Annotated in this window: 52 protein-coding genes and 1 pseudogene (2 of these 53 cut by a window edge); 40 read left to right on the top strand and 13 right to left on the bottom strand. The window is 67.9% G+C overall.

Annotated elements, in window-relative coordinates; genetic code table 11:
* On the top strand, positions 1-794 hold the 3' portion of the coding sequence (locus BDW16_RS12505; RefSeq protein ID WP_066572183.1) for a 3-hydroxyacyl-CoA dehydrogenase NAD-binding domain-containing protein. 76 nt of this gene lie to the left of the window's left edge; 794 of the gene's 870 nt are visible here — the last part of the coding sequence; its start codon lies off the left edge, out of view; its stop codon occupies positions 792-794.
* Here BDW16_RS12505 and BDW16_RS12500 read toward each other — a convergent pair.
* Both BDW16_RS12500 and BDW16_RS12495 read right to left on the bottom strand, forming a co-directional pair.
* The gene (locus BDW16_RS12500; protein ID WP_066572185.1) at positions 761-1,306 is read right to left on the bottom strand and encodes an STM3941 family protein; all 546 of its coding nucleotides are present in this window, start codon (positions 1,304-1,306) and stop codon (positions 761-763) included. The genes BDW16_RS12505 and BDW16_RS12500 overlap by 34 nt on opposite strands.
* On the bottom strand, positions 1,303-2,574 hold the full coding sequence (locus BDW16_RS12495; protein WP_066572187.1) for a NupC/NupG family nucleoside CNT transporter: 1,272 nt from the start codon (positions 2,572-2,574) through the stop codon (positions 1,303-1,305). The genes BDW16_RS12500 and BDW16_RS12495 overlap by 4 nt, the downstream gene beginning before the upstream one ends.
* Positions 2,575-2,688: 114 nt before the next feature.
* Here BDW16_RS12495 and BDW16_RS12490 point away from each other — a divergent pair, with 114 nt between their 5' ends.
* From BDW16_RS12490 to BDW16_RS12460, 7 genes are all read left to right on the top strand, one after another.
* The gene (locus tag BDW16_RS12490; RefSeq protein WP_066572189.1) at positions 2,689-3,324 is read left to right on the top strand and encodes a queuosine precursor transporter; all 636 of its coding nucleotides are present in this window, start codon (positions 2,689-2,691) and stop codon (positions 3,322-3,324) included.
* 384 nt (positions 3,325-3,708) lie between these two features.
* Positions 3,709-4,608, top strand: a complete 900-nt coding sequence (gene argB / locus BDW16_RS12485; protein WP_066572191.1) for an acetylglutamate kinase — start codon at positions 3,709-3,711, stop codon at positions 4,606-4,608.
* Between the two features lie 78 nt (positions 4,609-4,686).
* Entirely contained in the window at positions 4,687-5,001 is a 315-nt protein-coding gene (locus tag BDW16_RS12480) for a YggT family protein (RefSeq protein WP_307693620.1), read from the top strand.
* Positions 4,998-5,309 carry a DUF167 domain-containing protein gene (locus BDW16_RS12475; protein WP_066572192.1) on the top strand — a complete coding sequence of 104 codons (312 nt, stop codon included), beginning with the start codon at positions 4,998-5,000 and terminating at the stop codon, positions 5,307-5,309. Before BDW16_RS12480 ends, BDW16_RS12475 begins: the two co-directional genes overlap by 4 nt.
* Complete coding sequence (gene folD / locus BDW16_RS12470) at positions 5,299-6,174, top strand: bifunctional methylenetetrahydrofolate dehydrogenase/methenyltetrahydrofolate cyclohydrolase FolD (protein WP_066572194.1); 876 nt, start codon at positions 5,299-5,301, stop codon at positions 6,172-6,174. The genes BDW16_RS12475 and folD overlap by 11 nt, the downstream gene beginning before the upstream one ends.
* Entirely contained in the window at positions 6,171-6,764 is a 594-nt protein-coding gene (locus BDW16_RS12465; protein ID WP_066572199.1) for a Cif family virulence factor, read from the top strand. The genes folD and BDW16_RS12465 overlap by 4 nt, the downstream gene beginning before the upstream one ends.
* A gap of 93 nt (positions 6,765-6,857) precedes the next feature.
* Complete coding sequence (locus tag BDW16_RS12460; RefSeq protein ID WP_066572201.1) at positions 6,858-9,023, top strand: TonB-dependent receptor; 2,166 nt, start codon at positions 6,858-6,860, stop codon at positions 9,021-9,023.
* Between the two features lie 95 nt (positions 9,024-9,118).
* Here BDW16_RS12460 and ung read toward each other — a convergent pair whose 3' ends face one another.
* Positions 9,119-9,796 (bottom strand): uracil-DNA glycosylase, encoded by a 678-nt coding sequence (ung, locus tag BDW16_RS12455; protein ID WP_066572204.1) that lies wholly within the window; start codon positions 9,794-9,796, stop codon positions 9,119-9,121.
* Positions 9,797-9,859: 63 nt separating this feature from the next.
* Between ung and BDW16_RS12450 the strand changes: the two genes are divergently transcribed.
* From BDW16_RS12450 to BDW16_RS12440, 3 genes are all read left to right on the top strand, one after another.
* Positions 9,860-10,210, top strand: a complete 351-nt coding sequence (locus BDW16_RS12450) for a GFA family protein (RefSeq protein WP_066572207.1) — start codon at positions 9,860-9,862, stop codon at positions 10,208-10,210.
* A gap of 3 nt (positions 10,211-10,213) precedes the next feature.
* Positions 10,214-10,585, top strand: coding sequence for a tRNA-binding protein (locus tag BDW16_RS12445; RefSeq protein WP_066572210.1), 372 nt, complete (start codon positions 10,214-10,216; stop codon positions 10,583-10,585).
* A gap of 376 nt (positions 10,586-10,961) precedes the next feature.
* Entirely contained in the window at positions 10,962-11,522 is a 561-nt protein-coding gene (locus tag BDW16_RS12440; RefSeq protein ID WP_083954109.1) for a hypothetical protein, read from the top strand.
* A gap of 22 nt (positions 11,523-11,544) precedes the next feature.
* Here the strand turns inward: BDW16_RS12440 and ubiG are convergent, their stop codons facing one another.
* A complete protein-coding gene (gene ubiG, locus BDW16_RS12435; RefSeq protein WP_066572213.1) occupies positions 11,545-12,282 on the bottom strand; it encodes a bifunctional 2-polyprenyl-6-hydroxyphenol methylase/3-demethylubiquinol 3-O-methyltransferase UbiG in 738 nt (245 codons plus the stop codon).
* Between the two features lie 49 nt (positions 12,283-12,331).
* On the opposite strand from ubiG, the gene BDW16_RS12430 reads away from it, so the two are divergent.
* Positions 12,332-13,591, top strand: a complete 1,260-nt coding sequence (locus BDW16_RS12430; protein WP_066572216.1) for an aspartate kinase — start codon at positions 12,332-12,334, stop codon at positions 13,589-13,591.
* 188 nt (positions 13,592-13,779) lie between these two features.
* Here BDW16_RS12430 and BDW16_RS12425 read toward each other — a convergent pair whose 3' ends face one another.
* Both BDW16_RS12425 and BDW16_RS12420 read right to left on the bottom strand, forming a co-directional pair.
* Entirely contained in the window at positions 13,780-14,592 is an 813-nt protein-coding gene (locus tag BDW16_RS12425) for an endonuclease/exonuclease/phosphatase family protein (RefSeq protein WP_066572218.1), read from the bottom strand.
* A 4-nt stretch (positions 14,593-14,596) separates the two neighbouring features.
* Complete coding sequence (locus tag BDW16_RS12420; protein WP_083954110.1) at positions 14,597-15,445, bottom strand: amidohydrolase family protein; 849 nt, start codon at positions 15,443-15,445, stop codon at positions 14,597-14,599.
* A gap of 76 nt (positions 15,446-15,521) precedes the next feature.
* Between BDW16_RS12420 and BDW16_RS12415 the strand changes: the two are divergent.
* From BDW16_RS12415 to BDW16_RS12375, 9 genes and pseudogenes are all read left to right on the top strand, one after another.
* Positions 15,522-16,540 (top strand): annotated as a pseudogene (locus tag BDW16_RS12415) (NAD(P)H-dependent flavin oxidoreductase).
* A 68-nt stretch (positions 16,541-16,608) separates the two neighbouring features.
* Positions 16,609-17,334 carry a hypothetical protein gene (locus tag BDW16_RS12410; protein ID WP_066572223.1) on the top strand — a complete coding sequence of 242 codons (726 nt, stop codon included), beginning with the start codon at positions 16,609-16,611 and terminating at the stop codon, positions 17,332-17,334.
* A 76-nt stretch (positions 17,335-17,410) separates the two neighbouring features.
* On the top strand, positions 17,411-19,690 hold the full coding sequence (gene ptsP, locus BDW16_RS12405) for a phosphoenolpyruvate--protein phosphotransferase (RefSeq protein WP_066572224.1): 2,280 nt from the start codon (positions 17,411-17,413) through the stop codon (positions 19,688-19,690).
* A gap of 123 nt (positions 19,691-19,813) precedes the next feature.
* Positions 19,814-20,749, top strand: coding sequence for a helix-turn-helix domain-containing protein (locus tag BDW16_RS12400; RefSeq protein WP_066572227.1), 936 nt, complete (start codon positions 19,814-19,816; stop codon positions 20,747-20,749).
* Positions 20,750-20,816: 67 nt separating this feature from the next.
* Positions 20,817-21,752 carry a tetratricopeptide repeat protein gene (locus tag BDW16_RS12395; protein ID WP_066572230.1) on the top strand — a complete coding sequence of 312 codons (936 nt, stop codon included), beginning with the start codon at positions 20,817-20,819 and terminating at the stop codon, positions 21,750-21,752.
* The gene (gene tilS, locus BDW16_RS12390) at positions 21,715-22,755 is read left to right on the top strand and encodes a tRNA lysidine(34) synthetase TilS (protein ID WP_083954111.1); all 1,041 of its coding nucleotides are present in this window, start codon (positions 21,715-21,717) and stop codon (positions 22,753-22,755) included. The genes BDW16_RS12395 and tilS overlap by 38 nt, the downstream gene beginning before the upstream one ends.
* A gap of 70 nt (positions 22,756-22,825) precedes the next feature.
* Complete coding sequence (gene ftsH / locus BDW16_RS12385; protein ID WP_066572232.1) at positions 22,826-24,784, top strand: ATP-dependent zinc metalloprotease FtsH; 1,959 nt, start codon at positions 22,826-22,828, stop codon at positions 24,782-24,784.
* Positions 24,785-24,924: 140 nt separating this feature from the next.
* The gene (locus BDW16_RS12380; protein WP_066572234.1) at positions 24,925-25,830 is read left to right on the top strand and encodes a DUF2268 domain-containing putative Zn-dependent protease; all 906 of its coding nucleotides are present in this window, start codon (positions 24,925-24,927) and stop codon (positions 25,828-25,830) included.
* Positions 25,831-25,953: 123 nt separating this feature from the next.
* Positions 25,954-26,331 (top strand): hypothetical protein, encoded by a 378-nt coding sequence (locus BDW16_RS12375; protein WP_237241230.1) that lies wholly within the window; start codon positions 25,954-25,956, stop codon positions 26,329-26,331.
* 12 nt (positions 26,332-26,343) lie between these two features.
* On the opposite strand, the gene BDW16_RS12370 is transcribed toward BDW16_RS12375, so the two are convergent.
* A complete protein-coding gene (locus tag BDW16_RS12370; protein WP_066572240.1) occupies positions 26,344-27,402 on the bottom strand; it encodes a DUF3667 domain-containing protein in 1,059 nt (352 codons plus the stop codon).
* 73 nt (positions 27,403-27,475) lie between these two features.
* On the opposite strand from BDW16_RS12370, the gene BDW16_RS12365 reads away from it, so the two are divergent.
* The 14 genes from BDW16_RS12365 to BDW16_RS12300 all read left to right on the top strand — a co-directional run bounded on the left by BDW16_RS12365 (position 27,476) and on the right by BDW16_RS12300 (position 39,988).
* Entirely contained in the window at positions 27,476-28,744 is a 1,269-nt protein-coding gene (locus BDW16_RS12365) for a glutamate-5-semialdehyde dehydrogenase (protein ID WP_066572241.1), read from the top strand.
* Positions 28,741-29,370, top strand: a complete 630-nt coding sequence (locus BDW16_RS12360) for a nicotinate-nucleotide adenylyltransferase (protein ID WP_237241229.1) — start codon at positions 28,741-28,743, stop codon at positions 29,368-29,370. The genes BDW16_RS12365 and BDW16_RS12360 overlap by 4 nt, the downstream gene beginning before the upstream one ends.
* 2 nt (positions 29,371-29,372) lie before the next feature.
* Positions 29,373-29,771, top strand: a complete 399-nt coding sequence (gene rsfS / locus BDW16_RS12355; protein ID WP_066572243.1) for a ribosome silencing factor — start codon at positions 29,373-29,375, stop codon at positions 29,769-29,771.
* A gap of 33 nt (positions 29,772-29,804) precedes the next feature.
* Positions 29,805-30,227: a 23S rRNA (pseudouridine(1915)-N(3))-methyltransferase RlmH gene (locus BDW16_RS12350; RefSeq protein ID WP_066572245.1), complete on the top strand. Its 423-nt coding sequence runs from the start codon at positions 29,805-29,807 to the stop codon at positions 30,225-30,227.
* 1 nt (position 30,228) lies between these two features.
* A complete protein-coding gene (locus BDW16_RS12345) occupies positions 30,229-31,419 on the top strand; it encodes a murein hydrolase activator EnvC family protein (protein ID WP_066572253.1) in 1,191 nt (396 codons plus the stop codon).
* A gap of 123 nt (positions 31,420-31,542) precedes the next feature.
* Positions 31,543-32,889 carry a S41 family peptidase gene (locus BDW16_RS12340; RefSeq protein ID WP_066572256.1) on the top strand — a complete coding sequence of 449 codons (1,347 nt, stop codon included), beginning with the start codon at positions 31,543-31,545 and terminating at the stop codon, positions 32,887-32,889.
* Positions 32,890-32,900: 11 nt separating this feature from the next.
* On the top strand, positions 32,901-33,368 hold the full coding sequence (locus tag BDW16_RS12335; RefSeq protein ID WP_066572258.1) for a disulfide bond formation protein B: 468 nt from the start codon (positions 32,901-32,903) through the stop codon (positions 33,366-33,368).
* Positions 33,365-33,898 (top strand): demethoxyubiquinone hydroxylase family protein, encoded by a 534-nt coding sequence (locus BDW16_RS12330; RefSeq protein WP_066572260.1) that lies wholly within the window; start codon positions 33,365-33,367, stop codon positions 33,896-33,898. Before BDW16_RS12335 ends, BDW16_RS12330 begins: the two co-directional genes overlap by 4 nt.
* A gap of 30 nt (positions 33,899-33,928) precedes the next feature.
* A complete protein-coding gene (locus BDW16_RS12325; protein WP_066572868.1) occupies positions 33,929-34,330 on the top strand; it encodes a hypothetical protein in 402 nt (133 codons plus the stop codon).
* A gap of 155 nt (positions 34,331-34,485) precedes the next feature.
* Positions 34,486-35,925, top strand: a complete 1,440-nt coding sequence (locus BDW16_RS12320) for a hypothetical protein (RefSeq protein WP_241230519.1) — start codon at positions 34,486-34,488, stop codon at positions 35,923-35,925.
* Between the two features lie 64 nt (positions 35,926-35,989).
* On the top strand, positions 35,990-36,472 hold the full coding sequence (locus tag BDW16_RS12315; RefSeq protein ID WP_066572264.1) for a hemerythrin domain-containing protein: 483 nt from the start codon (positions 35,990-35,992) through the stop codon (positions 36,470-36,472).
* A gap of 70 nt (positions 36,473-36,542) precedes the next feature.
* Positions 36,543-37,739, top strand: a complete 1,197-nt coding sequence (locus BDW16_RS12310) for a parallel beta-helix domain-containing protein (RefSeq protein ID WP_066572267.1) — start codon at positions 36,543-36,545, stop codon at positions 37,737-37,739.
* 130 nt (positions 37,740-37,869) lie between these two features.
* Positions 37,870-38,907 carry an SO2930 family diheme c-type cytochrome gene (locus BDW16_RS12305; RefSeq protein WP_066572275.1) on the top strand — a complete coding sequence of 346 codons (1,038 nt, stop codon included), beginning with the start codon at positions 37,870-37,872 and terminating at the stop codon, positions 38,905-38,907.
* 160 nt (positions 38,908-39,067) lie between these two features.
* Positions 39,068-39,988, top strand: coding sequence for a helix-turn-helix domain-containing protein (locus tag BDW16_RS12300; protein ID WP_083629349.1), 921 nt, complete (start codon positions 39,068-39,070; stop codon positions 39,986-39,988).
* A gap of 12 nt (positions 39,989-40,000) precedes the next feature.
* On the opposite strand, the gene BDW16_RS12295 is transcribed toward BDW16_RS12300, so the two are convergent.
* Together BDW16_RS12295 and BDW16_RS12290 are read right to left on the bottom strand one after the other, a co-directional pair.
* On the bottom strand, positions 40,001-40,516 hold the full coding sequence (locus tag BDW16_RS12295) for a YceD family protein (RefSeq protein ID WP_066572281.1): 516 nt from the start codon (positions 40,514-40,516) through the stop codon (positions 40,001-40,003).
* Positions 40,513-41,031, bottom strand: coding sequence for a ubiquinol-cytochrome C chaperone family protein (locus BDW16_RS12290; protein ID WP_174532014.1), 519 nt, complete (start codon positions 41,029-41,031; stop codon positions 40,513-40,515). The genes BDW16_RS12295 and BDW16_RS12290 overlap by 4 nt, the downstream gene beginning before the upstream one ends.
* A 184-nt stretch (positions 41,032-41,215) precedes the next feature.
* Here BDW16_RS12290 and BDW16_RS12285 point away from each other — a divergent pair, with 184 nt between their 5' ends.
* Positions 41,216-41,683, top strand: coding sequence for an outer membrane protein assembly factor BamE (locus BDW16_RS12285; protein WP_174532015.1), 468 nt, complete (start codon positions 41,216-41,218; stop codon positions 41,681-41,683).
* Between the two features lie 114 nt (positions 41,684-41,797).
* Positions 41,798-42,319 carry an RcnB family protein gene (locus BDW16_RS12280; RefSeq protein WP_066572293.1) on the top strand — a complete coding sequence of 174 codons (522 nt, stop codon included), beginning with the start codon at positions 41,798-41,800 and terminating at the stop codon, positions 42,317-42,319.
* Between the two features lie 246 nt (positions 42,320-42,565).
* On the opposite strand, the gene pbpC is transcribed toward BDW16_RS12280, so the two are convergent.
* Positions 42,566-44,752: a penicillin-binding protein 1C gene (pbpC, locus tag BDW16_RS12275; protein WP_422396480.1), complete on the bottom strand. Its 2,187-nt coding sequence runs from the start codon at positions 44,750-44,752 to the stop codon at positions 42,566-42,568.
* Between the two features lie 163 nt (positions 44,753-44,915).
* On the bottom strand, positions 44,916-50,681 hold the full coding sequence (locus BDW16_RS12270; RefSeq protein ID WP_066572295.1) for an alpha-2-macroglobulin family protein: 5,766 nt from the start codon (positions 50,679-50,681) through the stop codon (positions 44,916-44,918).
* A gap of 196 nt (positions 50,682-50,877) precedes the next feature.
* On the opposite strand from BDW16_RS12270, the gene BDW16_RS12265 reads away from it, so the two are divergent.
* The gene (locus tag BDW16_RS12265) at positions 50,878-51,723 is read left to right on the top strand and encodes a DUF6454 family protein (protein ID WP_066572297.1); all 846 of its coding nucleotides are present in this window, start codon (positions 50,878-50,880) and stop codon (positions 51,721-51,723) included.
* Here the strand turns inward: BDW16_RS12265 and BDW16_RS12260 are convergent, their stop codons facing one another.
* A complete protein-coding gene (locus BDW16_RS12260) occupies positions 51,724-53,886 on the bottom strand; it encodes a methyl-accepting chemotaxis protein (RefSeq protein WP_066572299.1) in 2,163 nt (720 codons plus the stop codon). It abuts the gene before it with no gap.
* Positions 53,887-54,372: 486 nt separating this feature from the next.
* On the opposite strand from BDW16_RS12260, the gene pip reads away from it, so the two are divergent.
* Positions 54,373-55,338, top strand: coding sequence for a prolyl aminopeptidase (pip, locus tag BDW16_RS12255; protein WP_066572301.1), 966 nt, complete (start codon positions 54,373-54,375; stop codon positions 55,336-55,338).
* A 77-nt stretch (positions 55,339-55,415) separates the two neighbouring features.
* A complete protein-coding gene (locus tag BDW16_RS12250) occupies positions 55,416-55,952 on the top strand; it encodes a DUF7010 family protein (protein ID WP_066572303.1) in 537 nt (178 codons plus the stop codon).
* Between the two features lie 9 nt (positions 55,953-55,961).
* On the opposite strand, the gene BDW16_RS12245 is transcribed toward BDW16_RS12250, so the two are convergent.
* Positions 55,962-56,524 carry the 3' portion of an RlmE family RNA methyltransferase gene (locus tag BDW16_RS12245; RefSeq protein WP_066572311.1) on the bottom strand. 118 nt of this gene lie beyond the right edge of the window, so only the last 563 of its 681 coding nucleotides appear in the window; the start codon falls outside the window, past its right edge; the stop codon is at positions 55,962-55,964.

The raw sequence follows: 56,524 nt of genomic DNA, 5'->3' as shown, positions 1-56,524 counted from the left end.
GCGTGCTGCTGTCCGATATGGACGTCGCGCGCGCGGAGAAGGGCAAGGCAGGCATCGCCAAGCAGCTCGCGCGGGCGGTCGAAAAGGAGAAGATCACCGCCAAAGCCGCGGACGCCGCGCTCGCCAACATCGAATGCGTCGGCGGCACCGACGCGTTCGCACCCTGCGACCTCGTCATCGAGGCCGCGACCGAGCGCGAGGAGATCAAGCGCAGCATCTTCGCCAATGTCGGCAAGGTGCTGTCCGACACCGCGATCCTCGCCAGCAACACCTCGTCAATCCCGATCACGCGGCTGGCGCAGGCTTCACCCGATCCCGCGCGCTTCATGGGCGTGCATTTCTTCAACCCCGTGCCGGTAATGGGCCTGATCGAGCTGATCCGCGGACTCGCCACCAGCGACGCAACGGTCGCCGCGGTCGAAGCCTATGGCAAGACGCTCAACAAGCGCATCGTCCACGCCAACGACGCGCCAGGCTTCATCGTCAACCGCGTGCTGATGCCGTTGCTCAACGAAGCGTGCTTCGCGCTCGGCGAGGGCGTGGCGACGATCCCCGATATCGACGCGGCGATCCAGCTCGGCCTCAACCACCCGATGGGGCCGTTCACGCTCGCCGACTTCATCGGCCTCGACACCTGCCTTGAGATCACCCGCGTGCTGTTCGAGGGCACCGGCGATCCCAAGTTCCGCCCCGCCCCGCTGCTGGTCAAATATGTCGAGGCCGGCTGGTACGGGCGGAAGACCGGGCGCGGCTTCTACGACTATTCGGGCGCGGAGCCGGTCCCGACGCGCTGATCCTTCAACGCATGATAGGCACCGACCACCTCGACCAGCCGGTCGAAGCTCTGGTCGGTACCTTGCATGCTGAGCGCGAGATCACCGAAGCCCATACCTTTGTTCATGAGGGACAACGTGCCGAGCGTCGATCGTCCCGGATAGGATTCGGGTTCGTCCAGCCATAGCGACAGGAGCTTCTGCTCGCCTACCGCGTTGACCTCAACGCGAGTAATCGCATGCCACGGAATGGTCGTGTCGGACCAGCGGCGCCAGAGAATACCTCGCTCATCGATCTCCATCACCGGGCCGGTTCGGAACAATTGCCTGATAAATGCCAAGAGGCCGAGGCCGCAGATTACCGTCAAAATCCATCCGACCCCCGAGATGAACGCAGGACTGGAATAGCGGCGGGTGACCAGATCTTCGGGGCCCAAGATGAACCAGATGCCCAGCGCGACGCAGCCAACGCAAAGCAGTGCGAAGAACGATACCTCGCCCTTCGATACATGAGCGACGAGGCGCTCGTTCACGGCAGCAGCAATCCCGCCAGCGCCGCGCTCATCAGGTTCGCCAGGCTGCCCGCGATCAGCGCCTTGATGCCGAGCCTGGCGATCACCGGGCGCTGGTTGGGCGCAAGACTGCCGGCCGCCGCCATCTGGATCGCGATCGAGCTGAAATTGGCGAAGCCGCACAGCGCGAAGGTGATGATCGCGACGCTGCGCGGGCTCAGCCCCGCGGTCGAGCCGAGATTGAGGAAGGCGACGAATTCGTTGAGCACCATCTTGGTGCCGAACAGGCTGCCCGCCGCGCCGCTCTCGGCCCAGGGGATGCCGATCAGGAACATCACCGGCGCGAACACGGTGCCGATCACCCCCTGGAAGGTGAGGTCACCATATCCGAACCAGCCGCCGACCACGCCGAGCAGGCCGTTGGCGAGCGCGACCAGGGCGACGAAGGCGAGCACCATCGCGCCAACCGCGACCGCGATCTTGACGCCGATCTGCGCGCCCATCGCCGCGGCCATGATGATGTTGGCAGGGCGCTCCTCATCGAGATCCTTTTCGACCGCGCGGATCGCCGCATCCTCGGGATCGAGGGGCGCGCCCTCGCCGTCGAGCGGCAGCTCGGGCTGCTTCACCGGCTCGTCGGGCATCATGATCTTGGCCATCAGCAAGCCGCCGGGCGCCGCCATGAAGGATGCGGCGAGCAGATACTGGATGTTGATTCCCATCGCTGCGTACGCCGCCAGGATCGTGCCCGCGACCCCGGCCATGCCGACGCTCATCACCGCGAACATCTGCGCGGGGGTGAGGCCCGCCAGATAGGGGCGGATGACCAGCGGCGATTCGCTCTGGCCGACGAAGATGTTCGCCGCCGAGCAGAGCGACTCCACCTTGCTTACCCCGGTCACCTTCTCGATCGCCCCGCCGATCCACCGGATCACCAGCGGCATGATCCGCAGATAATAGAGGATCGAGACGAGGCTGGCGAAGAAGATGATCACCGGCAACGCCGCGATGGCGAAGCTGTGCCCGCCCATTTCGGGCTTGGCGAGCGGGCCGAAGATGAAGTCGGTCCCCGCCTGGGCGTAGCCAAGCAGTGCCGAAACGCCGCGCGACATCCCCTCGATCACCGCCCGGCCCGCGGGCACATAAAGGACGAGGATCGCGATGCCCGCCTGGAGCGCAAAGGCAGCCCCGACGACGCGCAGCCGGATGGCGCGGCGGTTCGACGAAAGCGCAAAGGCGATCGCGAGAATCGCGACGATGCCCAGAATACCGATCGGAAGATTGTTCAAGTGGAAGGCCCCCCAGCGCCGGCTATCGGCGCGGCATATGGGGCTGCAGCATAGCGCGTGAATCGTGCATCGCTAGGTGCTTCCGTATCCGCTGAAACCGCGCTAGCAACGCCCATGACTACACCGGCTCCGCTTTCGCGCTCGCTCTTCACCCTCTCGATCTTCTACGGCGGCATGGTCTGCATCGCGGGCGTCCTGGGCAACAAGCAGGTGGCATTGGGGCCGCTTGCGGTGGAGGCAGGCATCTTCGCCTTCCTGCTGCTGGTGGCGGTGGCGAGCGCGGTCGCCGAGCTGCACGGGCGCAGCACCGCCAACCGGCTGGTGTTGCTGGGTTTCATCCCCCTGCTCGCCTCGATCGCACTGACGGCGCTGGTGCTGACCCTGCCCTCCGCCGCGGACATGCCGGCCGATCGCCGCGCCGCGTTCGACCTGCTGATGGGCGGCACCTGGCGCATCTGGCTGGGCGGGATCACCGCCTATGGCGCGTCGCAGCTGCTCAACGTCACGATCTTCAGCGCACTCAAGCGCGAAGGCGGCAGGATGATGTGGCTGCGCGGCGCGATCGCCGGCGTGCTCAGCCAGATTGTCGACACGCTGATCTTCATCACCGTCGCCTTCTACGGCGAATTCCCGATCGGCCACCTGCTGATGGGCCAGATGCTGGCCAAGGTCGTTCTGTCGATCGTGCTGATCCCGGCGCTGATCGCAGGCTTCGTCGCGATCGGGCGGAGCCTGGACCGGGACGCCTGAGGACAGGGCGGCTGATACGCTGGCCGCCGCGATACTAGGCCTGGGCCATGCATCCCGGCCTAGTGCCGGGATGATGGAGAGGACGACCGCTAGCGACCCCGATAGCCGCCCCGCTTGCAATGTTGGAACTGGTTTGCTTGCATCGACAGGCTGCGTGGCGGCCGCTCTTTGATTCCGTTGATTCGCCGGGTTCAATCAGATCCCCGAATCGCCGCGGGCAAAGGCGACGAAGTTGACAGAATGGATCGCGCTTCCCGCAACTTCGTCAACTTCGCGGCAGCTTTCTGCCCGCCGACGATTTCCCGAATCCACCCGATAGCAGCCACAACTTCCGCGACCCCTCCGCCGCTTTCGCATCCCGGCAACTCACGCTAAGGGCGCGGCATGACCGATCATGCTCCCGATCCCAAGATGCTCGCCAAGGCGGAGACGCTGACCGATGCGCTGCCCTATATGCAGCGTTATGCGGGCAAGACCTTCGTCGTGAAATATGGCGGCCACGCGATGGGCGATCCCGAGCTGGCACGCGATTTCGCCGAGGATGTCGTGCTGCTCAAGGCGGTGGGGATCAACCCGGTCGTCGTCCATGGCGGCGGGCCGCAGATCGGGCAGATGCTCAAGCGCCTTGGCGTCGAATCGGAGTTCGTCGGCGGCCTGCGCGTCACCGATGCCGAGACCGCACGGATCGCCGAAATGGTCCTCGCCGGGTCGATCAACAAGGAAATCGTCAGCTGGATCAGCGCCGCGGGCGGCAAGGCGATCGGCATTTCGGGCAAGGACTCCGGCCTCGTCACCGCGCGGAAAGTGACGCGCAGCGAGGCCGATCCGCTGCAGGGGATCGAACGGCATGTCGATCTCGGCTTCGTCGGCGAGCCGGTCGCGGTCGACGCCAGCGTGCTCACGACGCTGTCGGCGCAGGGCTTCATCCCGGTGATCGCGCCGATTGCGCTCGGCGCCGACGGCCACACCTACAACATAAACGCCGATACGATGGCGGGCGCGATCGCGGGCGCGCTGGGCGCATCGCGCTTCTTCCTGCTCACCGACGTGCCGGGCGTGCTGAGCAAGGACAAGCAGCTGCTCTCCGACCTCGATCCCGGCCGGATCGCGGCATTGAAGGCCGACGGCACGATCAGCGGCGGGATGATCCCCAAGGTCGAGACCTGCGTCGCCGCGGTCGATGCCGGTGTGGACGCCGCGGTCATCCTCGACGGGCGCGTGCCGCATTCGATGCTGCTCGAGATCTTCACCCCGCAAGGTGCAGGCACCTTGGTTCACCGCTGAACCGTCTTATATATCTAACACGGTTGCCGCATCGCGCGGCTTTCCGGTAGATAGTTTCGAAAATTCCGGAGACCCCTGTTGGACACCATTCTCGCGATCGGCTTCGACATCGTTCAGATCCTGCTGAACGTGCTGTGGTGGATCATCGTCGTGCAGGCGATCCTGTCGGTCCTGATCGCGTTCAACGTGATCAACACCTACAATGATTTCGTGAGCGCGCTGTGGCGCGGGCTCAACACGCTGACCGAGCCGATCTACCGCCCGATCCGCCGCGTCCTGCCCGACACCGGGCCGATGGACTTCGCGCCGTTCGTGGTGCTGATCCTGATCGCGATCATCAACTATGCGGTGATCCCCAATCTCGACGCGGCGCTGATCAGCCCGGGGACGTGACGCAGCCCTGGCAGGCCGCCAGCGACGGCATCCGCATCGCGGTGCGGGTGACCCCGCGGGCCTCCAAGGACGCGTTTCTGGCCGGAACGCCGGAGCATTTCGCCGCCCGGCTTGCCGCGGCGCCGGTCGAGGGCGCGGCCAATGCCGCGCTGACGGCGCTGGTCGCGAAGACCTTCAGGGTGCCCAGGCGCGACGTATCGCTGATCGCGGGCGAAACCTCGCGGATCAAGCGGCTGGCGATTGCAGGCGACGCTTCGACGCTGGCGGGAATCGCGGCAGCGCTATATGGGGCGGGCCATGACGGCTGAGATCATCGACGGTAAGGCATTTGCGGCAGGCCTGCGCGCCCGCGTGGGCGACGCGGCGGCGGCATTCGAGGCGCAGGCAGGTCGCAAGGCCGGGCTCGCGGTGGTGCTGGTGGGCGAAGACCCCGCCTCCGCCGTCTATGTCCGCAGCAAGGGCAAGGCGACGCTCGCCGCCAATATGGCAAGCTTCGAGCACCGCCTTCCCGCAGATACCGGTCAGGACAGCCTGATCGCGCTGGTCGACCGGCTCAATGCCGATCCCGCGGTCGATGGCATCCTCGTGCAGCTTCCCTTGCCTGCTCATCTCGACGAGCAGGAAGTGCTGCTGCGGATCGATCCCGACAAGGATGTCGACGGCTTCCACCCGGTCAATGCCGGGCGCCTCGCGACGGGAATGGAGGGCTTCGTCCCTTGCACCCCGCTCGGCTGCCTGATGCTGCTCAAGGATCAGCTCGGCGACCTTTCGGGCAAGGACGCGGTGGTGATCGGCCGCTCCAACATCGTCGGCAAGCCGATGGCGGCGCTGCTGACCGCCGCGAGCGCCACCGTGACGCTCGCCCATTCGCGGACGAAGGACTTGCCCGGCCATGTCTCGCGCGCCGACATCGTCGTCGCGGCGGTCGGCCGCGCCGGCTTCGTCAAGGGCGAGTGGCTCAAGCCCGGCGCGACCGTGATCGATGTCGGCATCAACCGCACCGACAACGGCCTGACCGGCGATGTCGAGTTCGACAGCGCCGCATCGGTCGCGGGTGCGATCACCCCGGTCCCCGGGGGAGTCGGACCGATGACCATCGCCTGCCTGCTGCGCAATACGCTGGTCGCCGCGCATCGTCGCGAGGGACTGCAACTGGATCAGGCGGCGCTGTGATCCTCGCCGCTCTCCTCCTGATACAGGCGGAGACGGCAATCGAGGCGGAGCGCGAATTCAACCGCACCGCGCAGACCGAGGGGCAATGGACCGCTTTTCGCCGCTACGCCACGGACGATGCGGTGATGTTCGTACCCCGGCCTGAAAATGCGCAGAAGTTCCTGAAGGACCGCAAGGACCCGCCGGTCGCGGTGCAATGGTGGCCCGCGGAAAGCTATGTGTCGTGCGACGGGACGGCGGCGGTGAATACCGGGCCATGGGCCGCACCGCGCGGGTCGGGTTTCTTCACCACCGTCTGGGTCCGTCAGGCCGATGGCGGATGGAAATGGGTCTATGACGGCGGCGATTCGCTGAAGACCCCGCGCGCCTTGCCCGAACGGCCGCGGATACGCCGCGCGGCATGCGGATCGGCGCCGCCCCCGGCACCTGCCGTGCCGGGACCGGACCGGGGCGCAAACGGATCGCGCGACGGATCGCTGCGCTGGAACTGGGCGATGACGCCCGATGGCGGCCGCAGCTTCACCGCGTCGATCTGGACCGGCGAGCGGTTCGAGGACATCGTCACTGATCGCGTCGCAGGATCGCAGTAACGCGACTGGTCCCCATGCCTGCGACGTCTTGGACTTGTTATGGTGTAACATTCCAATTAGAGGGGCGCGGTTAAAGTCCAAGGACCGCGTAGCATGAAGCGTCTCACCCTCCTCCTCGCCACCACCGCCTTTGCCCTCCCCGCCCTCGCCCAGACCAGCGAGCATCAGGAACGTGACCGATCGAGTCGCAGTATGGTGCATGGCGATGCGGATGCCGATGTGGTGATCACCGCCCCCTATGTCGCCGATCTCGACCTTCTCGCCGGAACCTCGGTGGTGTCGGGCGACGAGCTCGTGCGCGACATTCGCGGACAGATCGGCGACACGCTGACGCGCGTACCGGGCGTTTCCGCCACCTCGTTCAGCCCGGGCGCCTCGCGGCCGGTGCTGCGCGGCTTCCAGGGCGAGCGCGTGCGTGTGCTGACCGACGGTCTCGGCTCGCTCGACGTCTCCAACACCTCGACCGACCATGCGGTCACGATCGATCCGCTCACCGCCGAGCGGATCGAGGTGCTGCGCGGCCCCGCGGTGCTGTTGTTCGGCAGCCAGGCGATCGGCGGCGCCGTCAATGTGATCGATCGCCGTATTCCGCGCGCAGTGCCGGAGAACGGTTTCCATATCGACGCGGTCGGCACCTATGGCTCGGCGGCGGACGAGCGCAGCGGCGGCGCGGCGGTGGATGTCGCGCTGACCCCGACCATCGTGCTCCACGCCGATGGCAGCTACCGCAAGACCGACGATCTTCGCACCGGCGGCTATATCCTGAGCAAGCCCCTGCGCGCCCAGCAGCTGGCGATCGCCGCGGAGGAAACCGAGGAAGGCCATCTCGACGAGGCGGCCGAGGCGACCGCGCTCGCCAACAGCCGCGGCCGCCTGCCCAACAGCGGAACCGAGACCTATACGCTGGGCGGCGGCGTCGCGCTGATCAACGATGGCGGCAGCCTCGGCTTTTCGGTCGGCTATTACGACACCAAATACGGCGTTCCCGAACGCCCGCCCGCGGGTCACGACCATGACGCGGACGGCGACGAAGGCCACGACCATGGCGCCGTGACGATCGGCATGAAGCAGTGGCGCGCCGACATGCGCGGCGAGGTCAATGTCGGCGGCGGCTTCCTCGACAAGATCCGCGTGCGCGCCGGCTTCGCCGATTACGAGCATACCGAGTTCGAGGGCGCCGACATCGGCACGGTGTTCAACTCCGAAGCGATCGAAGGACGGCTCGAGCTGGTCCAGGCGAATCGCGGCGGCTGGCGCGGCGTGATCGGCTTCCAGGGCCTGACGCGGAAGTTCTCCGCAGTGGGTGAAGAGGCGTTCGTCGCGCCCAACACCACCGCGCAATATGGCGTGTTCGCGCTGCAGGAAGTCAATCTCGGCAAGCTCGGCCTCGAGTTCGCCGGGCGCTACGAACATACCGATGTCCGCTCGAATGCGGTCAAGATCGGGCTGGACGAGGATGCGCCGCTGGTACGGGTCGATCGCGGCTTCGACGCCTTCTCCGGCGCGGTCGGCCTGTCCTACGAGGTCGCGCCCGAGGTCAAGATCGGCATCAACGGCTCGCGCGCCGTGCGCGCGCCGTCGGGCGAAGAGCTGTTCTCCAACGGCCCGCATATCGCGACCCAAGCCTATGAAGTCGGCAATCCGAACTTCGCGCTCGAGAAGAGCTGGGGCCTCGAGCTTTATGCCCGCGGCCGCGCAGGGCCGGTGCGGTTCCAGATCAGCGGCTATGCCAACTGGTTCGACAATTACATCTACGAGAACGACACCGGCACGCGCTTCGAGAATGACGAGTTCGACCTGCCGATCTTCCAGTATCTGCAGGCGGACGCGCGCTATTACGGGATCGAGGGCGAGATTTCGGCGACGCTGCTGCGCGCGGGCGACTTCTCGCTCTCCGGCAATCTCGTCGCCGACTATGTCAATGCCGAGCTCGGCAATGGCAGCCCGGTTCCGCGGATCCCGCCGCTGCGCGTGCTGGGCGGACTCGATGCGAGCTACAACGGCTTTGGCGGCCGTGTCGAGGTCGAGCATTCGACCCGCCAGTCGCGCGTCGCGAGCTTCGAGACCGAGACCCCGGCCTTCACGCTGGTCAACGCCTCGCTCACCTGGCACCCGTTCGGCGAGAAGCGCGAGACCGCGATCATCCTGTCGGCCAACAACATCTTCGACGTCGAGGCGCGGCGGCACGCATCGTTCACCAAGGATTTCGTGCCGCTTGCCGGCCGCGACATCCGCGTGGCGGCCCGGGTAAGCTTCTAAGCTAGGTTAGCGGCACCAGCCCGCTCCCCCGCCCGGCCACCCATATCATACTGCCGTTGGGTGGCCGGGCGGGGGAGCGGGCTGGTGCCGTCTCCTCAAATAGCCGGCAGCGCCCAATCGATCGTCCCTCTGCCCTTCGCTTCGAGGAACGCGTTCGCCTTCGAGAAATGACGGCAGCCGAAAAAGCCGCCATGCGCCGACAGCGGCGAGGGGTGGACCGACTTCAGCACCAGATGCCGCGGATCGACCGACGGCGCCTTCTTCTGCGCATGACTGCCCCACAGCATGAACACCACGGGCTTCTCGCTCGCGTTGACATGCGCGACCACGGCGTCGGTGAATTTCTCCCACCCGCGGCCCTGATGCGAGGCGGCACGGCCCATCTCGACCGTCAGGCAAGTATTGAGCAGCAGCACGCCCTGCTTCGCCCAATGTTCCAGAAAGCCGTGGCGCGGCGGCTCGATGCCGAGGTCGCTCTTGAGCTCCTTGTAGATGTTGACGAGGCTGGGCGGCACGCGAACGCCGGGCTGGACCGAGAAGCACAGGCCATGCGCCTGCCCCTCGCCATGATAGGGGTCTTGTCCGAGGATGACGACGCGCACGTCCTGCGGCGGGGTCAGGTCGAGCGCGCGGAACCAGTCGGCGCCCCTGGGGAAGATGCGCTTCCCCGCCGCCTTTTCGTCGAGCAGGAACTGGCGCAGCGAGGCCATGTACGGGCTGTCGAATTCGCGCTGAAGCGGTTCGAGCCAATCCGGGTGCAGCTTGACGGCCATGCATTTCCTTTCGTCCGCGACTGTGCGAACCAGCGCGCGCCTGTCAATCGGAGGAGAGCCGAAATGCCGGTCACCGGAAGCTGCCATTGCGGCAACGTCAGCTATACGCTCGAGGGCGATGCGCCTTCCGGCGCGGTCTCGTGCAACTGCTCGATCTGCCGCCGCAAGGGATCGTTGCTCCATTTCGCGCCCGCCGATCAGTTCACGCTGCACACCGATCCGGCAGCGATGACCACATACCAGTTCAACAAGCACCATATCCGGCACAATTTCTGTGCGACCTGCGGCTGTTCCCCCTTTGGCGGCGGAACGGGGCCGGACGGCAAGGAGATGGTGGCGATCAACCTGCGCTGCGCCGACGATATCGACCTCGATGCGCTGACCATTCACAAGTTCGATGGAGCCAGTCTCTAAGTCATGCATATGAATCACGACGCCTCGGCCCCGCCCGCGGCGGCAATCTCTTTCGACCAGTTCCTCGCGGTGGACATCCGCGTCGGCACGATCATCGCCGCCGAGCCGTTTCCGGAGGCACGCAAGCCCGCCTACAAGCTGACGATCGACTTTGGTCCGACGATCGGCATCAAGCGATCCTCGGCGCAGATCACCGAGCATTACGCCCTTGACGACCTGCCCGGACGGCAGGTCGCGGCGGTGGTCAATTTCCCGCCGCGCCAGATCGGGCCGATGATGTCCGAGGTGCTGACGCTCGGCTTCCCCGATGCCGAGGGGAAGGTGGTGCTGTTCCACCCGAGCGTGGCGGTGCCGAACGGCGGACGCCTGTACTGAGGGCAAGGACGGACGAAGTTCACGAAAAGAAGCCGTTTTCCGGCGCACGCGACCGGTTCGCGACCGTGAAACGACTGCGACGCGACACCGACGCGACACCCGCACGACATCCTCGCGACGCTGACGCGACACCGAGGCGACAGGAATAGGCAGCGAAGCGACACCCGGGCGACAGGGAAGCGACGCCGGCGCGACGCGTACCGGACGGATCGAGAGGAGGGAAAGAGGGTCCCGGTTCGGCATGGGACATTCCAGCTATCACAGGCCGGTAGCGGTAGGAAAACTCCACCTTCCTCACGCATCGCTCATCCGCCGCTCATGACGCTCACCACCGTGACGCGGGACAAGCGAGCCTCATCAGGACGAGGTTCGACACATGACCACGATCGCACAGACGAAGCAGATCAACCGGTGGCGCGTGACGCGCTGGAGCATGGCGGCGGCACTGTTGTGCGTACCCGCCATCGCAATGTACTACACCAGCGAGGTCGTTTGGACGGCCAGCGACTTTCTGGCGATGGGAACGCTGCTGACCGTCGTGCTCGGAGCCTATGAGCTGCTCGCCAGCCGCGCACAGAACATCGTCTATCGCGCGGCATCGGTGCTGACGACGCTGGGCCTGTTCCTGCTCATCTGGATCAACCTGGCGGTCGGCATCATCGGCGACGAGGGCAATGCCGCCAATCTGATGTTCGCCGCGGTGATCGCGATCCTGACCGGCGGGGCATGCGTGGCGCGCCTCAAGCCCGGCGGCATGGCGCGGACGCTGGGCGCCGCCGCCGGAGTACAACTGGCCATCGGAGCGATCGCGCTGGCAGGCGGCCTGGGCGCCGAAGGGCCGGGCTGGCCACGCGACGTGAGCGCGCTGACGGCATTCTTCAGCGGCCTGTGGGCGGTGGCCGCTACGCTGTTCTGGCTTGCCGGAGCGCGGCGATGAGCACGCCGCGAATCCCCGGTCGCTATGCCGGGCGGCGCGCGGTCAGCAGATAGTTGAGGCTGGTGTCGTCCGAGAGGTGGAAGCCGGCGCCCGGCGAGAAGCTGAGGCCGCGCAGGTCGGCAACCTCCAGCCCCGCATCGGCGAGCAGGGCGGTCAGCTCGTCCGGGGTGATGAACTTGGCATGGTCGTGCGTGCCGCGCGGGATCATGCCCAACCCCTCCCCCACGGTGATCATCGCAAGCCGCGACAACGGCGTGCGGTTGGGCGTGGAAAGGATCATCAGCCCACCCGGCGCCAACGCAGCGGCGAGGCCCGCGACGAAGGCGGCGGGATCGCTGACATGCTCGATCACCTCCATCGAGGTGACGAGATCGAAGGTCCGCCCCTTCACCTCATTCTCGAACTCGCCCGCGCGATAGTCGATGGTCAGGCCCGATGCCTGGGCATGGGCGCGCGCGGCGCCGATATTCTCGGGCGCCGCATCGACTCCCGTCACCTGTGCGCCGAGCCGGGCGAGCGGTTCGCACAACAGCCCGGCGCCACAGCCGACATCGAGCGCAGTCTTGCCCGCCAGCGGCGTGAAGCTGTTCGGATCACCGCCCCAATGCGCGTCGATCGCCTCGCGGATATAGCGCAGCCGCGGCGGATTGAGGCGGTGGAGCATCGCCGACGCGCCTTTGGGGTTCCACCAGTCCGCCGCAAGCCGCCCGAAATGCTCAGCTTCACGCGGGTCAATGGTTGCTTTGCTTGTCATCGCCATCCCCCCCTCCTATCAGCGCGCCCACACACACCCAAGGGGGTAGGACCAGATGGCACGCATTGTGATGAAGTTCGGTGGCACGTCGATGGCGGGCATCGAGCGGATTCGTAACGTCGCCAATCGCGTGAAGGCCGAGTGGGAAGCGGGCAATCAGGTCGCGGTGGTCGTTTCCGCCATGGCAGGCGAAACCGACCGGCTCGTCGGCTTCTGCAGGGAAGCGTCGCCGCTCTACGACCTGCGCGAGTATGACACGGTGGTCTCGGCCGGCGAGCAGGTGACGAGCGGGCTGCTCGCCATCGCGCTGCAGGCGATCGGCGTGCCCGCGCGCTCGTGGCTCGGCTGGCAGCTGCCGATCCACACCAGCAGCGCGCATGCGAGCGCGCGCATCGGCACGATCGACACCACCGAGCTCAATGCCAGCCTTGCCGATGGCAATGTCGCGGTGATCCCCGGCTTCCAGGGGCTGGCCGAGGACAATCGCGTGACCACGCTCGGCCGGGGCGGATCGGATACCAGCGCGGTGGCGGTGGCGGCGGCGATGAAGGCCGATCGCTGCGACATCTACACCGATGTGGACGGCGTCTATACGACCGATCCGCGCATCGTGCCGCGGGCGCGCAAGCTGTCCAAGGTCACCTATGAGGAAATGCTGGAACTGGCGAGCGTCGGAGCGAAGGTGCTCCAGACCCGCTCGGTCGGGCTTGCTATGAAGGAAGGCGTGCGCGTGCGCGTGCTTTCCTCGCTGGAGGACAATCGCGACGAAGAGGGCCATCGCGGCACGCTGATCGTCGGCGAAGAGGAGATCAACGACGTGGAACGGCAGCTCATCACCGGCATCGCCGCGGACAAGAACGAGGCGAAGGTGACGCTCACCAACGTCCCCGACCGGCCAGGCGCGGTGGGCCATATCTTCACCCCCCTGGCCGAGGCCGGAATCAACGTCGACATGATCGTCCAGAACGTGGCGCATGCCACCGGCTCGACCGACGTGACCTTCACCGTCCCGCGCGCCGAGCTGGCACGTGCGCTCGACGTGCTCGAGAAGAGCAAGGCGCCGATCGGGTACGACGCGCTGATCCACGACACCAAGGTCGCGAAGATCAGCGTCGTCGGTGTCGGGATGCGCAGCCATGCCGGCGTCGCGGCGACGATGTTCGAGACGCTGGGCGAGCGCCGCATCAACATCCTCGCCATCACCACCAGCGAGATCAAGGTCAGCGTGCTGATCCACGAGGACGAGACCGAACTGGCCGTCCGCGTGCTGCATACCGCCTATGGGCTGGACGCGCCGGAAGACGACGCGGCGTAAGCCGGAACGGTATCGACAGGAGCAGGAGGTATGCCTCCTTCCCCCGTCACCCCGGCCTTGTGCCGGGGTCCACTGCGCCTCAGCGGATGACTTAAAGCCTCTTGTCCAGCCCTTGCCGGCCGGTGGACCCCGGCACAAGGCCGGGGTGACGAAGAGAAATCATCCATTAAATCCGCAATCACCCGCCTTCAGCGCGGGGTGAGCGTCGCGGCCACGCCGAAATGATCCGACGGCAACTCGCCATCCACCGCCACGTCGCCGATGCGGCGCGCGTCGGTCACGTCGAACAGGCGCGGATCGGCGAAGATATGGTCGATCACGCGCGGCTTGTGCCCGCGTGAGACGACGAGCGTAGTGTCGGTCGCACCGGGCCTGAGCGCGGGTTCGAGACCGCGGACCGCAAGCGGGGCGAGCGCGGCCTCGTCGAGCGGGGCGTTGAAGTCGCCCATCAGCACCAGCGGTGCGTCATCCCGCGGCAACCAGTCGAGCAGTCCGCGAATCTGCCGCGCGCGCACCGGGCCAGCATCGGCCTGCCAGGCGAGGTGAGTGTTGACCATATCGACCGGGAGGCCATGCGCGTCGACGCGCAGGCGGATCGCGGTGCGATAGTCTTCGAGAGGCTCGAGCTTGATCGTGTCGACCATGGTCACCGGAAGCCGCGTCAGGATGGCGTTGCCGTAACGGTTGGCCGCACCCTCGGGCGAGGTCGACATGAAATGCGCGGTATAGCCACCCAGCGCGGCGGCGATCGTCTCCGCCTGATTGGGCAGGTTCTTCTTCGAATCCTGCAGCACCTCCTGCAGCGCGATGACATCGGCGTCGGCGGCGCGGAGCACATCGACGATCAGCTTGAGGCGCAGCGGCCAGTTGCCCGCATCGTGCCAGATGTTGAAGGTCACGACACGAAGCGGGGTATGGGCCGCCGCGACGCGCGGGGCGCAGGCGGCAACGGGCAGCGCCCCGGCGGCGGCGAGCAGGGTACGGCGGGTAAAGCGGGTCATCGCGTCAGTCCTTCAGGCCGAGCAGCTTGCGCGCATTGCCGTAGCGAATCTTCGCCAGCTCCTCGGCGGTCAGGCCGAGCTTTTCCAGCGCCTCGACAGTCTGCTTGAGGGAGAATTGCGGATAGTCCGACCCCAGCAGGATATGGTCGATCCCGACATTGCGCATCGTCCAGACGAACTCGTCCTCGATCGGCGAGTCGGCGGTCAGCGTCACGGTGGCGGAGATGTCGAAATAGATATTCTCGCCGAACAGCCCCTCCGCAGTGCGCGCGGCCTTGAGCATGTTCCAGAAGCGGAAGCCCATCGCGCCCATATGCGCGAAGATGAACCGGGTCTTCGGCGCGGAAAGGGCGAGGTTGAACAGCTTCTCATTGTCGCCGGGCAGGATGCTGGCATTGTCCATCAGCACGACCACGCCAACCTCCCCGGCAGCGCGGACGACGGCGAGCACGCGCGGGTCGGCATTGTCGAACTTCTGGGTGTGGGCGTGGATCTTGAGCAGCTTCACGCCGGCCGCGCCGACGCGCCGCACCTCGGCGATCGCGGCGTCGCCGTCATAGGGATGGACGGTCGCGACAGGGACCAGCTTGGGATTGGCCTTGGCGAGCGCGATGATCGCGTCGTTGCTGGCCCGGATCGCATCGGGATTGCCCTCGCGCGCCTGATTGGGTCCGCCGAACCACATCACCGCGGCGACCGGATCGAGCCCGGCGGCTTTCGACTGCGCACGGTATTCGCGCAGTGATTCCGCGCCCTTCCAGAGGTGGACATGATTGTCGAACAGCGGTTCCTGGGCCGCGGCGGCGGGCGCGAGGAGGAGCAGGGCGAGGCTGGCGAGCGCTGGGCGTTTCATGCGCCAGCTTCCTAATGCGCGGGCGCGGCGCTGGCCAGACTTGCCGGGACGGGGCAGGCGCGGCTAGGGCAAGGCGATGAGCATTGGGGAAGAGCGCCTTCAGCGCCGCATGGCGCGCGGCATCGAGTTTCTGGGCAGCAAGACTGCGATCCTGTGCGGCGCGATGTCGTGGGTGAGCGAGCGCAACCTCGTCTCCGCCATCTCGAACGCGGGCGGGTTCGGCCTGATCGCGTGCGGCGCGATGACGCCCGAATTGCTCGACGCGGAGATCGCGGGAACCAAGGCGCTCACCGACAAGCCGTTCGGCGTGAACCTCATCACCATGCACCCGCAACTGTTCGACCTGATCGCGGTGTGCGCGAAGCACGATGTCTCGCACATCGTGCTGGCGGGCGGGCTCCCGCCGGCCGGGTCGCTCGACGCGATCAAGGGGAACGGCGCCAAGCTGATCTGCTTCGCCCCCGCGCTCAGCCTCGCCAAGAAGCTGATCCGATCGGGCGTCGACGCGCTGGTGGTCGAGGGAATGGAAGCCGGGGGCATATCGGCCCGGTATCGACCAGCGTGCTGGCGCAGGAAATCCTGCCCGAGGTCGCCGAGCAGGTGCCCGTGTTCGTCGCCGGCGGGATCGGTCGCGGCGAGGCGATCGCCGGCTATCTCGACATGGGCGCGGCTGGCGTCCAGCTCGGCACGCGCTTCGCCTGCGCGACCGAGAGCATCGCGCATCCCAATTTCAAGAAGGCGTTCTTCCGTGCCAGCGCGCGCGACGCGGTCGCCAGCGTGCAGATCGATCCGCGCCTGCCGGTGATCCCGGTGCGCGCGCTCAAGAACGCCTCGTCCGAGCTGTTCACCGCCAAGCAGCGCGAGGTCGCCCAGCTGCTCGACGAGAACAAGGTCGAGATGATGGAAGCGCAGCTCCAGATCGAACATTACTGGGCGGGCGCGCTGCGCCGCGCGGTGATCGAGGGCGATGTCGACAACGGATCGCTGATGGCGGGCCAGTCGGTCGGCATGGTGACCAAGGAAGAGCCGGTCGCCGAGATCATCGCCCAGCTGATGGCCGAGGCCGCGCACGCGCTGGAGAAGCGCGCGGCCTGAGGGAATCCCTTTCGAAGCCCCGCCGCGCAGTTAACGCGGTATTTACCTAAGCATGATGGGATGCGGGCATGTCGTACCGCGTCCTTGCTTCGCTCGCCGCGCTGACCGCCCTTGCCGGATGTGCTGGGCAGAAGCAGGCGATGGCGCCCACACCGCGCCCGGTTCCCGCCCCGGTTCGCGTTGCCGCGCCGACGCCGCCCGATGGCGCGGCGGCCGGCCTCACCATCCCGGCCCGACTGGCGGACGGAAGCTATGCGTCGCCCAATCGCGATCTCTCCGCATCCGGCGCGATCTGGCACCTGCGCGCGGCGTTCAATGTCGCGGCGCTGAGCTGCCCCGACACCTCGCTCGTGCCCGCCTATAACAAGCTGCTGAACACCCAGCGTCAGACGCTGGCGGCGGCGCACCGCGCGCTGGCCGCCGAGCATGGCGGCATGGCGGCATTCGATCCCGCGATGACCCGGCTCTACAATTATTTCGCGCAGCCGCCGGTGCTTGCGCGTTTCTGTGCGCAGGCGGGCCCGTTGCTGCATCAGGCTGCGGCACTGGCGCCGGGAGCGATCGGCGGCTTTGCAGGCACCGCAATCACCGCGATCGACCGGCCCTTCGGCGAATTCTATGCCCGCTACGATGCCTATCGCGCGGATCTGGTGGCGTGGCGGGCGGGAAGCCCGGCCATCGCGCCCCGGCTCACCGCATCCGCGCCGGCTGCGCCCAGGCTCACCTATGATCGCGCCGTCTTTACGGCGAACACCCGGGTCACCGGAGGCCGGACCGCCCTCGCCTCCCGCTGAAAATCCCCTTCGGTCCGGGCGTATCGCACGCGCCGAACCGATTGGCGTGCCCGCGTCGATCTGATAGCGCGATACCATGCCCGTTTCCGCCGCCGCCTCCGCCCGCGAAATCCTGACACGGCTGCACGATGTGATGGCGTCGCGCGCCGCGGCCCAGGGCAAGCTGAACTCGGTCGTCAACATCATCGGCGAGGCGCTGAACAGCGAGGTCTGTTCGATCTACCTGCTGCGCGAGGGCGCGCTGGAGCTGTTCGCCACCCGTGGCCTGGCGCAGGAAGCGGTCCACGTCACCAAGCTCGCGATGGGCGAGGGCCTGACCGGCACGATCGCGGCCAATGTCGAGACGCTGAACCTCGACGAGGCCGCGGCGCATCCTGACTTCGCCTATCGCCCCGAAACGGGCGAAGACCGGTTCCACAGCTATGCCGGCGTTCCGATCATCCGCAAGGAGCGCGCCGTCGGCGTCCTCGCCGTCCAGCATGCCGACCCCCGCAAATATGACGAGGTCGAGATCGAGGCGCTGCAGACGGTGGCGATGGTATTGTCCGAACTGATCGCCAATGCCGGGCTGATCGACCCGGCGGGCGGCGGCGGCACCACCCGGCTGCAATCGACCGGGACCGCGCGCGTGCCGGGCTTCAAGCTGGTCGAGGGCATGGCCGCCGGCGCCGCCGTGTTCCACCAGCCGCGCATCATCATCGAACATACGGTCGCGGAGGATATCGAGGCCGAGCGCCATCGCGTCTATGCCGCGTTCGACAAGATGCGCGAGCAGATCGACCGCATGACCAGCCAGGCCGAGTTCGGCGGCGGCGGCGAACATGAAGAGGTTCTCGAGACCTACAAGATGTTCGCCTATGACGAAGGCTGGAGCCGCCGCATCAACGAGGCGATCGATTCAGGCCTGACCGCCGAGGCTGCGATCGAGCGCGTCCAGCAGCGCACCCGCATGCGCATGCGCCAGATCGACGATCCGCTGCTGCGCGATCGCATGCACGACCTGGAGGATCTGTCCAACCGGCTGCTCCGCATCGTCTCGGGCCAGCTCGGCACCGCGGCGCAACTGGGCCTGCGACAGGATTCGATCCTGATCGCGCGCAACCTCGGCCCGGCCGAACTGCTCGAATATGACCGCCGCCGCCTCAAGGGCGTGGTGCTGGAAGAGGGGTCGCTGACCGCGCACGTCACCATCGTCGCCCGCGCGATGGGGGTGCCGGTGCTGGGCCGCGTCAAGGACATCCGCCGGCTCATTGCGGAGGGCGATCGCCTGCTGGTCGACGTGACCGAGGATACGCTGATCATCCGGCCCACCGCGGCGATGGACGAGGCGTTCGAGGCCAAGCTGCTGGTCACGCAGAAGCGCCGCGCCGCCTTCGCCGCGCTCAAGAACGAGGCCCCGGTCACGACGGACGGGCACCGGCTGACGGTGATGGTCAATGCCGGGCTTCGCGACGACGTGGCGGCGCTCGACCTGACCGGCGCCGATGGGATCGGGCTGTTCCGCACCGAGTTCCAGTTCCTCGTCTCCGCCACGTTGCCGCAGCGCGACAGCCAGCGGCGGCTGTACAAGGACGTGCTCGACGCCGCCGGCGACCGCCCGGTCACCTTCCGCACCGTCGATATCGGCGGGGACAAGGCACTGCCCTATCTCGACCATGACGAGAATGGCGAGGAAGAGAATCCGGCGATGGGCTGGCGCGCGCTGCGGCTCGCGCTCGACCGCGAAGGCCTGATGAAGGTGCAGGCGCGCGCGCTGCTCGAGGCCGCGGCGGGGCGAACCCTCAACGTCATGTTCCCGATGGTATCGGAGCCCTGGGAGTTCGATGAAGCGCGCACGCTGTTCGAGACGCAGCGTGCCTGGCTGGAATCGCGCGGGCACAAGCTTCCGCTGCACATCCGCTATGGCGCGATGCTCGAAGTGCCGGCGCTGGCCGAAGTGCTCGACCTGCTGCTGCCGCGGCTCGATTTCCTGTCGGTCGGCACCAACGACCTGACCCAGTTCCTGTTCGCTGCGGACCGCGCCCATCCCAAATTGGCGGTGCGCTACGACTGGCTCAGCCCCTCGATCCTGCGCTTCCTGCGCCGCGTGACGGCCGAAGCCGCGGAGGCCGATGTGCCGCTGGCGGTATGCGGCGAAATGGGCGGCCGGCCGCTGGAAGCGATGGCGCTGATCGGGCTCGGCATCGACCGGCTGTCGATCACACCGGCTGCGGTCGGGCCAATCAAGGCGATGGTGCGCTCGCTCGACCGGGCGAAGCTGATCGCGGCGATGCGCGGCATGCTCGACCGGCCGCCGCAGGACATGCGCGCCGCGCTGGAGCAATGGGCGGCTGATCACGGCGTCGAACTCGCGTGATGCTCTGCATGGAATGCCGCACCATTTTCCCTCCCCAGCGTTGACAGCGGCAGGCGGGTGGTGAACACCCCCGCACGGCCTGCATCCCCCTGGCGAACCCCAGTGCGACCGGAGAAAGATTGAATGGACGGCGAACCCGGCGAAACCCCGACGCTCTTCCCCGAGAAGGTCGGCGAGAAGCTGCGCGATGCGCGGCTGGCGCAGGGGCTCGAGCTGTCCGATATCGCCGCACGTACGCGCATTCCGCTCCGCCACCTCGAAGCGATCGAGACCTCCGACTATTCGGGCCTTCCCTCTCCCACCTACGCCGTCGGCTTCGTGAAATCCTATGCCCGCGCGATCGGCGCGGACGAGGTCGCGCTGGCGAAGGAGCTGCGCGCCGAGACCTCGAGCATGTTCGCGGCGCGCGAGGCCTATGAGACCTACGATCCCGAGGATCCGGTGCGCGAACCGTCGAGCGGCCTGGTCTGGGCAGGCGCGGTGATCGCGGTACTGCTGCTCGCCGCGCTGGCCTTGTGGTACGGCACCGATCTGTTCCGCAGCAGCGGCACGCCCGAACCCGAGCCCCTGCCGACCGAGACCCCGCTTGCGGTGCCCGCAGCGGCGCCTTCTCCGGCAGCCCCCGCCAATGGCGGGCAGGTGACGCTGACCGCGACCGAGCCGGTCTGGCTGCGCATCTACGACGCGAGCGGAACACGCCTGTTCGAAAAGGAAATGGCGGCGGGCGAGCGCTATGACGTGCCGCAGAACGCCAACGGACCGATGATCAATCTCGGCCGTCCCGAGGCGATCCGCGTGACCGTCAACGGTTCCGACGTAGCGCCGCTGGGTACACCTGGCCGCGCGATCAAGGACGTGCCGATCAGCGCCGCCGCGCTTCAGGCGCGCGGATCGGGCGCGACGCCGGCTGCCACGCCGACGCCGGCCGCGTCCGCAACGCCGGCAAACCGCAGTTCGCAGCCGCTGCCCCCGGCGTTCCGGCCGGCCTTCGATCCGCCCGCGCAGTCGCAGACCGTCGACCCGCTGACTCCGGCGGGCGGAAACAGCACCGCGCCGTAAAGCGTGGCGACAGATTCGGCATGTGATGTATAAGGCGTTGAGGATGTTAGCGCCTGCGGGGATTTCGATGCGTTTGATTGGAAAGATGGCGTTGCTCGGCACGGCGGTGGCCGCGCTGGCAAGCGTTGCGATGCCGGCGACGGCGCAGACCAGCCGCGGCGCCGCCGGTGGCGGGATCGAAGGCCGGGTCGACCGGCTCGAGCGCGAAATGCGCGCGGTTCAGCGCAAGGTGTTCCCGGGTGGCGCGGGCCAGACGATCGAGCCGCAGATCACCCCGCCCGAACGCCAGCCCGGCGCGCCGGGCTTGCCCGCGACCAGCGCGGTCGCCGATCTCAACGCGCGAGTCAGTGCGGTGGAATCGCAGCTGTCGCAAATCACCGGACAGGTCGAGCAGAGCCAGTATCGCCTTCGCCAGCTCGAGGAGGCGTTCAACGCCTATAAGCGTTCGACCGAGGCGCGGTTGAAGGCGCTGGAGGCCGGCGCCGCGCCCGCCGAGGACGATGCGCCGGTGACCGGCACGCGCCCCGCGCCGACGCGTCCTGCGGTAGGGGGTCCTGCCACCACCGTGCCGACGACGCCCGCAGTGGCGGTCGACCGGCCCAAGAGCGACGATCCGGCCGAGGACGGCTATGTCTATGGCTATCGGCTGTGGCAGGCCAAGCAATATGACAAGGCGATCACCGAGCTGCGCACGGTGGTCCAGAAATATCCCAAGCACCGCCGCGCCAGCTATTCGCAGAACCTGCTTGGCCGGGCGCTGCTCGATCAGGGCAAGCCGGCGCTCGCCGCCACCGCCTTCTTCGAGAGTTATCAGAAGATGCCGAACGGCGAACGCGCGCCGGACTCGCTCTACTATCTCGCCCAGTCGCTCGTGAAGATGAAGAAGCCGGCGAGCGAGGTGTGCAAGGTCTATGACGAGCTCAGCCAGGTCTATGGCGACCGCATCTCCGACGCGATGAAGAAAGATGTCGCCACCGGCCGCACCGCCAGCAAGTGCAAGTGACACGCTGAACCCGCCCGATCCGGAAACGGTCGCGCGGTTCGCCGCGGACCTCGATCGCCTGTTCGCGGAAGCGGCAGTCAAGGCCCTGCCTGCCAGTGCGACGATCGCCCTCGCCGTATCGGGCGGGGCCGACAGCATGGCGATGCTGCTGCTCGCTGTGGCCGCCTTTCCCGGGCGCGTCGGCGCGGCGACGGTCGATCATGGCCTCCGCGCGGAAGCCGCGGACGAAGCGGCGATGGTGGCGGCGGTCTGCGCAAGGCTGGACGTGCCGCACGCGATCCTGAAGCCGGCCGCCCCGATCACCGGGAGCAGCGTGCAGAAAGGCGCGCGCGAGGCACGCTATGCCGCGCTGACGGCCTGGGTGGAAGCGGCCGGCGCGGATGCGCTGCTGACCGCACACCATGCCGACGATCAGGCCGAAACGCTGCTGATGCGCCTCAACCGCGCATCCGGGGTGGCCGGGCTCAGCGGCATCCGGCCGTGGCGGTTCGAAGGGGATCATCCGGTGCTGCGCCCGCTGCTGGCGTGGCGGCGCGACGAATTGCGCGCCATCGTATCGGCCGCAGGCGTGCCGTGGGTGGAGGACCCCTCGAACGCGGATCCCCGCCACGACCGCACGCGATTCCGGGAGCTGCTCGCGGATCAGCCCCTGCTCGACCCCGCAGCGCTCGCACGATCCGCAGCCTATCTGGGCGAGGCCGAAACCGCGCTCGACGCACTCGCCGAAACGCTCCGCGCCGAGCGCTGGTCGCCGGGCAAGGGACTGCTGCGCGCGGGCGATCTGCCGCGCGAGATGCAGCGCCGCCTGGTCCGCGCCGCGATCGCAGAGGTACGTAGCGCCATCGGCATCACCGCCCCCGCCTTTTCGGAGTCAACCAATATCGAGGCGCTGCTCGACGCGCTGGCGGGCGGAAAGGCAGCGACTCAGGCGGGCGTGCTGGCCTCGCCGGAGCGCGACGGCCGCTGGCATTTCGCGCCCGCCCCGCCGCGCCGATCACTCTGATCGAAGCTGTTCCATTGCCATTAACCTGCCAGACCCTATCTTATCGAGGAATCATGGCACCGGAATCGGAATGAACGACAACGACAAGCAGCAGGGCCCCGACAACAACGGCGGCAATCCCTGGATGAAGAGCCTGCTGATCTGGGTAGGCATCCTTGCGGCCCTGGCGCTGTTCGTCTCGCTGATGAACCAGCCGAACCAGACCGCCGGATCGACGATCCCCTATTCGACCTTCCTCGACAAGGTCCAGGAAGGGTCGGTCAAGGACGTCAACGTCAGCCAGACGGTGATCACCGGCACGCTCACCAACGACACCAAGTTCCGCACCAACGCGGTTCCCGATCCGCAGCTGATCCCCAAGCTGCGCGAGAAGGGCGTGACGATCAGCGCGCGGCCTGAGGAAGGCCCGTCGATCTGGATGTACATGCTGTACAATTCGCTGCCCTTCCTGCTCTTCCTCGGCATCGCCTTCTTCGTGCTGCGCCAGATGCAGAAGGGCTCGGGCTCGGGTGCGATGGGCTTCGGCAAGTCGCGCGCGCGCCTGCTCACCCAGAAGGAAGGCCGGGTCACCTTCGACGACGTCGCCGGCATCGACGAAGCGCGCGAGGAACTGCAGGAGATCGTCGAGTTCCTGCGCGATCCGACGAAATTCGCCCGCCTCGGCGGCAAGATCCCCAAGGGCGCCCTGCTCGTCGGCTCGCCCGGCACCGGCAAGACCTTGCTCGCCCGCGCCATCGCGGGTGAGGCGGGCGTGCCCTTCTTCACCATCTCCGGCTCGGACTTTGTCGAGATGTTCGTCGGCGTGGGCGCGAGCCGCGTCCGCGACATGTTCGAACAGGCCAAGAAGTCGGCGCCGTGCATCGTCTTCATCGACGAAATCGACGCGGTCGGCCGTCATCGCGGCGCCGGCCTCGGCAACGGCAATGACGAGCGCGAGCAGACGCTCAACCAGCTGCTGGTCGAGATGGACGGGTTCGAGGCGAACGAAGGCATCATCATCATCGCCGCGACCAACCGTCCCGACGTGCTCGATCCGGCGCTGCTGCGTCCGGGCCGTTTCGACCGTCAGGTCGTGGTGCCGCGCCCGGACATCGAGGGCCGGGTCAAGATCCTGCAGGTCCACATGAAGAAGGTGCCGCTGGCACCCGACGTCGATGCGCGCACGATCGCGCGCGGCACGCCGGGCTTCTCGGGCGCCGATCTCGCCAACCTCGTCAACGAGGCGGCGCTGATGGCCGCACGCAAGGGCAAGCGCCTCGTCGCGATGCAGGAGTTCGAGGAAGCCAAGGACAAGGTGATGATGGGCGCCGAGCGGCGTTCGATGGTGATGACCGACGACGAGAAGCGGATGACCGCCTATCACGAGGCCGGCCATGCGATCGTCTCGCTGCACGAGCCGGCGTCGGACCCGATCCACAAGGCGACGATCATCCCGCGCGGCCGCGCGCTGGGCATGGTCATGCGCCTGCCCGAGCGGGACAGCTACAGCTATCACCGCGACAAGATGTACGCGAACCTCGCCGTCGCGATGGGCGGCCGCGTCGCCGAGGAGATCATCTTCGGCTATGACAAGGTCTCGTCGGGTGCGTCGGGCGACATCCAATATGCCACCGGCCTTGCCCGCGACATGATCACGAAGTGGGGCATGTCCGATGCATTGGGCCCGGTCGAATATTCGCAGCCCGAGGGCGAATCCTTCCTCGGCTATTCGGCCTCGCAGCCGCGGCACATGTCGAACGAGACCCAGCAGCTGATCGATCGCGAGATCAAGGCGACGGTCGAGGGCGGCCTGACCCGCGCACGCGACGTGCTGACCGAGCATCTCGACCAGCTCCACACGCTGGCCGGCGCGCTGCTCGAATATGAGACGCTGTCGGGCGAGGAGATCAAGAAACTGCTCGCGGACGGCGATATCGGCCGCCCCGATCCGGCCGCGCCGCGCGGTGCGGTCGCGGCAGCGGGCACTTCGATCCCCAAGACGCGGCGCCCCAAGGGCCCGTTCGGGAGCCCGGCACCGCAAGGCGCCTGAGGATACGGGTCCAGGCCCGGCTCCCTTCACGGCACGACAGTCGGCCCGCGCATTGCGCGGGCCGTTTTCGTTTCTCGCAATGCGTGTTTCGCCGGTGCGCGATCCGGCTATGATCGGCAACGCCCCGGGAGGATCACCGCATGTTTCGAACCGCATTTGCCGCCCTGCTGCTTGCCGCCCTGCCCGCCGCGAGCGGCACGGAGCCCGAGATCCGTACCGCCGATGTCGATCGCTTCTACGCGTTGTACGACGCGACCGGCGGCAAACCCGATGTGACGCAGATCCAGCGCGACTATCTGGACCAAGCGAGCGACGGATTCGCCGCGTTCATGCGCATGCGCCGGATCACCCCGGAGCGCATCGCCGCGACCATGGCAGCCGATCCCGGCCTCTATGTCCGGGCCCGCGAATGCGCCCGGCACCTGCCCGCGATCCGCACCCGGCTGAGCGCGAGCCTCGGCAAGCTGCGCACCTATTATCCCGAGGCGCAGCTGCCGCCGGTCACGCTTGCGATCGGGCGCGGCAAGCCGGTGGGCACCGCCAATGTGGGTGGGGTGATGATCGGGCTGGAGGCGCTGTGCGCCGCCGATTTCATGGTCGCGGACCCCGAGGATCGCTTCGTCCATGTCATCGCGCACGAATATATCCATGTGCAGCAGGCTGCAGCGGGGTCGGACACCGACACCGGCATGACGGTGCTCCAGGCATCGCTGATCGAGGGCGGTGCGGAGTTCATCGGCGAGCTCATGTCGGGCGCGGTCAGCTACCAGCATCTCGCGCGCATCACCAAGGGCCGCGAGGCGGAATTCGAGGCCGGATTCCTCGATGACATTGACAAGCCGGCCGAGGGTTCGCGCTGGCTCTATGACGGCCGCGGCACCGCGGAACGGCCCGGCGATCTCGGCTATTGGGTCGGTTATCGCATCACCAAGGCCTATTATGCCCGCGCCAGGGACAAGCGCGCCGCAATCCGTGCCATCATCGAGTTGCGCGATCCCAAGGCATTGCTCACCGCCAGCGGCTGGCGTCCCGGAGTCCGGCTCTAGCCGCCGGCAGCCAGACAGCATCCGCCGGTGCTGGACAAGCCCGTCGAATCACAGCAATTTCCACCGGCGCACACGCAGCAAGGCCGCTGGTGCGATCGCTTTGGGGGCGAACAGGGGGATTGAATGAAGCGTTGGTGGCTGATTGCCGGTATGGCCATGCTGGTCCCGGCGAGCGCACAGGCGATGACGGTCGAGGAATTTCTGGTCAAGGCGCGCGCGCTCAAGGCCAAGGGCCCGCTCGCGATCTTTTCGTCCGACCTCGGCCCGGTCCGGGCTGAGATCAAATCGGTGGCCACCAGCTATCGCGCCGATCTGCGTGCCGATCGCGCCGCCGGCCGGCCCCCGCACAGCTGCCCGCCGCCAGAGGGCAGCGAGGCCGCCAAGATCAAGCCCGCCGACTTTCTAGCCGAGCTCGAGAAGATTCCGCCGAGCCAGCGCTCGATGAGCATGAAGACCGCCTTCTATCTGATCATGAAGCGCCGCTGGCCCTGTCCGGGCTGACCTCCGCCCCGATCAGCCCGTCAGCCCCAGCCCGAGCAACAGCAGCAGGAAGATCGGCAGGATCAGCGTGATACAGACCAGCAGGATCGAGGTGCGCAGCAGCGCGCTCCACCCGCGCAGGCGATACGCGCCCTTCATCTGATAGTAGATGTGCACAGGGGGGATCAGCAGCGCCGCCGTCGCGATGATCTGAATGGCGAGTCCCAGTCCACCCGCAATCGTCAGCACGATCGACAGCAAGGACATGAACGACAGCGAGTAGGTCACGAATACCGCGTGATCATAGCCCTTGTACCGCCGCTTCCAGAAGAACAGCAGCCACACGAAGGGGATCGACAGCGGGATCAGCGCCCAGCTGAACTTATAGCTGTTGGTCTGCAGCTTGTAGAGCGCGAGGCCGGGATTCTGGTTGGCCTTCTCGATCCCCTTGTCGAGCCGCTTCCAGCCGGTCTTGAAATCGATTCCCCTGCCGCTCGTCTTGGCAAGGTCGAAGGGGATACGCTTGATCTCGTCGAGGTCACGCTGGAGCCCGGCGATGCGCTTGTCGAGCTTCTTCGCCCGCTCGCTGCCCGGCTCTGCCCGCGCGCGCGATTCCATCGCATCGACGATCGCGCTTTCGGTATTCTGCCGGGCGAAGACCAGCCCCTGTTCGAACTGCGCGGCGGTGCCGACCTGCGCCGGCGCCGAGATGCCCATGATCTGGAGCACCGCGAACATCGTGAAGACCGAGAACAGGAACATCGCCATCGGCGAGACGAAGCGCGCCCGCTCGCCATGGATGTAGCGGCGCGTCAGCTCGCCCGGACGCAGGCACAGCATCGGCAGCGTGTTCCACAGCTTGCCCTCGAAATGGACGACGCCGTGCAGGATCTCGTGCCAGATCGCGCCGATCGTGCGGTGGACATGCCCCGCCTGCCCGCAGCGATGGCAATAGGGGCCTGTCAGCGTGGTGCCGCAATTGAGGCAGATGCCCCCATGGCCGTCCTGTCCGGCCTCGCCACGATGACTCTCGACCGCGCGGCCCATCAGTGCCCCGCTCACGACTTCACCGGCTGCGTCGAATTCCCCCATGAAAGCCCACCTAACAAAGTGCCAAAGCAGAGGCGATAGGGACTTTTGCGTTGCGTCATGTTAGCCGCGGCGGATGGACACGATCGCCGAAACCTCGCCCACCGCCCTCATCGCCGAGCTGGGGGCCCGCGCCCGCGCCGCCGCCGTGACGCTCGCGGGTCTGCCGGCGCCGGCCAAGGCACAGGGGTTGCGCGCCGCCGCCGCGGCGATCCGCGCCGATGCCGATGCGATTCTGGCCGCGAATGCGAGGGATGTCGCGGCGGGTGAGGCAAACGGGCTTTCGGGCGCGCTGCTCGACCGGCTCCGGCTCGATCCTGCCCGGCTCGAAGGCGCGGCGGCGGGGGTCGAAGCGGTGGCCGCGCTCGCCGATCCGGTCGGCGAGGTCATCAGCACCAGCGAGCGGCCCAACGGATTGCAGCTCAGCCGCGTGCGCGTGCCGATCGGGGTGATCGGCATCATCTATGAGAGCCGCCCCAACGTCACCGCCGACGCTGCGGCCTTGTGCGTGATGAGCGGCAATGCCGCGATCCTGCGCGGCGGATCGGAGGCGGTGCACAGCAACCGCGCGATCCACGCCGCCTTCGCCTGCGGCCTCGCCGATGCCGGGCTGCCCGAGGACGCCGTCCAGCTCGTCCCCACCACCGATCGCGCCGCGGTCGGCGCGATGCTCAAGGCGGACGGCGCCATCGACCTGGTCGTCCCGCGCGGCGGCAAGAGCCTGGTCGCGCGCGTGCAGGAGGAGGCGCGCGTGCCGGTGCTCGCGCATCTCGACGGCATCAACCACACCTATATCGACGGCGCCGCCGATCCGGACATGGCCCGCGACCTCGCGGTCAACGCCAAGATGCGCCGCACCGGCATCTGCGGCGCGACCGAGACGCTGCTGATCGACACCGCCTTCGCTGATCCCGCACCGATCCTGTCGGCACTCGCCGATACCGGCTGCGAGCTGCGCGGCGATGCCGACATCCGGGCGATCGACCCCCGCGTCGTCGCGGCCAATGCCGAGGATTGGGACACCGAATATCTCGATTCGATCCTGTCGGTGAAGCGCGTCGATGGCGTCGTCGGCGCGATGGCGCATATCGCCGCGCACGGATCGCATCACACCGACGCGATCGTCACCGGGGATGCCGCCACCGCGGAGCGGTTCCTCAACGGCGTCGACAGCGCGATCGTGATGTGGAACGCCTCGACCCAGTTCGCCGATGGCGGCGAGTTCGGGCTGGGCGCGGAGATCGGCATCGCCACGGGCCGCCTGCATGCGCGCGGCCCGGTCGCGCTGGAGGGGCTGACGACCTATAAATGGGTGGTGCGCGGGACCGGTCAGACGCGCCCTTGAAGCGGATCGGTCTTCTCGGCGGGTCGTTCAACCCGGCGCATCGCGGGCACCGGGCGATCTCGCTCCACGCCTTGCGTGCGCTGGAGCTGGACGAGATATGGTGGATGGTCTCGCCCGGCAATCCGCTCAAGGAAGCAAAGGGCATGGCGCCGTTCGCCGCGCGCATGGCGTCTGCCCGCGCCATGGCGAAGCACGCGCCGATCCGGCCCACCGCGGTCGAGCAGCGGCTGAAGACCCGCTACACCGTCGATACGCTGAGCAAACTCCCGCTTCTCTACCCCAAACACCAGTTCATCTGGCTTATGGGCGCCGACAATCTGGCGCAGTTCGACCAGTGGAAGGGCTGGCGCCGAATAGCGCAGAAGGTTGCGATTGCGGTGATCGCGCGGCCGGGCTATGATCGCGATGCCCATGCAAGTCCTGCAATGGGCTGGCTGCGGCGCTTCGTGCGGCCCGCAGGCCAGGCGAAGAACTGGACGAAGTGGAGTTTGCCGGCACTGGTGCTGTTGCGCTTCCGCCCCGACCCGACTTCGGCGACACGCCTGCGCGCCGCCGATCCTGCCTGGCACCGGCGCTATGCGCCGTCCCCACATCACCGCACGCGCGTCCCCGGGCGCCAGGAGTAGACTTGAACGCATCGCCCCATGTTTCGCCTAGTCCCGAGCCTCAGGGTTCCCCGAACGAGGCCGAGGCTCTGCACAAGCTCGTCCTGACCTCGCTCGACGACGATCAGGCGGTGGAAACCGTCTCGATCCCGCTCGCGGGCAAGAGCAGCATCGCCGACTATATGGTCGTCGCCAGCGGCAAGTCGACGCGCCAGGTCGCGTCGATGGCCAACAAGCTGGCGGAGAAGATCAAGGCCGAGTTCGGCCGCAGCCCGCGGATCGAGGGGCTTCCAACCGCCGACTGGGTGCTGATCGACGCAGGCGACGTGATCGTCCACCTGTTCCGGCCCGAGGTACGGACCTTCTACAATCTCGAGCGCATGTGGGCGTTCGGGGATACGCCGCCCGTCGGCAACGCGTAATGTCTGGGATCGGCCCCGAGCGACTCTAGCACCATGCTGCTGCATATCGTGGCGCGCGGGCGCATCGGGCGCGGGCCCGAGGCCGAACTGGTGGGGCGCTACATGAAGCGGGTGACCTGGCCCCACAAGATCACCGAGATGCCCGATACCGGCGGCAGGCTGCCCGACCTCGCGCCCGGCACGCGCCGGGTGATGCTCGACGAGAAGGGCGAAAACCTGCCTTCGCGCGTGCTCGCCGAGCGGCTCCAGGCATGGCGCGACGACGGGGTACGCGAAACGCGCTTCCTGATCGGTGCAGCGGACGGGTTCGGCGATGCCGAGCGGGCCGAGGCCGATCTGCTGATCGCCTTCGGCCGCGCGACCTGGCCGCATCTGATGGCGCGCGCGATGCTCGCCGAGCAGCTCTGGCGCGCGACCAGCATCCTCGCCAACCACCCCTATCACCGCGAGGGCTAGGATGCGCCGGGCGCTGACCGTCACCGCCGTCGTCGCGCTGGCGGCTGCAGGCGTAAGCGCGCTTCCCGCCCAGACCGATCTCGCAGCGCAACAGGGGCAGCTCAAGGCCGCGAACAAGGCCGCGAAGACCGCCGAAGCACGTGCCCGCCAGCTTCAGCAGGCCGCTGCCAACGAGCGCGACGAAGCGCGGCGCGCCAAAGTGCGCGAGGCCGCGGTCGCCGCCAGCATCGCGGCGGCGGAAGCACAGATCATGGCGGCCCGGGCACGCACCGCGATCGTCGACCGGCTGCTCGCCGAACAGCACAGGCGGCTCGAAGCGCAGCAGGGGCCGATCGCGCGCCTGATCGCCGCGCTCCAGTCGCTCGCGCGGCGGCCGGCCATGCTGGGGTTGCTCCAGCCTGGCTCGACCGCGGACATCGTTCATGTCCGCGCCGTGCTTGGCGGCGTCGCCCCGGTTGTACGCGAACGCAGCGCCGGCGTGCGTGCCGAGATCGCACGCGCGCGCCGCCTGCGCGAAGGCGCGCAGATCGCCGCGCGCAGCCTGCGCGAGGGGCGCGAACGGCTGGAGACCGAGCGGCTGGCACTGGTGCAGATGGAGGCCGGCCATCGCCTGCGCCCCACCGGCTATCGCCGCGAAGCGATGATCGAATCGGATCGCGCGCTCGCGCTCGGCGAGCAGGCACGCGATCTGGTGGAGCTGATGGACACGCTGGGCGCAGCAGCGGAAACCCGCGAGGCGCTGGAAGCACTGCCCGGCCCGCTGCCACGCCCGGGTGCCGGGGATTCCGCAGAGGCTCCGCCCCCCGCGCGAATCGCGCCGCAGGGACCGCCGCCGTACCGGCTGCCGGTCGCCGGAAGCCTCGTCACCGGGTTGGGCGAAGTGTCGGACGCCGGCGTCCGCGCGCGCGGCCTGACGCTGTCGACCTGGGCAGGCGCACAGGTCGTTGCGCCGGCGGCGGGCCGCGTGGTCTATGCCGGACGGTTCCGCCGATACGGCAACATCGTGATCCTCGACCATGGCGATGGCTGGACCTCGCTGATCGCGGGTCTCGACCGGGTGCTGGCGCGGGTCGGCGACGCCCCGGTTCAGGGCACGCCGCTCGGCAACGCGCCCAGGGGAGAGGCCCCGCGCATTACCGTCGAACTGCGCCGCAAGGGCGATGCGGTCGATCTGGCGCAACTGCTCGATTGATGCGCCTTGGTCAGACGGCACCGGGGCGATGCCGCGAGCCTATAAGGCGCCCCACCCTTGCCGCTTTGCGGCCACGGCTTTCCGGTCTATCCTGTCCCCAAGCATCGCTCAGGAAGTTTGCGTATGATCCGTCCCCTGCTTCAGGTCACCGCCGCAGTCGGCGCGCTGGCGCTGATCCCCGTCACCACCGGCGCCATGGCCAGCGTCGATACCTCCAGCTATCGCGAGCTCGACGCCTTCATGGACGTCTATGCGCGGGTGAAGGCCGACTATGTCGAGCAGGTCGATGACAAGACGCTGATCAAGGGCGCGATCGAAGGGATGCTCGCCAGCCTCGATCCGCACAGCTCCTATGTCGACGCGCTGGCGTTCGACAATATGCGCCTCGCCACCGACGGCAATTATGGCGGCCTCGGCCTCTCGGTCACGATGGAGGACGGCGCGGTCAAGGTGGTGACCCCGACCGAGGATACCCCTGCCTGGCGCGCGGGGATCAAGTCGGGCGACTTCATCACCCATCTCGACGGCAAGCTGATCTATGGCGGCACGCTCGACGAGGCGATCAGCCAGATGCGGGGCGAGCCCGGCACCAAGATCACCGTGCGGATCGTCCGCCCCGGCCGCGACAAGCCGTTCGACGTCTCCCTGACCCGTGAGACCATCGTCCAGAAGGCGGTGAAGTGGGAGGTCAAGGACGGCATCGGCATCCTCAACATCAACACCTTCAGCGCCACCACCGCATCGGACATGCGCGCCGGCATCGCCGCGATCGAGAAGCAACTGGGCGGCAAGCCCAAGGGCTATGTCATCGATCTGCGCGCCAATGGCGGCGGCCTGCTCAACCAGGCGATCGAAGTGACCGACGCGTTCCTCGCACATGGCGAAATCGTCTCGCAGCGCGGCCGCGACAAGGCGGATATCGAACGCTGGTACGCCAAGGCCGACGACCTTGCCCGCGGGCTGCCGCTGGTCGTGCTGGTCGATGCCGGCACCGCGTCCGCCTCGGAGATCGTCGCCGGTGCGCTGCAGGACCACCACCGCGCGCTGGTGCTGGGCGAGAAGACCTTCGGCAAGGGATCGGTGCAGACCCTGCTCCAGCTCGGCCCGCGCACCGCGCTGCGGCTCACCACCGCGCGCTACTACACCCCCTCGGGCCGTTCGGTACAGGAAGGCGGGATCGAGCCCGATCTCAAGGTGCCGCAGCTCACCGATGCCGACTACAAGACCCGGCCGGTGTTCCGCGAGGCCGATCTGCGCCGTCACCTGATCAACGAGACCAAGGTCGACAATTCGGTGCTGGAGGAAGACACCAAGACCGATCCGCGCTTCGCCGCGACGATCGACGAGCTCAAGAAGAAGGGCGTCGAGGACTTCCAGCTCCATTACGCGCTGCAGACCATCGCCCGTACCGCCGCGCCCACGCGCATGGCCGAGGGCGGCGGCGCGCCCAAGGCCGGCAGCAAGCGCTGAGGCAGGAACCGATGGCACCCCGTCGCACCGCGCAGGCGCTCGCCCTGCTCATCCCGCTCGGCCTGATCGGCGGCGCGCTCTACAGCCAGTATGTCAGCGGGCTGTTCCCGTGCGAGATGTGCATGTGGCAGCGCTACCCGCATTATGCGGCGATCGCGCTTGCCGCCCTGTCCTTTGCAGCGAAGCCGGTCCGCGACCTGCTGGTGTGGCTCGCCGCGATCGGCATCGCGATCAGCGGTGCGATCGGCGCCTTCCATGCCGGGGTCGAGTATAAATGGTGGGAAGGGCTCACCCAGTGCGCCACCACCTTCGGCAGCGGCGGCAGCGCGCTCGACGCGATCATGAACGCGCCGCTGGTGCGCTGCGACGTCGCGCCCTGGCATTTCCTCGGCATTTCGCTCGCCGGGTGGAACGCAATCATCTCGCTCGGCGGGGCGCTGGTGATCGCCGTGCTGATGCTGAAGCGGCAACGCCGATGAGGTGGAAGCCGGGAGATCGCCGCGCCGACATCCCCTCGATGATCCGGGTGGATCAGGCGGGGGAATATGGCGCGACGCGCATCTATGCCGGGCAGCTCGCCGTGATGGGCGACCGGCACGACATGGCGCGCGCGATTTCGGGCATGGCGAATCAGGAGGAACGGCACCGCGCCTTCTTTGATGCGTTGATTGCCGAGCGCGGCGTGCGGCCGACCGCGTTGCAGCCGGTATGGAATGTCGCGGGCTTCGCGCTGGGCGCGGCAACCGCGGCGCTCGGCCCGGCGGCGGCGATGGCCTGCACCGCGGCGGTGGAGACCGAGATCGATCTCCACTATCAGGAACAGCTCGCCGCGCTGGGATCGAGCGATCCGGTGTTGTCGGACGCGGTGGCCGAATTCCGCGCCGAAGAGCTTGAGCATCGCGATTCGGCACTGGCGGCGGGCGCGGAGACGGCACCGGCCTATCCGCTGCTTGCGGGCGCGATCCGGTTGGCGTGCAGGGCTGCCATTGCGGTTTCGAAACGGGTATAGATAGGGGCGTTGGGGGATATGGAGTTGACGATGACGAAGACGATCCTGCTGGGCCTGACCCTCGCCGCCGCACCGCTCGCGGCACCGCTTCCGGCGCTGGCGCAGAATGCTGCGCAGAATGGCGTGCTCGTCATCTATGGCGACGACAAATGCCCGACCAATGCCGATGGCGATGAGGTGGTGATCTGCGTCCGCCGTCCTGCCGAGGAACGTTTCCGCATCCCCAAGGAGCTGCGCGACCAGCAAGTCGCGCCTCAGAATGAGAGCTGGGCGGTGCGCCAGCAGGGCGCGATGAGCGTCGGCGATACCGGCATCGGCAGCTGCTCGGCCGTGGGTCCGGGCGGCGGCATCGGCTGCTCGTCGCGCGAGATCCAGGCGGGCAAGGCCGAAGCCGATGCGCGCAAGCGCGCCGAGAAGGTCCTGCCCGACTAGAGGCGCGCCTCGATCGTTCTCATCGCGCGGGCAGGGATCCGTTCAGGCTGACGGAACGGGCGGGGCCACGACGTCACACGCAATGGATCACACCGGCTTGGCCTGTGGCAGCGGGCCGATGTGACGCACTGAATTCGACAATGCGGGGGTTTGGCGTGACGGAAGGTGAGGTGCGGCGGCGCTGGCAGTTTCCGGTGCTGCTCTTCGCGCTGGTCTGGCTCTCGTGCGTCTGGTTCGGCTCATGGGCCTTCAACCCCAACAGCGCGACCCGGCTGCTCGCCGCCACCGCGATCGTCGAGACCGGCGATGCGCGGATCGACAGCTTTGCCGACATGACGATCGACAAGGCGATGTTCGACGGCCATGTCTATATGGACAAGGCGCCGGGCATGACGCTGATGGCCCTGCCCTGGGTGGCGCTGACCAATGCCGTCACCGGCCAGACCTCGGCCGACGTTCCACACAGGCTGTTCGACCCCGCCGCGGAGGATTTCCTGGCGGTCCGGATGCGTGTCTCGGCCGCCCTCACCAGCGCGATACTCACCGCGCTGGCGGCGATCGCACTGCTGGACCTTGGCACCGGCATCACCGGGAGCCGCACCGCGGGACTGTTCGGCGCCACCGGCTTCGCGTTCGGAACGACAATCTGGGGATGGAGCACCACCTATTTCGGTCATGCCCCGGCCACGGCACTGATCGCCATCGCGCTATGGGCGGTGTGGCGCGGGACCGGTGGCGGCGGGCATCCCGGCCGCTATGCTCTGATCGCTGGCCTGGCGCTGGGCTGGGCAGTGGTGATCGAACATAGCGTGGTGCTGACCGGCGCCCCGGTTGCACTCTGGGCGCTGTGGCGCATCCGCGGCTGGGAGCCGCGCCGGATCGGCCGCACGCTCGCCCTAGCGCTCGCAGGCGGCATCGCGGCGTCGCTTCCCCTTCTCGCCTACAACCTTGCCGTGTTCGGACACGCCTTCCAGACCGGCTATTCGGGCGTGGTCGGGTTCGAAGGCATGCAACAGGGCCTGTTCGGCCTGACCTATCCCAAGCCGGATATTCTCTGGGAGATTGTCGGCGGCAAGCGCCGCGGTCTGGTCTGGGTGGCGCCGGTGCTGGTGCTCGCTCCCTTCGGCATCTGGGCGCTGTTGCGCGGTCCGGCGAAACGCGACATCGGCGCGGTCGCAGCGGCGGGCGCGGTGATCGCGCTGCTCTATAACGCCGCCTATGTCTATTGGGACGGCGGCAACGCGACCGGTCCGCGCCACGCACTCCCGGCCGTCGCCTATCTTGCCATCGGCCTCGCCGCCTTCTGGGCGGGCGCGAGCCGGGCGGAAAAATGGCTGGGCGGCGGCTTTCTGGCCGCCAGCGTCGCGATCAACCTCGCCATCACCGCCGCCGACGTGCAGGCGCCGCATTTCTACCCGGCCCCGGTGACGCAGCATATCCTGCCCATGTTCCTGAACGGCGACATCCGCACCCTCCCCAACGAGTTCTGGGGCTGGTCGCCGTGGGTGGGGCTTGGTCTCTATTTCGCGCTGGCCGGCGGGCTCGTGGTGCTGCTGGCCCGGGCGTGGCGGCAGGAAATCCTTGAAAGCGCGTGAGAATGATTCGCGCCTGAAACCTCGCCCGGCCTGACCGGTTGAAGCGCCAGAAGGAGATGTACCGATGGCCGACGACCGGATCTTCGCGGAGTTGAAGCGCGACCACGACCGTCAGCGCAAGCTGCTCGACGCGATCGCCGAAACCAGCGGCGACAGCGAGGAGCGCCGCACGCTGTTCGAGGAATTGCGGCTCGAGCTTCAGGCGCACGCCGCCGCCGAGGAAGAATCGCTCTACGCGACGATGCTCGCCGACCCCGACCTGCGCGACGATGCGCGCCATTCGGTGTCCGAGCACAAGGAGGTCGACGACATGCTGGGCGAGCTGGTCGAGATGGAGATGAGCTCGTCCGGCTGGCTCACCCGCTTCAAGACGATGCGCGACCGCTACCTCCATCATATCGACGAGGAGGAGGAAGAGATGTTCCCGGCCGCATCGAAGGACCTGGACGACGCGACCAAGGCAAAGCTCGCCGCGATCTTCGAGAAGCGCAAGCCGAAGGAACTGGCGCGCGCCGAGGACGAGATGCCGGGCGACGCGCGCGAGTAACTGACAGGCATGTTAGTGACTGGACGGACGCTTCGGACCGGGTAAGCTGGCCTCAAAACAGGAGAGGCCCATGATCCGCACCGTCACCGTTGCGTTGCTTGCCGTTGCGTCGTCCGCCGCGGTCGCCAAGACGATCGACGTTCCCGCCGGCCCCAATGCACAGGAGCGGCTGCAGGAGGCGCTGCTCGACGCCAAGCCGGGCGATGTCGTCCAGATCGGCGCGGGCCGGTTCGAGCTGACCGACGGCCTCAGCCTCGACGTCGACAAGGTAACGGTGCGGGGCGCGGGCCCTGACAAGACGGTATTGAGCTTCAAGGGCCAGCTCGGCGCGGGCGAAGGCCTGCTCGTCACCTCCGACGATGTCGTGCTGCGCGGCTTTGCGGTGGAGGACAGCAAGGGCGACGGGATCAAGTCCAAGGAGGCGAACCGCATCGTCTACAAGGACATCCGCGTCGAATGGACCGGGGGGCCCAAGGCGACCAACGGCGCCTATGGCGTCTATCCCGTCTCGAGCCACACCATCCTGGTCGATGGCGTGACGGTGAAGGGCGCGTCGGACGCGGGAATCTATGTCGGCCAGTCCGAACGGATCGTGGTGCGCAACTCGACCGTGTCCCAGAATGTCGCGGGAATCGAGATCGAGAACAGCAACATGGCCGACGTCCATGGCAACACCGCCACCGGCAATACCGGCGGGATCCTGGTGTTCGACCTGCCCAATCTGCCCCGCATGAACGGCGGCGGCGTGCGCGTGTTCGGCAACAAGGTGTTCGCCAACGACACGCCGAACTTCGCCCCCAAGGGCAATATCGTCGCGACCGTGCCCAAGGGAACCGGCGTGCTGGTGATGGCCAATGACGGTGTCCATGTCTTCGACAACGACCTGTCGGACCATGCCACGGCGAACGTGATGATCATCTCCTACCGCCCCAAGTTCGAGGATGCGAAGTACAATCCCTACCCCCGCCGCATCATCGTGTCGGGCAACCGCCATGGCCGCGCGGGCTTTGCGCCCGACGTGCCGGGCGGCGGCTTCCTGACCGCGGCATTCGGCGGCAACGCCCCGCCGGTGTGGTGGGACGGCACCGGGAAGGTCGCCGAACTCGGCCTGCGCGTCGCAGACCCTGTGCCCGTTCTCGGCCTCGGCCTCGCGCTCGGCGCATCGACCGACAGCGCCAAGCCGTCCAAGGTCGAGTTGAACGGCGCTGACGTGCCGCAGCCAGCCCCGGTGACGCTGCCGGCCGAGATGGAGGCCGCGGCGAAATAGCGATGCCCCTCCCGATCTGCAGTTCCCCTGCGAACGCAGGAGCCCGGGATGCCACGCGACGCCCTGCGCGGCTCTTGCCCCCTGCTCTCGCAGGGGAACCGCCATGCGGCTGCAAGCGGCAGGGGCCGGCATGAACCCAGGCGCCATCCTGTTCGCACTCGCCGCCACCGCCTTCGTCGCCGCCGCGGCACAACAACAGCCGGCCCAGGTCAGCGATGCCGCGATCACCGCGGAGGGCTATCCGGCGAAGCTCTCCGACTATGGCTTTTTCACCGACCTCGTGAAGCGCACGCCCGCGCCGCGCGTGATCGGCTACGGTCTCGAGACCGCGCTGTTCTCGGACTATACGGTCAAGCAGCGCTTCATCTACGTCCCCGCCGGCGCGAAGGCGGCCTATGACCCGGCGAAGGCGATCGACTTCCCGGTCGGCAGCGCCCTCATCAAGACCTTCGGCTATGGCGAAGGCGCCGCGTTCCGGCCGCTCGAAACCCGGCTTCTGCTGCGCCGCGCGTCGGGCTGGGTCGCGATCCCCTATGTCTGGAACGCCGAGGGCACCGACGCGGTGCTGAAGCGCGCGGGCACGCGGCTGGCGGTCGCCTTCACCGATCCTTCGGGCAAGCCGCGCCAGATCAGCTACGCCGTGCCAAACCAGAACCAGTGCAAGGATTGCCACGCGCTGTCCGGGCAGATCGTCCCGATCGGGGCCAAGGCGCGCTATCTCAACCATGGCGGACAGCTCCAGACGCTGGTCGCCGCCGGCCTGCTCGACCGCGCCCCGGCAGATGCCCCGCGCGTCGCCCGATGGGACGATCCCAAGGCGCCGCTCGACGCCCGTGCGCGCGCCTATCTCGAGATCAACTGCGCGCATTGCCATAATCCGGCGGGTGCTGCCTCCAACTCGGGCCTGTTCCTCGAGCTCGACCGCAAGGAAGCGGTGACGATCGGCATCGGCAAGCGGCCGGTCGCGGCAGGACGGGGCAGCGGCGGGCGCGAGTTCGCGATCGCGCCGGGCGATGCCGACGCCTCGATCCTGATCTACCGCCTGCGCAGCACGGATCCCGGCATCGCCATGCCCGAGCTTGGCCGCGCGACCGCGCATGACGAAGGCATCAGCCTGCTCTCGCAGTGGATCGACTCGATGCCGGAGGCGGCTACCCAAAAACGTTGAACGTCACCAACTCGGGTGGCTGATGCTTTGACTCGGCAACCGATCGGGCACAGGCTGCGTTCTAGTGGATCATGTGCCTGGCGTTATCTGACCCTGCCATTGCGGCGAACCCTGTGCCCCCAAAGGCACCGCAAGACCCTGCCCCAGACAGACCTGGCCGATGCGGCTGACAGAGGACACCGCCGCGCTTCCCGAAAGGGACGATATGGCGGAAATGCCGATCGCTCAGGTCCGCGCCGCAACGCGCCATCTGGCCGAGCTGCAGACCAGCCTGCTCGCACTCGGGGTTCGCGTGTTCGGCGGCCGGATCGACCGATTCATCATCTACACGCTGGCCGCGCGAGTGGCAGGGCTGTCGGATTCCGACGCATCGGCGATGGTCCCCACCTCCGCCCACGCGCTCGCCGCATCGCTGGGGCGTCCCTATGAAACGATCCGCCGGCATGTGAACGCGCTGATCGAGGACGGGCTGTGCGTCCGGAGCGGCAACCGTATCCATGTGACGGTGGAGGGACTCCGGCGTCCGCGGATCGCGCATTTGTTGCGCTGGTCGCACGATTGCTTCGTGCGTTTCGTCGAAGATCTGGCCGCCGCCGGCGAAGCCCTCCCACCGCCTCGAATCGGGGCGCCGTACGAAATGGCGAACGGGGTACGCACTGGGGTCGATATCATGCTCGCGGTGCTGCAGACCAACCGTGAACGGCACGCCAACTGGCTCGATCTGGTCCTGTTCTCCACGGTGATCGCCGCGAACTGCCGCGGCAACCGGGTCGGCGACGCCTTTAGCCGCGCCGACAGACCGGTTTCGTCGCGAGCAGTGGCGCGAATGATCGGGGTGACGCCCGTCACTGCCCACCGGCATCTGTCAGCCATGGCCTTGACCGGTCAGCTTGTGCGCATCCGAAGCGGGTTTCGCGTCAATGGCGCCTGGCTCGCTCATCCGGCCGCTCAGGCGGTCGGTGATGCGAGTCTCCAGAACGTCCGCCGCCTGCTCGGCGGCCTCGCGGTACAGGGCTTTCCGTTCGACCAACCCGCGCGCGCCTATCTCGCAGCGCGGCCGCCATTCACGCCGATCCGCTAGGGCCAAACCCGATCAGGGCTTGGGCTGTTTGAGCTTTGCCAAAGCCGCAAACGGCCCGGCCTCTTCCTCGCTCAGCACGCCGGCCTCGCGCAGCGCTGCCGCGGCGCCAGGGCTGCGCGGAAACGGGTCGAGCGCCAGAGCCAGCGTTTCCGCCGCGGCCTCGCCAAGGTCGATCGCGCCGCCGGTGTAGAAGACGGTATCGCAATCATCTTCGCTGAGCTCGATCTCGTCCACGCTCTCATCGCCTTCGGGAACGAAGCGGATCGCGAAATCTTCCTCGATCCTTTGCGGAACCGGATCGCCGGTGACGCTGCACGGCTGAACCACGGCGCCCGACAGATGGCCGCGCGCGATGATCCCCGCCGCGTCGGTCCGGATCACGAAATCGGCAACCAGCGTGTCGATCGCGATCAGCCCGAACCGGCGAGCCAGCGCACCGCGTTCGGCGGCATCGGCCTCGACGCGCACCTGGCTCTCGCCCGCGCCGATCGTGTCGAGCCGCCGGGGCCGGGAGAATTCCGGGGTCATGCCGCCAGGCGCCCGGCCATCAGCGCATCAAGCTCGACCTGCGCCAGCGCGATATGCAGCGCACGCAGTTCGCCCGCGCTGTGCGCCAGCGCGGCTTCGCCGGGATCCTCGGCACGGTAGAGGTTGCGCAGCAAGGCGCCCTCCAATGGCTCGGTCCCCGCGACCAGTGCATCGCGATAGGCGCCCAGCCGTCCGCCGAGCAGCCCCATCATCTTGCCCATCCGCTTGCCGACCACGACGTCGCCGACGCCGAACTGGCGCAGCTGGCCGTCCATGTCGTCGACGAAACATTCGATCAGCCGCGCGACCGTTTCCGCCGCTGCCGGCTCCGCCTCCAGGCGCAGCAGCACCACGGCGAGCACGCTCGCGATCGTGTCGAACCGGCCGTTGACCGTGTCGGGCACCGCGCCTGCTTCATACCAGTGCGGCGCGCGTCCGCGCGCCACGACGGCCTGATAGAGCGCCGCCGCGGGATTTTCCGCCTTGCGTCCGGCCAGCCGTTGCCACAATCCCATGTTCATATGCTCCGTCCGCCGCGAAATCGGCGGCAATTACCCGTCCGCCGCTGAAACGGCGGCAATTACCATGTCCCGCGTGACTTGTTTGCGCGAGCGCGGGCGCATATTGAGGCGAACGGCCTGCGATGCAATGCATAGCGCCGTCCGTCATGGGCCCGCCCGCCCTGGGAGAGTGAGTTTGATGATTTCCGCCCGTGCCCTTCTTACCGCCGCTTGCGGTGCCGCGCTTCTGGCAACCGGCGCCTGCGCGCCGCTTCGCGGCTATCAGGGATATGTCGTCGACTCCGATCTGGTGAACTCGGTTCAGCCGGGCGTGGACAATCGCGAATCGGTGCTGGCGACACTGGGCAAGCCGACGCTGACCAGCCAGTTCAATCAGGGCGAATGGTATTATGTGGGCCGCAACACCCGCAACTATGCCTTCAACAACCCCAAGCCGCGCGAGCAGACCACGTTGCGCATCAGCTTCGATGCACAGGGCAACGTCACCGAAGTGACCCGCACCGGGGTCGAACAGGTCGCGTCGATCAATCCGTCGAACAAGAAGACCCCGACGCTGGGCCGCGAGCGTGGCTTCTTCGAGGATCTGTTCGGCAATATCGGCACCGTCGGCGCACCCGGTACCGGGCCCGGACCAAGCGGCCCGTAGGCGCCGTAAGCCTTTCATTTTGCTGACCGCCCCATTTTCGGGGCGTTCAGTCAGGCGGCTCTACATCCCGGATCACGCCGGATCGCTTCCGGCCCGAACCAAGGAGGAGCTGTGATGAAGAAGAAGCTCATGATCTCGGCGCTGATCGCCGCGGTCGCCATGCCCGCCATGGCGCCGATGACTGCCAACGCCCAGAGCAATCGCGAGGTCCGCCGTGACCGCGAGCAGCTGCGTGAGGAGCAGCGCGAGTTGCGCCGCGCCGAGCGCTATGGCTCCGCGCGCGACGTTCGCCGCGAGCGCGAGGACGTGCGCGACGCCCGCCGCGACCTGCGCGATTCGGTGCACGATCGCAACCGCCGTTGGGGCAATGACGACTGGCGCGGCTGGCGTGACCGCAATCGCGGCGTCTATTCGCGCGGCCAGTGGCGCGCCCCGTTCCGTTATTATGGCTTCCGCGACGGATCGCGGATCGCCCCGCATTACTACGGCAGCCGCTATTTCATCAGCGATCCGTGGCGGTACCGCCTGCCCCCGGCGGGCCGCTGGCAGCGCTGGGTGCGCCACTATGACGACGTGCTGCTGGTCGATACCCGCCGCGGCTATGTCGTCCGGGTGATCCGCAACTTCTTCTGGTAAGCGCGGATCGCGGTGCCGGCACCGCAACCTAGAAAAAATGGCCGCGCCGGCGGGATACGCTGCCGGCGCGGCCTACTCATGTTTCGGCCCCGAAAGGGTAGGACCATTTGCCGCAACGCGCGGGAATCGTTTTGGTTCGATTCACCTTCGCGGATGCGTCCGAAGCCGGGCTCTTTCCCGCGGTCCGTGTCCCAGTGGCAACAGGTCGGCACGGCGGCAAAGGCTCCGGATGCAGAGCTTGCCCGCTCAGCGCACCGTGAACAGCAACTGATCGACCACGCGCCCGCCGGGATCGACCAACCGCAGCCGATGCTGTCCCGGACCCGCCAGAATCATCGGCCGGGCGCCTGCAGGCCCCAGATCGCGTCCATCGAGCTGGAGCCGGTGCCCTGTCACCTCGCCCGAGACGGTGATCGCCATCCGTTGCCGCTCGACCGGGATGTCGGGGTCGAGCGCATAGACGCTGCCCGAGACGGGGCTGACGATGCGCGGGCGCCGTGATGCGGCCGGTGCCACCACCACTTCGCTCATCCCGGTTCCAGCGAGAAAATATTCGCGGCGGGGCTGCTCGACATTGCCGGTGAATCGGATCGCCCGCGCCTCGATCCCCGCGGGTTGGGCGGGTGCACGGCCCGGCACCTGGGCGTGGAGCGCCATCATCACGTCGCGCCAGACCGGTGCGGCGCCGCTGGTGCCTGAGACTGCGCGCATCGGATCACCCTCGAGGTTCCCGACCCAAACCGCGACCGTGTAGCGGTCGGTGAAGCCGACGCACCAATTGTCGCGCATCGCCTTCGACGTTCCGGTCTTCACCGCCGCCCAGAAAGGCAGGCGCAGCGCCGAATCCATGCCGAAGGTGCCGGCGCGGGCATTGGGATCGGCGAGCATGTCGGCGACCAGCCAGGCCGCCTGCGGGGTGGTGGTCGCACGGTCCGGATCGACCGTCGCGTCCTTGCGGACATGGAGCGCCGACCAGCGCCCGCCACGCGCAAGGCTGCGGAACGCCGCCGCCTGCTCGACCAACGTCACCTCGGCCGAGCCGAGCGCCAGGCTGTAGCCGTAATATTCGCCGCTTTCGGTGAGGCCGCGATAGCCGGTGTCCCACAGCCGGTCGCGGAACGGCTCGACCCCGGTCAGCAGCAGCGTCCGCACCGCCGGCACGTTCAGCGACCCCGCCAGCGCCGCGCGCGCACTCACCGGCCCCTTGAAGGCGCGATCGTAATTCTGCGGCACGTAGAGGCCCGACGCGGTGTCGAGCTGAACCGGCGAATCGTCGAGGATCGAGGCCGGGGTCAGATACCCCTTCTCAAGTCCCAGCGCGTAGAGGAAGGGCTTCAGCGTCGATCCGGCCTGGCGATAGCTGTTGGCGCCATCGACCGAGGGCGCGGTCGAAGCCCCGCCGATCCCGCCGACCCAGGCGAGAATCTCGCCCGTCGCATTGTCCGCGACGATCACCGCGCCGTCCCGCGCACGTGTCCCGCCCAGCCCCTGGAGCTGGCGGCGCAGCGCGCGGATCGCGAGCCGCTGGATCCGCGCATCGATCGTGGTTTCCACGCGGAGCCCAGGCTGAGTCAGCAGGCGGTTCGAAAGGTGCGGCGCGAGCCCCGGATCGAGCGCGAGGCTGCGCGCCGGACCCAGCATCGACGCGGCGGCGCCTGCAAAGCGCGAGCAATCGCTGTCTCGCGACAGGGCGCAGGCCCGCCGCGACACCTCCGCTGCGCCCGCCGAAGGATTGGGCAGCAGCGCCGCGAGCAGCAGCCCGTCGTCGCGGGTCAGCGCATCGGGCGTCTTGCCGAACAGCCCGAGCGCGGCGGCACCGATTCCCTGCGCCTCGCCGCGAAAGCCCGCAAGGTTCAGATAGGCCTCAAGGATCTGGTCCTTGCTCCAGATGCGTTCGATCGCAGCACCCGCGCGCATCTGGCGGAGCTTGTCGCGCAGCCCGCGCGATCCGGGCGCGGCAAGATCGGGCGACAGATAGGCCGCGACCTGCATCGAAAGCGTGGAGGCGCCACGCGCGCGCCGTCCCTCGATCCGGTCGCGGATCGACCCCGCGACCGACCACCAGTCGATCCCGTCATGATCACGGAATCGCTTGTCCTCCGCCGCGACCAGCGCCTCGACCGCTTGCGGCGCGACCTTGTCGAGCGGAACCCAGGCAAGGCGGCGCGCCTGGAAATCGACTCGCGCCGAATCGAGCAGCCGGCCCTCGCGGTCGTACAGCCAGGCCTCGGACGGCTTCCACGCGGCGACCGTCGCGGCATGGCGCGGCAGATGCGGCGGGCGCGTGGCGAAGTCGACGGCGGCATAGAGCGCGCTGAGGCTCAGGATCGCGGCGATGGCGATGCGGGGCCCGGTCCACCAGACGCGATGGGTCGGAGCTTCGAGCCACGACCAAAGGGCGCGGGCACGCTGCCGGAGGATGGACCAGTCCACCCCGTTAATACCCGTCACCCCGGTCCCGTGCCGGGGTGGACCGGGAGGCAGGCGCGGAGCGAGAGGGGCGATGCCACTGCCCGGGGAGCCGTGGACCCCGGCACAAGGCCGGGGTGACGGTCAGGGTTTTGCCGATGCTACGCACACTCGGATCGCCGGCCCATCACCGCTGCGCGATCACCATCGGCTGGTTCGGCACCGCCGCGCGGATCTCGGGCGAGTACATCGCCTCGACCTTCGACGGCGGCAGCTGCATCCGGCCCGCGGCGTTGAGCCGCATCACGTAAGTCACCGTATGCGTGCCGCGCGGCAGCCAGGCGAAATAGCCGCGCCAAGCATCGCGTCCGCGCTCGACATAGCTGGGCTGCGACCCGGCGGTCTCGCCGCCCTCGGCCAGCATTTCGGACTGGCCGCCCAGCGATCCGATCACCGTCGCACCCGCCGGGACGGGATCGTTGATCACCACCCAATTGCGGTCGGCGCTCGCCTCCACCGTCAGCGTCACGCGGATCACGTCACCGCGCGTCAGCGTGCCCTGCGTCTTGGCCTGAACCACCTCGGTCTTGCGGGTCAGCTTGTAGCCCGCACTCAGCGGCTGGGTCAGCGGCACCGCCGCCTTGACCTGAACCACAGCCCATGGCCCCGCCCCGCCCGACTGGGTGAGCGTCAGCGGCGTCTGGCGGCCGACCGCGGGCAGCGCCATGACGAAGCTGCGCTGCGGATCGGGCAGCGGCCAGCTCCGCGTCACGCTCTGCGTAGCCAGCGATGCGGTGGTGATCCCCGCCACCGCGCTCGCCGGATAGACCTGTCCGAACCTGCGCGCGGCGATCACGCCCCAGGCGTTCGCCGCGGTCGTGTCCCAATGCCCGCGCTGCTGGCGGAAGGCGGCGCCGACCATCATCTTCGGCCCCTCGCCCGAGAAGCTCGGACGGCCGAGCGTCGCAGCCAGTGCCTTGAGCACCGATTCGTCGCCCGACGACATCATCCACCATGCGGTGTTGGCCTTGTCGGAAAGGTCGATGCGCGTGCCTTCATAGACCAGCCGGGTCTTGAGCACGCCCTCTGCCGCGGCGCGCAGCTGTGCACCGTTGGCGAGGCCGGGCACCTTGCCCAGCGCGGCGATGTAATCGGCAAGGGTCGAGGTCGGCATGTCCTGCGGGGTCATGCCGATCTGGCCGAGCATGGCAGCATTGGCCGCACCCTGCCGCGCCAGCGCCGCAAACGCCGCGACCTTCTGGAGCCGGACATCGCCATAGTCCTCGTGCCGCAGCCGCCCGTCGAGCACCGCCTTCAGCGCCTCGATCATCCGCGCGCGCGGGCCGTCGGGGATCGGCAAGCCGGCCTCCGCCGTGATCGACAGGATATAGCTGGTCAGCGCCTCCGACCCGCGCAGGCTGTCCGACGGGAAGTAGCGCAGCAGCCCGTCGCTATCGAGATAGACCGGCATCTCGCCCGACAGGCGGTTCCATTCGCCCATGTCGCCAAGCACGATCGCGCGCGAGGTGCGCTGCTCGAAACAGCCATAGGGATAGGCCGCCATATAGTCGCGCACGCCCTGCAAGGGCGGGGCGAGCGTGTCGCTGAGCAGGATCGAGACGTTGCCGAAGCCGGGCAGCGCGCCCGCCGGCGGCTGGATCGCCACCGGTCCGCCTTCGCCCACGCGCACCAGCGTCGCGGCCCAGGTCTCGACCGGCACCGCCGGCGCGATCTCCTGGCTCACGGTGATCGCGTCGTTCGCCTTGCCGCTTTCGTCCTTCGCCGTGACTTTCCACTGGAGCTTGTCGAAGCCGCCGGGTGCAGTGAGGTTCCACGCGATCGGCACCGCGCCGCCCGCCGGAATCTCGACCGTCAGGTCGCGGCCTTGCGCCACCTTGGGCGACAGCTCGACACTGGCCGTCACCTTCATCGCCTTGTCCGAGCCGTTGCGCAGCGTGAACCCGGCCGAGAAGAAGTCGCCGTTGCGCACCAGCGGCGGGATGCCCGCGAAGATCGACAGATCCTGCGCGCTGCGGATACTGGTCTCGCCCGTGCCGAAGCTCTGGCCCTTGTCGCCCAGCGCAATCGCGACGAGCTTGAACGAGGTCAGCGCGTCGCTCAGCGGCACGTCGACCTGTGCCTGTCCCTTGGCGTCGAGCGGTACCTTGCCGCGCCACAGCAGCACCGGCTGGAAATTCTCGCGGTTGAGCGCCGACAGGTCGCCGCCGCCACCGCCGCCAGCCTCGACCGCCTTGCGGCCATAATGCCGCTTGCCGACCACCTGGGTCTGCGCGGTCGAGGTGAGAACCGAAATCGGCCGCTCGCCCATCATCGCGCCGAGCACATCCCAGCTCTCGTTCGGGGCGAGCTGGAGCAGCGCCTCGTCCACCGCGACGAACGCGACATCGGCGCTCGGCGCGACGCTGCCGTCGGGGTTGTTGACCTGAAGCGCGACCTTTGCGGTATCGCGCGCGGCGTACCGCTCCTTGTCGGCCTTCACCGCCACGTTCATGCGGTGACCTTCCCAGCCGACCTTCACCTTGGCGATGCCGAGCCGGTAGCTCGGCTTGGCGAGGTCGACCATCGCGGTCGGCGCCGCGCCCTCGCGTGAGAAGAAGGGCAGGTTCCAGCGCCGGGCAAGGTCCGCCCACCACAATTTCCACCCGCCGATGCGCCCGCGCACCGCCATGACCGAGACGAACACGTCGGGGGCATAGACGCCCTGCATCGGCACCTCGACCACCGGATTGTCGCCCGACAGCTCGGTGACAAAGCTCGACATCACGCCTTCGCGTTCGACCGTCACCAGCGCCGTCGCCTTGCGGAACGGCATGCGCACCTGGAAGCGCGCCGTGTCGGTCGACTTATACTCCTGCTGCTCGGGGATAACGTCCATGCGGTCGCCATTGTCGCCGCCGAACCACCAGTCGTCCTCGCCCGCCAGCCACACCGAAGTGACGGCGCGCGCCGTGTTGCCGCTCGAATCGGTGGTCGTGGCGACCGCATAGACCTCGCCCGACACGCCCGGATCGATCGCGCACTGCGCCAGGCCCAGTTCGTCGGTCGATGCCGAGCAGCTCGCGCTGATCTTCGTCGTCTTGGCGTTGTTCTCGTACGCATAGAATCCGCCGATCAGCCGCCGCCGCGCGGTCAGGATCTCGCGGCTGTACAGCGCGACCTGCACCTTCTGGCCCTTGATCGGCTTGCCATCGGTCCCCAGCGCGACGAAGCGCAGGCGGAGGTCATCCTCCTTCATCAGCCAGCCGTCGGTCTTGATGCCGAGCTGAACGCCCGAGGCATAGATCGGCACGCGGCGCGATGCGGTCAGGATCTCGCCATTGGCGTCCTGATAGTCCATCTCGACGCGCATCTGGCTGTTGCCGTCGAGCGTCTGGGGGATGTCGACGCTGGTGCGCGCAGTGCCGTCAGCGCCCAAAGTCACCGGCAGCGTCTGCATCGGCGGCAGCGTGACCGTGTCTTCCTCGCCCTCGCCGTTCAGCGGCTTGGTCCCCTCGGCGATCGCGCGGCCGCCAAAGCTATAGCCGTCATAGCCGCTGGGCGCGGAGATGCCGTCATAATAGCCGATGCGCAGCTCGACCGGCAGGTTGGAGGCACCCCCGCCCGAGAGATAGCCGACGAACAGGTCGAGCGGCAGGCTCTTGGGCTTGATCGCGGCCTCCTTCGGCCCCGCGACCGACGCCTTCATCGTCGGCAGTTTATACTCGTCGACCTTGATCGACTGGCTGGTCCAGATCGTCTGCTCGGCCCCGTCCTTGCCCGGGCCGACGAACTGCAGGTCGTAATCGCCCATCGGCGCGCCCTGCGGCACGTTCCACTGGGTCTCGCCGGTGCCCGAGGCATCGACCGTGACCGGCAATTCGAAGCTGGTGTCCGATCCGCGATGGCTGAGCTTCAGCTTGCCGGTAAAGCCAGCCGGGGTGATGAAGCCCTGCGCCACCGGGCGGCGCAGCACATGCTTCATGTTCACCACCTCGCCCTGGCGCACCAGCGCACGGTCGAAGATCGTGTGGACGATCTCGTTCGCCGCCTCATAGCCATAGCGCAGGTCGAAGTCGTACGGGCGGATGCCCTCGCCCCACGCGGTCAGCGTGAAGCTCATGTCATCGCCCTTGCGCGCCGAGACCATCAGCGGGTGCGAGCTCGCATCGTCGCAATTGCCCCAGCTCTGCGGCTCGGGAATGCCCTGCTTGACCGCGAGGCGGCCCATATCGTCGGTAGTGCCCTTGGCCAGTACTGCGCCGGTGCAGCTGTCGGTGACCTGCACCGCCGCGCCGCTCACCGGCTTGCCGCTGTCGAGCGAGGTCACCCAGGCGAGCGAGCCTTCGCGGCCCCATTTGAAATGCACCGCCATGTTGGTGACGAGCGCGCCCGCCGCGACGTAACGCGGCGCGTTGCGACCGAGCAGCGCCTGGCCGAGTTGCGGCGAGGCCAGCTCGACGACATAGAATCCCGGCTTCTTGAGCGGGATTCCGACGACCTCGAACGCCTTGCCCTTGCCGGGCAGCGCGATCGGCTCGAGCGCGGTGCCAAGGCCCTGCGGCAGGATCGACTTGGCACCGGTCTGGTTGATCCGGACCGTCTCTTCGCCGCGCTTGATCTCATCGACATCATAGTCGTCGGCCTTGTCGATGTTGCGCAGCCATTTGGCGATCACGCCGTCCGCGGCGTCGACGCGCATATGCTGGCCGGCGACCGACAGCCCCTTGCCCTGAAGCGAGGCTTCGACGTTGCGCACGGTGACCGGCAGGATGCCGCCCTCCTGCGCCTCGATGATCCCGAAGGGTGCTGCGAACTTCACCAGCGGCGGCGCCTCGTCGAACCGGACTTCCAGCGGGAAACGCTCGGCATTGGCGAGCACGCGCCCGCTCTCGTCCTTGACCCCGGCGGGCAGGACGAGCTTGGCGGTGGTCGATGCCGGTAGCGGCGCCTTGAACTTCAGGTCGCTGACGGTGTTCGCCCGCTTGTCGTCGTCGGACAGTTCGGGCGCCAGCTTCTTGCCGTCGGGCAGCTCGATGCGGACCTGTTCCGCCAAGTCCTTGGGGACGCGCGCAGAGAAGCGCACCCACGCCTCCTGCACCGGCGAACAACCCGCCTGGGGGTTGACGCGCGAGCATTCGAAGCGCGCGGTGAACGGCTTGCGCACGGTGAAGTCGAAGCGCTGCTCGGCGCCAGCGGTCTTGCCGCCCGCGCCCGCGATCGATGCGCCCCACACCAGCGAGACGTCGCGTCCCGGCGGCAGCGGGCGGCCGCATTTCACCGCCACCACGCTCGCCAGCGCCTTGGCGCGGTCGGCGTCATTGTCGGGCAGCTTTTCGGCGATGCCCGAATCGTTGAGGAAGTTGCGGACTTCCCAGCGCTCGGGGTTGAGGTCCTTGATCAGCTTGCCGGGCAGCTCGGCATCGAGCACCTCGACCGGGATCTGCTCGCCCAGCCCCTCGACCGCGCAATAGGCGCCGGCCGCGATCGAGGCGCGCGTCGCTGGCATGTTGGTGCCGATCAGGAAGACCTGGTCCTCCTCGATCTGCCCGCCATAGCGGCTCGGCAGCATGCCCTTCACCGTCGGCCCGCCGGCATCGACCTTGAAGGTCCGCGATCCGGCGACCGCATAGCCCGACAGGCCCTTCAGTTTCTCGTTGAGCTCGAACTCGCACACCGTCCCGCCGGGGAGCGGGCTGGCGAATTCATGGACGAAGGTCTGCTGGTCGACCCAGCGTCCCTCGCCGCCGACCGGACAGGTGACCTTGGCCGGCGCCGCGGCGCGCGGATCGCCCAGTGGCACCATCGGCGCGCTGAACCGGATCGTGAACCGCTCGATCGCGCCATCGCCCATGCCCGGCGTGGCAAGCACGACCTGCGGGCTGGAATCCCCCCAGGCGGCGATCGGCGCGAGCGCCAGTGCGAGAACCGCGGCGGCGCGTGCGAAATGCTTCATCGATCCTTCCCCTTGCAGGACGGCGCGAAACCTACCTGCCCGGCAAGGGCTAAGTCCAGCGCCAGCTTTGAAAAAGCGCCGATTCGAGCGGGCATCCGTCCCCTTGCAGTGCAGCAAAACTGAAACGGCGCTTTGCCTTTTCTGACACATGAATCTGCGAAGGGGCCCCGGACAGCGGCATTCGGGGGCACGTCAGATGATCCGCAAGGTCCAGATGATCGGCAGGGCGATGCGATCCGGCCTGCCGCTGCTGGTACTGGCGACCCTCTCGACCGCTGCCGCGCCCGACCGGTTCGACGGACCCATCGAAGATGCGCGCCGCATCGGCGAACTCCGGCTCGACGGCGAGCTGTTCCATGTCCAGGGGCTCGAGCTCGAACGCAACCGCATCTGGGTCACTTCGGTCGACGAAGCGAACCGCAAGGCGTATCTTCACGCGTTCGACCGGCGTTCGGGCAAGTTCCTGCGCCGTCTCGAGCTGACCGACGGCGCCCGCTACCATCCCGGCGGCATCTCGTTGTCCGGGCGCTCGATCTGGGTTCCGGTCGCCGAATACCGGGCGCGCAGTTCGGCGATCCTGGTCGAGGTCGATGCGGACAGCCTGGAGGTGCGGCGGAAAATCCCCGTCGCCGACCATCTCGGCTTCGTCGCCGCATCGGGCGACACGCTGGTGGCCGGCAATTGGGACGGCCGCCTGCTCTACGTCTTCGATCTTTCGAAACCCGCGGCGCCGCGGGTCGTCCCCAATCCCTCGGCCACGCGCCATCAGGACATGAAGTTCGTCGGCAACCAGCTGGTCGCCGGCGGCGCGATCACCCCGTGGAGCGGCGCGGTCGACTGGATCGACTGGCCGTCGATGAAGGTCGTGCGGACGCTGCGCGCGGGCGCGATCGGCCCGATCCGCCCGATCGGCCGCGGCGGCCCCTATACCGGCGAAGGCATGGCGATCGAAGGCCGGGACCTCTATGTCGTTCCCGAAGACGGCCCCAGCCGCATGTTCCATTTCCGGCTGGACGATCGCGGAGGGGATCGCCCGGCCTGATCAGGCCGCGACCGGCCAGACACCACCCTTGGCGATCCTGCCATTCGCGCCGCCGCGGGAACCGCTATCGACCTTGAAGTGCATCGCCTGTTGCGAGAGCGCCTGAACTTCCGTCGTCAGGTTGCGTGCGGCGGCTGATGTCTGTTCCACCATCGCCGCATTCTGCTGAGTCGCCTGATCCATCGTGCCGATCGCGACGCTGATCTGGCTGATCGCGGTCGACTGGGCCTGATTGTCCGTCGCCATCTGGCCCAGCAGGCTGTGCACCTCGGCGACGTCGTTCGAGATGCCGGCAAGCGCGCCGTCCACCTTCCGCACCATCTCCACCGCGGTCACGATATCGTGCTGCGCGGCGGTGAGCTGGTCGCGAGCGCGGCCGGCTTCTTCCTCGGCACGCATCGCAAGCGCGCTGACCAGATCGGCGACCACCGCGAACCCGCGTCCCGCCTCACCGGCGCGACCCGCTTCCACCGCGGCGTTCATCGCCAGCACGCGCGTCTGGAACGCGATCTTGTCCAGGCCTTCGATCACATCGTCGATGCCCTTGGCGCTCTCCGAGACGCGGGTCATCGCCTGCACCGTCTCGCTGGCGATCTCCCGCCCGTCCGCCACCGTGGCGATCGCATCGTCGGCGCGCGCGACGGTCCGTCCGGCGGCCTGGGCGGTAGCCTTCAGGCGGCCATCGATCTGCGTGACCGCAGCGGACGTCTCTTCGAGGCTCGCCGCGCTGGCTTCGGTCCGGCGGGCGAGATCCTCCGAGGCCCCGGCGATCTCGTGCGAGCCGGTGCGGATCGTCGCCGCGCTTTCCGTGACCTTGCCGATCAGGCCGCGCAGCGCGCCGAGCGCCTTGTTGAAGTTGCTCTTGAGCGCCGCATAGGCGGGCGGGAACGCCGCATCGATCTCGGTCGTCAGATCTCCTCCGGCCAGCGCTTCCAGATGGGCCGACACGGTGTCCACCACCTGCTTCTGCTCCGCGGCAGCCAGGGCGTCTGCCCTGGCGCGGTCCTCGCTGGCCTGGCGAAAGACGTCCGAGGCGCGGGCGAGCGTGCCGATCTCATCCTCGCGCTCGAGATAGGGAAGCGACTGAGCCCCGCCCTTGGCCAGACGGTCCACCGTGACGCTGAGCGCGCCCAGCGGACGGCCGACAATGGCGCGGACGGCGTAGAAGAGGCCGGCGATGACCGCTGCCAGGACCAGCACGCCCACCAGCACGAGCTGCCAGGCGAGGTGCTTCGCGGGCGCACCCAGCGCCGCAACCGGCACGTCCATCACCACGGCCCAGGTCGCATTGAGCGCGGGCAGCCGGAGCGGCCGGATCGTGCGGACGATGTCGCCGTCCGGCCCCTGCATCTCGATGCGCTGCGTCTCGCCGGTGGTCAGCGCCTGCTTGACCGCATCGGCGCCGGCATCGGCATAGGGCTTCATCCGGGCGGCGGCATCGGGATGCGCGACCCATAGCGCGGATTGCGACAGCAGCATGACCCGGCCGGTGCCGAAGGGCTTGATCTGGTTGAGGTGCGTGGAGATGTCGGTCAGCGCGATGTCGATCCCGGCGACACCGATAACCTTGCCGCTCGACACGACCGGGTAGGTGACCGAGGTCATGGTGATGACCTTGCCGCCGGTCTCATAGGTATAGGGCTCGGTCAGGGCCGCCTTGCCGCTCTCGCGCGACAATTTGTAATAGTCCGCCGAATAGAGGCCCGCCTCCACGTTGGGCTCCATCAGGACCTGGCCGTCGCGCTTGATCCAATAGGGCATGAAAGCCCCGGCGGGCGTCGATCCGGAACGGCCCGGTGCCGCCTGTCCATCGAAGCCGAGCGGCTCCTCGAAGAACCAGCTCGCCAGCGCGAGCGGGGACGCGTCGATGTTCGGCTTGAGCACCGACATCGCGATGTCGCGGTCGCGCACGCCCGAGCGGTGGAGCGTGGCCAGGGATGCGCTCATCGACCGGACCGTCGCATCGACCGTGCCGATCTCGCCGGCAAGCTGCTTCGATATCGCGTCGGCCTGGGCGTCCGCCGAATCCTGGGAAAGGCCCGTGACGCTGTTCGACGCCTGCACGATCACCACCGCGAACCCGGCGACGAAGAGGGAAGCGATCAGCACCCCCGCGATAGTCAACAGCTTCGGCGCAATCATCAACCGGCGGAAAGAGAGCATGAACGCGACCCCTATGATCCAGACCGCCCGGAAAGGCGGTATTCGATCCCATTATAGGAGATGCGCGAACGGACCGGCGCAGGCGTGACTCACGAATATCGAGTCAGTGCCGGGTGGCGTTACGGGGGCTCGCGCGATCGGCATCGAGCCGCCGGTGCGAACGGCGGACAATGGGCCGCTAGGGGCCTGACCGCTTTCATTGCCGTGATGCTGAGACGCGAATGGGTGGGAAGGGGAAATTGTCGATGCGCAGCAAGCTGCCGCGAAGTTGACAAAGTTGCGGGAAGCGCGATTCATTCTGTCAACTTCGTTGCCTTTGTCCGCAGCGGTCAGGGGATCTCATTGAACCCGGCGAATCAACGCGATCAAAGAGCGGCCGCCATGCGGCTGGTCGATGCAAGCAAATCAATTCCAACCTTGCAAGCCGGGCTGCCATGGGTTGGAAGGCGGCTTCCCATTGCGCCCCGCAGCCTCCACAACCGCCCCATGACATTGCGCACCCTCTATCCCGAGATCGAACCCTATGCGTCGGGGATGCTCGACGTCGGCGATGGCCACGCCATCTATTACGAGCGCTCGGGAACGCCGGGGGCCAAGCCCGCCGTCTTCCTGCATGGCGGACCGGGCGGCGGCATCTCGCCCACCCATCGCCGGCTGTTCGATCCCGCGCGCTACGACGTGCTGCTGTTCGACCAGCGCGGCTGCGGGCGATCGACGCCGCATGCCAGCCTCGACGCCAACACCACCTGGCACCTCGTCGCGGATATCGAGCGGCTGCGCGAATTGGCCGGGGTCGATCAATGCCTGGTGTTCGGCGGCTCCTGGGGCTCGACCCTCGCGCTCGCTTATGCCCAGACGCATCCCGGCCGGGTGAGCGAGCTGGTCCTGCGCGGCATCTACACCTGCACGAAGCCCGAGCTCGACTGGTTCTACCAGTTCGGCGTGTCGCAGATGTTCCCCGACAAATACGAGCGCTTCGCATCCCTGATCCCCGAGGGCGAGCGCGGCGACCTGCTCGCCGCCTATCACCGCCGCCTCACCACCGGCCCGCGCGAGGACCGGATCGCGGCAGCGCGCGCCTGGAGCGTGTTCGAGGGCGAGACGATCACCCTGCTCCCCGATCCGGCGCTGTCCGCACATCATGACGAGGACGCGTTCGCGCTCGCCTTCGCGCGGATCGAGACGCATTATTTCGTCCATGGCTGCTGGCTCGAGCCGGGGCAGCTGCTGCGCGACGCGCACAAGCTCCACGGCATTCCGGGAACGATCGTGCATGGCCGCTACGACATGCCCTGCCCCGCGCGCTACGCCTGGGAATTGCATCGGGCCTGGCCCGAAGCGGACTTCCACCTGATCGAGGGGGCGGGCCATGCCTTTTCCGAACCCGGCATCCTCGACCGGCTGATCCGCGCCACCGACCGGTATGCGGGCAGCCGCAACGGCGAGGCCTAGCGTCACACCCGCGCTGCATTGCCGCCGGCGAATCCCTGCCCTAACAAGCAGATAGGGGCAGGTTTTTGGGGGGCGGGATGCACATCATCGATGCACAGCGCGACATGCGTCGCGCCGAGGCCGGCGGCGGGCCGGGGGTTTTCGTCTCGGGCCTGGTGTGGCTTATCGCCGGGCTGGTCGAAAGCAGCCGCGGCGTCCATGCCGGCTTTGCCGCGCTCTTCATCGGCGGGATGCTGATCTACCCGGTTTCGACGCTGCTGGTCCGCTTCGTCTTCCGCCGCGAGCCGGAATCGCCGGGCAACCAGATCAGCAGGGTCGCGCTGGAAAGCACGATCGCGATGCTGGGCGGCCTGCTCCCGGCCTATCTCTTCCTGCATTTCGAGCCGGCCTATGTCTTCCCGCTCGCCGCGATCGCGGTCGGCACGCATTATTTCGCGTTCCGCACGGCCTATGGCGATCTCCGTTTCTGGCTTCTCGGCACGGTGATCGCCGGGCTGGGCGTGATCGGGATCTTTGCGCCCGCGATCCTGCCGGTCGGGATCATCTTCCTCGTCGCGCTCGCCGAGTTCGTCTGCGCGGCGATCCTGACCTGGCGCGACAACCGGAACGGCTGACCGGGCCGCTCAGTCCCCCGCGGGCTCCGGGCGCCCCTTGAAGCCCTGCGCGACCACGAACCATTCGACCGATCCCTTGCGGCTCGACGGCGGCTTGGCGTGCTTCACGCTGGCGAAGGCGCGCTTCATCTCCGCCACGAACTTCCCGTCGCCGCCGCTCGCGAACACCTTGCTGACGAAGGTGCCGCCGGGCGCGAGATTCTGGATCGCGAAGTCGAACGCGGTCTCGACCAGCCCCATGGTCCGCAACGCGTCGGTCTGCGGATGGCCGACGGTGTTCGCCGCCATGTCCGACATGACGAGGTCGGGCGCGCCGCCCAGCGCCTCCATCAGCTTGCCGGGCGCGGCATCGTCCATGAAGTCCATCTGGAAGATCGTCACCCCGTCGATCGGATCGACCGGGAGCAGGTCGATGCCGACCACCGCGGCCCTGGGGCATTGGCGGCGCACCACCTGGCTCCACCCGCCGGGCGCCAGGCCGAGATCGACGACGCGCTTCGATCCCTTGAGGAAGTCGAACTTCTCGTCCAGCTCGATCAGCTTGTAGGCGGCGCGGCTGCGATACCCCTCGG

This window comes from Sphingomonas koreensis, from assembly GCF_002797435.1.
Taxonomy (GTDB): Bacteria; Pseudomonadota; Alphaproteobacteria; order Sphingomonadales; family Sphingomonadaceae; genus Sphingomonas; species Sphingomonas koreensis.
This window is presented reverse-complemented; position numbering and strand designations above follow the sequence as displayed.

Bases quoted from the DNA above. Each gene is read 5' to 3' on its own strand.
- BDW16_RS12490 (WP_066572189.1), top strand. From the start codon at position 2,689: ATGACTACACCGGCTCCGCTTTCGCGCTCGCTCTTCACCCTCTCGATC.
- argB (WP_066572191.1), top strand. From the start codon at position 3,709: ATGACCGATCATGCTCCCGATCCCAAGATGCTCGCCAAGGCGGAGACG.
- folD (WP_066572194.1), top strand. From the start codon at position 5,299: ATGACGGCTGAGATCATCGACGGTAAGGCATTTGCGGCAGGCCTGCGC.
- BDW16_RS12460 (WP_066572201.1), top strand. From the start codon at position 6,858: ATGAAGCGTCTCACCCTCCTCCTCGCCACCACCGCCTTTGCCCTCCCC.
- ung (WP_066572204.1), bottom strand. From the start codon at position 9,796: ATGGCCGTCAAGCTGCACCCGGATTGGCTCGAACCGCTTCAGCGCGAA.
- BDW16_RS12450 (WP_066572207.1), top strand. From the start codon at position 9,860: ATGCCGGTCACCGGAAGCTGCCATTGCGGCAACGTCAGCTATACGCTC.
- BDW16_RS12445 (WP_066572210.1), top strand. From the start codon at position 10,214: ATGCATATGAATCACGACGCCTCGGCCCCGCCCGCGGCGGCAATCTCT.
- BDW16_RS12440 (WP_083954109.1), top strand. From the start codon at position 10,962: ATGACCACGATCGCACAGACGAAGCAGATCAACCGGTGGCGCGTGACG.
- ubiG (WP_066572213.1), bottom strand. From the start codon at position 12,282: ATGGCGATGACAAGCAAAGCAACCATTGACCCGCGTGAAGCTGAGCAT.
- BDW16_RS12430 (WP_066572216.1), top strand. From the start codon at position 12,332: ATGGCACGCATTGTGATGAAGTTCGGTGGCACGTCGATGGCGGGCATC.
- BDW16_RS12425 (WP_066572218.1), bottom strand. From the start codon at position 14,592: ATGACCCGCTTTACCCGCCGTACCCTGCTCGCCGCCGCCGGGGCGCTG.
- BDW16_RS12420 (WP_083954110.1), bottom strand. From the start codon at position 15,445: ATGAAACGCCCAGCGCTCGCCAGCCTCGCCCTGCTCCTCCTCGCGCCC.
- BDW16_RS12410 (WP_066572223.1), top strand. From the start codon at position 16,609: ATGTCGTACCGCGTCCTTGCTTCGCTCGCCGCGCTGACCGCCCTTGCC.
- ptsP (WP_066572224.1), top strand. From the start codon at position 17,411: ATGCCCGTTTCCGCCGCCGCCTCCGCCCGCGAAATCCTGACACGGCTG.
- BDW16_RS12400 (WP_066572227.1), top strand. From the start codon at position 19,814: ATGGACGGCGAACCCGGCGAAACCCCGACGCTCTTCCCCGAGAAGGTC.
- BDW16_RS12395 (WP_066572230.1), top strand. From the start codon at position 20,817: ATGCGTTTGATTGGAAAGATGGCGTTGCTCGGCACGGCGGTGGCCGCG.
- tilS (WP_083954111.1), top strand. From the start codon at position 21,715: ATGTCGCCACCGGCCGCACCGCCAGCAAGTGCAAGTGACACGCTGAAC.
- ftsH (WP_066572232.1), top strand. From the start codon at position 22,826: ATGAACGACAACGACAAGCAGCAGGGCCCCGACAACAACGGCGGCAAT.
- BDW16_RS12380 (WP_066572234.1), top strand. From the start codon at position 24,925: ATGTTTCGAACCGCATTTGCCGCCCTGCTGCTTGCCGCCCTGCCCGCC.
- BDW16_RS12375 (WP_237241230.1), top strand. From the start codon at position 25,954: ATGAAGCGTTGGTGGCTGATTGCCGGTATGGCCATGCTGGTCCCGGCG.
- BDW16_RS12370 (WP_066572240.1), bottom strand. From the start codon at position 27,402: ATGGGGGAATTCGACGCAGCCGGTGAAGTCGTGAGCGGGGCACTGATG.
- BDW16_RS12365 (WP_066572241.1), top strand. From the start codon at position 27,476: ATGGACACGATCGCCGAAACCTCGCCCACCGCCCTCATCGCCGAGCTG.
- BDW16_RS12350 (WP_066572245.1), top strand. From the start codon at position 29,805: ATGCTGCTGCATATCGTGGCGCGCGGGCGCATCGGGCGCGGGCCCGAG.
- BDW16_RS12345 (WP_066572253.1), top strand. From the start codon at position 30,229: ATGCGCCGGGCGCTGACCGTCACCGCCGTCGTCGCGCTGGCGGCTGCA.
- BDW16_RS12340 (WP_066572256.1), top strand. From the start codon at position 31,543: ATGATCCGTCCCCTGCTTCAGGTCACCGCCGCAGTCGGCGCGCTGGCG.
- BDW16_RS12335 (WP_066572258.1), top strand. From the start codon at position 32,901: ATGGCACCCCGTCGCACCGCGCAGGCGCTCGCCCTGCTCATCCCGCTC.
- BDW16_RS12330 (WP_066572260.1), top strand. From the start codon at position 33,365: ATGAGGTGGAAGCCGGGAGATCGCCGCGCCGACATCCCCTCGATGATC.
- BDW16_RS12325 (WP_066572868.1), top strand. From the start codon at position 33,929: ATGACGAAGACGATCCTGCTGGGCCTGACCCTCGCCGCCGCACCGCTC.
- BDW16_RS12315 (WP_066572264.1), top strand. From the start codon at position 35,990: ATGGCCGACGACCGGATCTTCGCGGAGTTGAAGCGCGACCACGACCGT.
- BDW16_RS12310 (WP_066572267.1), top strand. From the start codon at position 36,543: ATGATCCGCACCGTCACCGTTGCGTTGCTTGCCGTTGCGTCGTCCGCC.
- BDW16_RS12305 (WP_066572275.1), top strand. From the start codon at position 37,870: ATGAACCCAGGCGCCATCCTGTTCGCACTCGCCGCCACCGCCTTCGTC.
- BDW16_RS12300 (WP_083629349.1), top strand. From the start codon at position 39,068: ATGCGGCTGACAGAGGACACCGCCGCGCTTCCCGAAAGGGACGATATG.
- BDW16_RS12295 (WP_066572281.1), bottom strand. From the start codon at position 40,516: ATGACCCCGGAATTCTCCCGGCCCCGGCGGCTCGACACGATCGGCGCG.
- BDW16_RS12290 (WP_174532014.1), bottom strand. From the start codon at position 41,031: ATGGGATTGTGGCAACGGCTGGCCGGACGCAAGGCGGAAAATCCCGCG.
- BDW16_RS12285 (WP_174532015.1), top strand. From the start codon at position 41,216: ATGATTTCCGCCCGTGCCCTTCTTACCGCCGCTTGCGGTGCCGCGCTT.
- BDW16_RS12280 (WP_066572293.1), top strand. From the start codon at position 41,798: ATGAAGAAGAAGCTCATGATCTCGGCGCTGATCGCCGCGGTCGCCATG.
- BDW16_RS12270 (WP_066572295.1), bottom strand. From the start codon at position 50,681: ATGAAGCATTTCGCACGCGCCGCCGCGGTTCTCGCACTGGCGCTCGCG.
- BDW16_RS12265 (WP_066572297.1), top strand. From the start codon at position 50,878: ATGATCCGCAAGGTCCAGATGATCGGCAGGGCGATGCGATCCGGCCTG.
- BDW16_RS12260 (WP_066572299.1), bottom strand. From the start codon at position 53,886: ATGCTCTCTTTCCGCCGGTTGATGATTGCGCCGAAGCTGTTGACTATC.
- pip (WP_066572301.1), top strand. From the start codon at position 54,373: ATGACATTGCGCACCCTCTATCCCGAGATCGAACCCTATGCGTCGGGG.
- BDW16_RS12250 (WP_066572303.1), top strand. From the start codon at position 55,416: ATGCACATCATCGATGCACAGCGCGACATGCGTCGCGCCGAGGCCGGC.